The sequence below is a fragment of the Vibrio mytili genome, assembly GCF_000830505.1.
Taxonomy (GTDB): Bacteria; Pseudomonadota; Gammaproteobacteria; order Enterobacterales; family Vibrionaceae; genus Vibrio; species Vibrio mytili.
In genome coordinates, this window is record NZ_JXOK01000019.1 from 57,672 (window position 1) to 115,342 (window position 57,671).

At 43.7% G+C, this 57,671-nt stretch carries 54 protein-coding genes, 1 tRNA gene and 4 pseudogenes (2 of these 59 cut by a window edge); 32 read left to right on the top strand and 27 right to left on the bottom strand.

The genetic code is table 11. The features are described from left to right. On the bottom strand, window positions 1-2,246 hold the 5' portion of the coding sequence (clpA, locus tag SU60_RS06920) for an ATP-dependent Clp protease ATP-binding subunit ClpA (RefSeq protein WP_041154873.1). The gene continues 25 nt to the left of window position 1, outside the view; only the first 2,246 of its 2,271 coding nucleotides appear in the window; the start codon lies at window positions 2,244-2,246; its stop codon lies off the left edge, out of view. 47 nt (window positions 2,247-2,293) lie between these two features. Continuing rightward, a complete protein-coding gene (clpS, locus tag SU60_RS06925) occupies window positions 2,294-2,614 on the bottom strand; it encodes an ATP-dependent Clp protease adapter ClpS (protein WP_041154874.1) in 321 nt (106 codons plus the stop codon). Between the two features lie 751 nt (window positions 2,615-3,365). On the opposite strand from clpS, the gene cspD reads away from it, so the two are divergent. Then, window positions 3,366-3,584, top strand: a complete 219-nt coding sequence (gene cspD, locus SU60_RS06930) for a cold shock domain-containing protein CspD (RefSeq protein ID WP_041154875.1) — start codon at window positions 3,366-3,368, stop codon at window positions 3,582-3,584. A gap of 182 nt (window positions 3,585-3,766) precedes the next feature. On the opposite strand, the pseudogene SU60_RS06935 reads toward cspD, so the two are convergent. Then, window positions 3,767-5,991, bottom strand: a pseudogene (locus tag SU60_RS06935) (NADP-dependent isocitrate dehydrogenase). Window positions 5,992-6,291: 300 nt separating this feature from the next. On the opposite strand from SU60_RS06935, the gene SU60_RS06940 reads away from it, so the two are divergent. Next, window positions 6,292-6,993 (top strand): pseudouridine synthase, encoded by a 702-nt coding sequence (locus tag SU60_RS06940; protein WP_041154876.1) that lies wholly within the window; start codon window positions 6,292-6,294, stop codon window positions 6,991-6,993. A gap of 79 nt (window positions 6,994-7,072) precedes the next feature. Here the strand turns inward: SU60_RS06940 and SU60_RS06945 are convergent, their stop codons facing one another. Further along, a complete protein-coding gene (locus tag SU60_RS06945) occupies window positions 7,073-7,735 on the bottom strand; it encodes a DUF2057 family protein (RefSeq protein ID WP_041154877.1) in 663 nt (220 codons plus the stop codon). Between the two features lie 195 nt (window positions 7,736-7,930). Further along, window positions 7,931-8,929 (bottom strand): porin, encoded by a 999-nt coding sequence (locus SU60_RS06950; protein WP_041154878.1) that lies wholly within the window; start codon window positions 8,927-8,929, stop codon window positions 7,931-7,933. A 516-nt stretch (window positions 8,930-9,445) separates the two neighbouring features. Here SU60_RS06950 and dinG point away from each other — a divergent pair. From dinG to xthA, 5 genes are all read left to right on the top strand, one after another. Next, entirely contained in the window at window positions 9,446-11,521 is a 2,076-nt protein-coding gene (gene dinG, locus SU60_RS06955) for an ATP-dependent DNA helicase DinG (RefSeq protein ID WP_041154879.1), read from the top strand. Window positions 11,522-11,535: 14 nt separating this feature from the next. Continuing rightward, window positions 11,536-12,321, top strand: a complete 786-nt coding sequence (locus SU60_RS06960; protein ID WP_041154880.1) for a sulfite exporter TauE/SafE family protein — start codon at window positions 11,536-11,538, stop codon at window positions 12,319-12,321. Then, window positions 12,318-12,863, top strand: coding sequence for a primosomal replication protein (locus tag SU60_RS06965; protein ID WP_041154881.1), 546 nt, complete (start codon window positions 12,318-12,320; stop codon window positions 12,861-12,863). The genes SU60_RS06960 and SU60_RS06965 overlap by 4 nt, the downstream gene beginning before the upstream one ends. Before the next feature lies 1 nt (window position 12,864). Then, a complete protein-coding gene (gene rsmS / locus SU60_RS06970; RefSeq protein ID WP_041154882.1) occupies window positions 12,865-13,032 on the top strand; it encodes a pleiotropic regulatory protein RsmS in 168 nt (55 codons plus the stop codon). Window positions 13,033-13,156: 124 nt separating this feature from the next. Further along, entirely contained in the window at window positions 13,157-13,963 is an 807-nt protein-coding gene (gene xthA, locus SU60_RS06975; protein ID WP_041154883.1) for an exodeoxyribonuclease III, read from the top strand. 87 nt (window positions 13,964-14,050) lie between these two features. Here the strand turns inward: xthA and SU60_RS06980 are convergent, their stop codons facing one another. The 5 genes from SU60_RS06980 to SU60_RS07000 all read right to left on the bottom strand — a co-directional run bounded on the left by SU60_RS06980 (window position 14,051) and on the right by SU60_RS07000 (window position 18,924). Next, a complete protein-coding gene (locus SU60_RS06980; protein ID WP_041154884.1) occupies window positions 14,051-14,728 on the bottom strand; it encodes an ABC transporter permease in 678 nt (225 codons plus the stop codon). A gap of 3 nt (window positions 14,729-14,731) precedes the next feature. Next, a complete protein-coding gene (locus tag SU60_RS06985; protein ID WP_041154885.1) occupies window positions 14,732-15,472 on the bottom strand; it encodes an ABC transporter permease in 741 nt (246 codons plus the stop codon). Between the two features lie 81 nt (window positions 15,473-15,553). After that, a complete protein-coding gene (locus SU60_RS06990) occupies window positions 15,554-16,324 on the bottom strand; it encodes an ABC transporter substrate-binding protein (protein ID WP_041154886.1) in 771 nt (256 codons plus the stop codon). Window positions 16,325-16,439: 115 nt separating this feature from the next. Beyond that, complete coding sequence (locus tag SU60_RS06995) at window positions 16,440-17,210, bottom strand: ABC transporter ATP-binding protein (RefSeq protein WP_041154887.1); 771 nt, start codon at window positions 17,208-17,210, stop codon at window positions 16,440-16,442. Window positions 17,211-17,475: 265 nt separating this feature from the next. Next, the gene (locus tag SU60_RS07000) at window positions 17,476-18,924 is read right to left on the bottom strand and encodes a hypothetical protein (protein WP_041154888.1); all 1,449 of its coding nucleotides are present in this window, start codon (window positions 18,922-18,924) and stop codon (window positions 17,476-17,478) included. A gap of 509 nt (window positions 18,925-19,433) precedes the next feature. Here SU60_RS07000 and SU60_RS07005 point away from each other — a divergent pair. The 15 genes from SU60_RS07005 (at window position 19,434) to SU60_RS07070 (ending at window position 31,945) form a co-directional block, all read left to right on the top strand. Continuing rightward, entirely contained in the window at window positions 19,434-20,981 is a 1,548-nt protein-coding gene (locus SU60_RS07005; protein ID WP_041154889.1) for a DUF3360 family protein, read from the top strand. A 306-nt stretch (window positions 20,982-21,287) separates the two neighbouring features. Next, the gene (gene pflB / locus SU60_RS07010) at window positions 21,288-23,564 is read left to right on the top strand and encodes a formate C-acetyltransferase (RefSeq protein WP_041154890.1); all 2,277 of its coding nucleotides are present in this window, start codon (window positions 21,288-21,290) and stop codon (window positions 23,562-23,564) included. A gap of 152 nt (window positions 23,565-23,716) precedes the next feature. Further along, the gene (locus SU60_RS07015; RefSeq protein WP_041154935.1) at window positions 23,717-24,694 is read left to right on the top strand and encodes a lipid A deacylase LpxR family protein; all 978 of its coding nucleotides are present in this window, start codon (window positions 23,717-23,719) and stop codon (window positions 24,692-24,694) included. A 114-nt stretch (window positions 24,695-24,808) separates the two neighbouring features. Next, complete coding sequence (pflA, locus tag SU60_RS07020) at window positions 24,809-25,549, top strand: pyruvate formate lyase 1-activating protein (RefSeq protein ID WP_041154891.1); 741 nt, start codon at window positions 24,809-24,811, stop codon at window positions 25,547-25,549. Between the two features lie 208 nt (window positions 25,550-25,757). Then, window positions 25,758-26,426, top strand: a complete 669-nt coding sequence (locus SU60_RS07025; protein WP_041154892.1) for an energy-coupling factor ABC transporter permease — start codon at window positions 25,758-25,760, stop codon at window positions 26,424-26,426. Between the two features lie 145 nt (window positions 26,427-26,571). Then, window positions 26,572-27,072 (top strand): YfbU family protein, encoded by a 501-nt coding sequence (locus SU60_RS07030; protein ID WP_041154893.1) that lies wholly within the window; start codon window positions 26,572-26,574, stop codon window positions 27,070-27,072. A gap of 234 nt (window positions 27,073-27,306) precedes the next feature. Beyond that, window positions 27,307-27,397 (top strand) — tRNA-Ser (locus SU60_RS07035). An 821-nt stretch (window positions 27,398-28,218) separates the two neighbouring features. Then, complete coding sequence (locus SU60_RS22885; protein WP_425337373.1) at window positions 28,219-28,407, top strand: rhodanese-like domain-containing protein; 189 nt, start codon at window positions 28,219-28,221, stop codon at window positions 28,405-28,407. A 5-nt stretch (window positions 28,408-28,412) separates the two neighbouring features. Beyond that, window positions 28,413-28,586: a hypothetical protein gene (locus SU60_RS21975; protein ID WP_164833039.1), complete on the top strand. Its 174-nt coding sequence runs from the start codon at window positions 28,413-28,415 to the stop codon at window positions 28,584-28,586. Window positions 28,587-28,763: 177 nt separating this feature from the next. Beyond that, window positions 28,764-29,249, top strand: a complete 486-nt coding sequence (locus SU60_RS07040) for a hypothetical protein (RefSeq protein WP_041154894.1) — start codon at window positions 28,764-28,766, stop codon at window positions 29,247-29,249. 41 nt (window positions 29,250-29,290) lie between these two features. After that, complete coding sequence (locus tag SU60_RS07045) at window positions 29,291-29,851, top strand: hypothetical protein (protein ID WP_128814633.1); 561 nt, start codon at window positions 29,291-29,293, stop codon at window positions 29,849-29,851. A 430-nt stretch (window positions 29,852-30,281) separates the two neighbouring features. After that, window positions 30,282-30,779, top strand: a complete 498-nt coding sequence (locus SU60_RS07055; RefSeq protein WP_084735683.1) for an RHS repeat-associated core domain-containing protein — start codon at window positions 30,282-30,284, stop codon at window positions 30,777-30,779. Window positions 30,780-30,913: 134 nt separating this feature from the next. After that, on the top strand, window positions 30,914-31,225 hold the full coding sequence (locus SU60_RS07060) for a hypothetical protein (protein WP_041154898.1): 312 nt from the start codon (window positions 30,914-30,916) through the stop codon (window positions 31,223-31,225). A gap of 2 nt (window positions 31,226-31,227) precedes the next feature. Beyond that, complete coding sequence (locus SU60_RS07065; RefSeq protein WP_041154899.1) at window positions 31,228-31,575, top strand: hypothetical protein; 348 nt, start codon at window positions 31,228-31,230, stop codon at window positions 31,573-31,575. Window positions 31,576-31,690: 115 nt separating this feature from the next. Then, a complete protein-coding gene (locus tag SU60_RS07070; protein WP_041154900.1) occupies window positions 31,691-31,945 on the top strand; it encodes a hypothetical protein in 255 nt (84 codons plus the stop codon). 64 nt (window positions 31,946-32,009) lie between these two features. Here SU60_RS07070 and SU60_RS21290 read toward each other — a convergent pair. The 6 genes and pseudogenes from SU60_RS21290 to SU60_RS07095 all read right to left on the bottom strand — a co-directional run. Next, window positions 32,010-32,313 (bottom strand): annotated as a pseudogene (locus SU60_RS21290) (IS4 family transposase); the annotation flags it as partial. A gap of 861 nt (window positions 32,314-33,174) precedes the next feature. Next, entirely contained in the window at window positions 33,175-33,387 is a 213-nt protein-coding gene (locus tag SU60_RS07075; RefSeq protein ID WP_041154901.1) for a DUF3955 domain-containing protein, read from the bottom strand. 134 nt (window positions 33,388-33,521) lie between these two features. Continuing rightward, window positions 33,522-34,439, bottom strand: a complete 918-nt coding sequence (locus SU60_RS07080; protein WP_041154902.1) for a histone deacetylase family protein — start codon at window positions 34,437-34,439, stop codon at window positions 33,522-33,524. Between the two features lie 133 nt (window positions 34,440-34,572). Next, window positions 34,573-36,537 carry a DNA topoisomerase III gene (locus SU60_RS07085; RefSeq protein WP_041154903.1) on the bottom strand — a complete coding sequence of 655 codons (1,965 nt, stop codon included), beginning with the start codon at window positions 36,535-36,537 and terminating at the stop codon, window positions 34,573-34,575. A gap of 97 nt (window positions 36,538-36,634) precedes the next feature. Beyond that, window positions 36,635-37,183: an NAD(P)H nitroreductase gene (locus SU60_RS07090; RefSeq protein ID WP_041154904.1), complete on the bottom strand. Its 549-nt coding sequence runs from the start codon at window positions 37,181-37,183 to the stop codon at window positions 36,635-36,637. A 196-nt stretch (window positions 37,184-37,379) separates the two neighbouring features. Next, a pseudogene (locus tag SU60_RS07095) lies at window positions 37,380-39,391 on the bottom strand (2,4-dienoyl-CoA reductase FMN-binding domain-containing protein). A 224-nt stretch (window positions 39,392-39,615) separates the two neighbouring features. Here SU60_RS07095 and sppA point away from each other — a divergent pair. Together sppA and ansA are read left to right on the top strand one after the other, a co-directional pair. Then, window positions 39,616-41,466 carry a signal peptide peptidase SppA gene (gene sppA, locus SU60_RS07100; RefSeq protein WP_041154905.1) on the top strand — a complete coding sequence of 617 codons (1,851 nt, stop codon included), beginning with the start codon at window positions 39,616-39,618 and terminating at the stop codon, window positions 41,464-41,466. Window positions 41,467-41,575: 109 nt separating this feature from the next. After that, complete coding sequence (gene ansA / locus SU60_RS07105) at window positions 41,576-42,589, top strand: asparaginase (protein WP_041154906.1); 1,014 nt, start codon at window positions 41,576-41,578, stop codon at window positions 42,587-42,589. A gap of 110 nt (window positions 42,590-42,699) precedes the next feature. Here ansA and SU60_RS07110 read toward each other — a convergent pair whose 3' ends face one another. Further along, window positions 42,700-42,984 (bottom strand): YeaC family protein, encoded by a 285-nt coding sequence (locus SU60_RS07110; protein ID WP_041154907.1) that lies wholly within the window; start codon window positions 42,982-42,984, stop codon window positions 42,700-42,702. Between the two features lie 101 nt (window positions 42,985-43,085). On the opposite strand from SU60_RS07110, the gene SU60_RS07115 reads away from it, so the two are divergent. Further along, window positions 43,086-43,904, top strand: a complete 819-nt coding sequence (locus tag SU60_RS07115; RefSeq protein WP_041154908.1) for a DUF2989 domain-containing protein — start codon at window positions 43,086-43,088, stop codon at window positions 43,902-43,904. 163 nt (window positions 43,905-44,067) lie between these two features. On the opposite strand, the gene msrB is transcribed toward SU60_RS07115, so the two are convergent. After that, complete coding sequence (msrB, locus tag SU60_RS07120; protein WP_041154909.1) at window positions 44,068-44,481, bottom strand: peptide-methionine (R)-S-oxide reductase MsrB; 414 nt, start codon at window positions 44,479-44,481, stop codon at window positions 44,068-44,070. 336 nt (window positions 44,482-44,817) lie between these two features. Here msrB and gap point away from each other — a divergent pair, with 336 nt between their 5' ends. The 4 genes from gap to SU60_RS07140 all read left to right on the top strand — a co-directional run bounded on the left by gap (window position 44,818) and on the right by SU60_RS07140 (window position 48,390). Next, window positions 44,818-45,813: a type I glyceraldehyde-3-phosphate dehydrogenase gene (gap, locus tag SU60_RS07125; RefSeq protein ID WP_041154910.1), complete on the top strand. Its 996-nt coding sequence runs from the start codon at window positions 44,818-44,820 to the stop codon at window positions 45,811-45,813. A 131-nt stretch (window positions 45,814-45,944) separates the two neighbouring features. Continuing rightward, window positions 45,945-46,829, top strand: a complete 885-nt coding sequence (locus SU60_RS07130) for a D-hexose-6-phosphate mutarotase (protein WP_041154911.1) — start codon at window positions 45,945-45,947, stop codon at window positions 46,827-46,829. A gap of 143 nt (window positions 46,830-46,972) precedes the next feature. Then, window positions 46,973-47,803 (top strand): 23S rRNA (guanine(745)-N(1))-methyltransferase, encoded by an 831-nt coding sequence (gene rlmA / locus SU60_RS07135; protein WP_041154912.1) that lies wholly within the window; start codon window positions 46,973-46,975, stop codon window positions 47,801-47,803. Window positions 47,804-48,033: 230 nt separating this feature from the next. Continuing rightward, entirely contained in the window at window positions 48,034-48,390 is a 357-nt protein-coding gene (locus tag SU60_RS07140) for a hypothetical protein (RefSeq protein ID WP_041154913.1), read from the top strand. Window positions 48,391-48,523: 133 nt separating this feature from the next. Here the strand turns inward: SU60_RS07140 and SU60_RS07145 are convergent, their stop codons facing one another. After that, the gene (locus SU60_RS07145; RefSeq protein WP_041154914.1) at window positions 48,524-50,260 is read right to left on the bottom strand and encodes a mechanosensitive ion channel family protein; all 1,737 of its coding nucleotides are present in this window, start codon (window positions 50,258-50,260) and stop codon (window positions 48,524-48,526) included. A 160-nt stretch (window positions 50,261-50,420) separates the two neighbouring features. Next, a complete protein-coding gene (locus SU60_RS07150; protein ID WP_041154915.1) occupies window positions 50,421-50,858 on the bottom strand; it encodes a YcgN family cysteine cluster protein in 438 nt (145 codons plus the stop codon). Between the two features lie 224 nt (window positions 50,859-51,082). Here SU60_RS07150 and SU60_RS07155 point away from each other — a divergent pair, with 224 nt between their 5' ends. From SU60_RS07155 to aqpZ, 3 genes are all read left to right on the top strand, one after another. After that, window positions 51,083-51,331, top strand: a complete 249-nt coding sequence (locus SU60_RS07155; RefSeq protein WP_041154916.1) for a GlsB/YeaQ/YmgE family stress response membrane protein — start codon at window positions 51,083-51,085, stop codon at window positions 51,329-51,331. 137 nt (window positions 51,332-51,468) lie between these two features. Further along, a complete protein-coding gene (locus tag SU60_RS07160) occupies window positions 51,469-51,717 on the top strand; it encodes a YkgJ family cysteine cluster protein (RefSeq protein ID WP_041154936.1) in 249 nt (82 codons plus the stop codon). 185 nt (window positions 51,718-51,902) lie between these two features. Further along, window positions 51,903-52,601, top strand: a complete 699-nt coding sequence (gene aqpZ / locus SU60_RS07165; RefSeq protein WP_041154917.1) for an aquaporin Z — start codon at window positions 51,903-51,905, stop codon at window positions 52,599-52,601. Window positions 52,602-52,785: 184 nt separating this feature from the next. On the opposite strand, the gene recR is transcribed toward aqpZ, so the two are convergent. From recR to SU60_RS07200, 7 genes and pseudogenes are all read right to left on the bottom strand, one after another. Then, entirely contained in the window at window positions 52,786-53,385 is a 600-nt protein-coding gene (gene recR, locus SU60_RS07170; protein WP_041154918.1) for a recombination mediator RecR, read from the bottom strand. A gap of 32 nt (window positions 53,386-53,417) precedes the next feature. Then, window positions 53,418-53,747: a YbaB/EbfC family nucleoid-associated protein gene (locus SU60_RS07175; RefSeq protein ID WP_041154919.1), complete on the bottom strand. Its 330-nt coding sequence runs from the start codon at window positions 53,745-53,747 to the stop codon at window positions 53,418-53,420. Window positions 53,748-53,829: 82 nt separating this feature from the next. Further along, complete coding sequence (gene dnaX / locus SU60_RS07180) at window positions 53,830-55,980, bottom strand: DNA polymerase III subunit gamma/tau (protein WP_041154920.1); 2,151 nt, start codon at window positions 55,978-55,980, stop codon at window positions 53,830-53,832. A gap of 8 nt (window positions 55,981-55,988) precedes the next feature. Beyond that, complete coding sequence (apt, locus tag SU60_RS07185; RefSeq protein WP_041154921.1) at window positions 55,989-56,534, bottom strand: adenine phosphoribosyltransferase; 546 nt, start codon at window positions 56,532-56,534, stop codon at window positions 55,989-55,991. A 160-nt stretch (window positions 56,535-56,694) separates the two neighbouring features. Beyond that, window positions 56,695-57,059: pseudogene (locus SU60_RS07190) on the bottom strand (YbaN family protein). A gap of 47 nt (window positions 57,060-57,106) precedes the next feature. Next, window positions 57,107-57,238, bottom strand: coding sequence for a hypothetical protein (locus SU60_RS22585; RefSeq protein ID WP_041154923.1), 132 nt, complete (start codon window positions 57,236-57,238; stop codon window positions 57,107-57,109). Window positions 57,239-57,506: 268 nt separating this feature from the next. Next, on the bottom strand, window positions 57,507-57,671 hold the 3' end of the coding sequence (locus tag SU60_RS07200) for a response regulator (RefSeq protein ID WP_041154924.1). Its footprint extends 936 nt past the window's final position; the window shows 165 of its 1,101 coding nt (coding positions 937-1,101); its start codon lies off the right edge, out of view; it ends in the stop codon at window positions 57,507-57,509.

Consider the following 57,671-nt stretch of genomic DNA (forward strand, 5'->3'; position numbering starts at 1 on the left):
CTCAAGTATTCGAACTCCAGAGCGTCGTTAACCAGCGTCACTTTCACTGTCCCACCATCCACAAGGGCACCGAACAATAATTCATTGGCCAACGGTTTCTTAAGCTGCTCTTGGATAACGCGCCCCATCGGACGAGCACCCATCGCTTTGTCGTAACCTTTGTTAGCCAACCAATGACGAGCGTCCTGAGAAACTTCCATCGATACGCCACGAGCATCTAATTGGACTTGCAGTTCAACGATGAACTTATCGACAACTTGGTGGATAACGCTTTCGTCCAAGCTATTAAACCAAATAATGTTGTCCAAACGGTTACGAAACTCTGGTGTAAACACTTTCTTAATTTCAGCCATCGCATCGTGCGTGTTGTCTTGCTGGATTAAACCGATCGATTTCTTCTCAGTTTCCGCAACGCCAGCATTCGTGGTCATTACCAGAATCACATTACGGAAATCCGCTTTGCGACCATTGTTATCGGTCAAGGTACCGTTATCCATCACTTGCAGTAACAAGTTAAAGATATCTGGGTGCGCTTTCTCGATTTCATCTAACAGCACGACGGAATGCGGATGTTTGATAACCGCATCGGTTAACAAGCCACCTTGGTCATATCCTACATAACCCGGAGGCGCGCCGATTAAGCGGCTGACTGAGTGACGCTCCCCATATTCGGACATATCAAAGCGAAGCAGTTCAATACCAAGCAGTTTGGATAATTGAACTGTCACCTCTGTTTTACCCACCCCAGTAGGACCAGCAAACAAGAAGGAGCCGACTGGTTTATTATCAACGCCTAAACCAGCACGCGTCAGCTTAATGGCTTCAGACAAAGCATCAATTGCATTGTCTTGACCAAAGACTAGCATCTTCATTTTACTGTCGAGGTTCTTCAAAATATCTTTATCTGATGAAGAGACCGACTTCTCTGGAATTCGTGCCATCTTCGCAACCATGGCTTCGATATCAGCCACACCAACGGTTTTTTTGCGGCGACTCGCAGGTGCTAAACGGCTACGAGCTCCCGCTTCATCGATGACATCGATAGCTTTGTCTGGTAGGTGGCGTTCATTAATATACTTGGCTGAAAGCTCCACCGCGGCTCGCAACGCTTTATTTGTGTAACGCACAGCGTGGTGAGCTTCGTACTTTGGTTTCAATCCCATCAGAATTTTTGTCGTATCATCTAGGGACGGTTCAACAACATCAATTTTTTGGAAACGACGTGAGAGCGCACGCTCTTTCTCAAAAATATTGCTGTATTCTTGATACGTTGTTGAGCCAATGCAGCGTAGCTTACCACTACTTAACAGAGGCTTAATCAAGTTCGCTGCGTCCACTTGTCCACCAGACGCTGCACCAGCGCCGATGATGGTATGAATTTCGTCAATAAACAGAATGGCGTCGTCTTCTTTCTCGAGTTGTTTCAAAATCGTTTTAAAACGTTTTTCAAAATCACCTCGATATTTGGTACCCGCAAGTAGAGAGCCAATATCAAGAGAATAGATAACACTGTTTTCAATCACTTCAGGGACTTGCCCTTCTACGATTCTCCATGCTAAGCCTTCTGCAATAGCGGTTTTACCCACGCCGGCTTCACCGACAAGCAGAGGGTTATTTTTGCGACGTCGACACAGAACTTGAATGGTTCGCTCTAGCTCTTTGTCTCGACCAATCAGTGGGTCGATATGACCTTGTTTAGCAAGTTGATTTAGATTGGTGGCAAAGCTTTCTAAGCGCTCTTCCGAGCTTCCCTCTTCAACACTATCGGAGCTAAAAGAATCTGGCGCAGACGGGTCTTCACTCGCACCCGATGCTTTTGTAATTCCGTGGGAGATAAAGTTAACAATATCGAGTCGGGAGATGTCGTTCTTCTTGAGCAAATAGGCGGCGTGAGATTCTTGTTCACTAAAAATAGCAACGAGTACATTGGCACCGGTCACTTCATTGCGACCCGACGATTGAACATGGAAGACCGCGCGTTGTAGTACACGTTGAAAGCTCAATGTTGGCTGAGTCTCTCGCGTTTCGTCGGCTTCAGGAATTAGAGGGGTTGTTTGATCAATAAAAATATCGAGTTCGTTGCGCAAAGCATCCAGATCAGCTTTGCACGCTAATAGGGCTTCCTTAGCTGCATCATTCTCTAATAATGCGAGTAGGAGGTGTTCAACAGTCATAAACTCATGTCGCTTATCACGAGCGCGAGCAAATGCACTGTTAAGGCTTGACTCTAGTTCTTTGTTTAGCATAAGTACCTCCCGAAAAAACAACTAGGGTTGTTCGAGCAAGTCTTCTTTTACGCTTGCTCCATAGTACAAAGTAACGGATGTTCGTTTTCCCTCGCGTACATCGTGACTTGCGCTACTTTGGTTTCGGCAATTTCTGCGCTGTATGTGCCACAAACTGCCTTTCCATCATAGTGGACCTTTAACATGATTTGAGTCGCCTTATCAATATCATGTGAAAAGAATCGTTCTAGTACCTCTATGACGAAATCCATAGGTGTGTAGTCATCATTATTCAGTACAACATTGTAGAGCTTTGGCGGCTGTACTTTTGTACTTTCTCGCTCCAGAAGATCAGAGTCTGGAGTGACCCATTCAAAATTTTTACTCATGGCAATTCAAAGATATCGTATCAAAGGGTTGATGGTTTCGACCTATAAAAACAATCTACCACAAGGATGAAGCTCGGTGTAGTGAGATGTAGCACCTAAATTAAACTTTGACGAATAAAGTGAACGCCCGGTACGTTTTTTCTTCTAGTAGTTTTTTCTTGTAGTAAGTGTACGGACCACTCATCTCGAAAATCAATCTACCCTTTTATAGAGACTAATCTACGTCGTCGTAGGGCGCAAATAAAAAAGCGCCCTCTTTGGCGGGAAAAGGCCTGTCTTATCTCCCCACTAACATCCTTGCTTATCCCTACAACTTTTTGGGGGATGAGTTCACATTTTTCAACATAAAATCGATAGAACTTATGAGCCACCCGCTTACTATTTAGCCAGATTATTTTTCTACTTTGGAACAGCATAGCGACATAGGTTACTTTAAAAAGAGGTCAACATGAGTATTAAGCACTGAATAATCATTAATTACAAAACTATCGTTTGCAAAATTGTTAATATTATATGCATTTTGTTGGCGATATTGTTTCAATTTGTAGCATATCACTATTGACTGTCTCAATTCATTGACTACAGTGGAAGATGTTGATGCATAAATCCTCACTCTGGGTATGCAGGTTGAGCACCTAGCGGAAATACGGTATTAGGCATCGACTTGATGAGTTAGCACTAGCTAACAGTAGTACCAAGTAAATTCGTACTTGGGGTAGTAAAAATATCAATGCATGAGGGATGTAATAGCATGGCTACAGGTACAGTAAAGTGGTTTAACAACGCCAAAGGATTTGGTTTTATTTGTTCAGATGAAGAGGAAGGGGATATTTTTGCCCACTACTCGACCATTCAAATGGAAGGTTATCGTACTCTGAAAGCAGGGCAACAAGTTTCCTATGAGATAGAAAAAGGTCCAAAAGGCTCTCACGCTAGTGCCGTCGTGCCGATAGAAGACCAAGCTAAATAAACACATTTCGACAAACAAAATGATTGTTCTCGGGTTTCGCGGATCACCAATCGGTGGTTTTGCTTTTGCTTAGAGAAGAATAAACCCGCAATACAGTAGCGGGTTTTTTTATTAGTTCTTCATTCAGCAACCAAAAGTTAAGATAAAGCACACCAATCAACGATCCATGTGCTCATCACTGATTACTTATCGATGATCGCGTTCAGAGTGTTACTAGGACGCATCAATTTGGCCGCTAAAGCGTTGTCAGGCTGGTAGTAGCCGCCTAACTCACCTTTCACACCTTGTGCATTGTTAAGCTCTGTAACGATCACTTCTTCTTGCTCGCTTAATGCTTTCGCAATGGGTGCAAACTCAGCTGCAAGATCAGTGTCTTGAGTTTGTTCAGCGAGTGCTTTAGCCCAGTATGCTGCTAGGTAGTAGTGGCTACCACGGTTATCAAGTTCACCTACTTTGCGTGATGGTGACTTGTTGTTGTCCAAGAATTCACCCGTCGCTTTATCCAACGTATCCGCCAAAACTTGTGCTTTAGCGTTACCAGTTGTCACACTCAAGTGTTCTAGCGATGCTGCCAATGCTAAGAACTCCCCTAGTGAATCCCAACGAAGGTGGTTTTCTTTTTCTACTTGTTGCACGTGCTTCGGTGCAGAACCACCAGCTCCCGTTTCAAACAAGCCACCACCGTTCATTAGCGGTACAATGGACAGCATTTTAGCAGATGTACCAAGCTCAAGGATTGGGAATAGGTCAGTGAGGTAATCACGCAATACGTTACCAGTGACAGAAATCGTATCTTGGCCCGCTTTCATACGCTCAAGTGAGTACTGACAAGCGTCTACAGGTGATAGGATCTTGATTTCTAAACCTTCTGTGTCATGTTCTGGCAGGTATGCGTTCACTTTCTTGATCAGCTCTGCATCGTGAGCACGATTTTCATCTAACCAGAATACCGCTGGCACACCAGTCGCACGCGCACGCGTCACTGCTAACTTCACCCAGTCTTGGATTGGAGCGTCTTTCACCTGACACATACGGAAGATGTCACCTTCTTCAACAGATTGTTCAAGAAGAACCTGACCAGCTGTGTCAACAACACGTACAGTGCCAGCTGCGTCTAGGATAAACGTCTTATCGTGTGAACCATACTCTTCTGCTTTTTGAGCCATTAAGCCAACGTTTGGCACACTACCCATCGTCGTTGGATCGAATGCGCCGTGTTGTTTACAGAAGTCGATAACCGCCTGATAAATACCTGCGTAGCTACGATCAGGAATCATCGCTTTGGTGTCTTTTTGCTTACCGTCTGGTCCCCACATTTGGCCAGAAGAACGAAGCATCGCTGGCATAGATGCATCTACAATGATGTCGCTTGGTACGTGTAAGTTAGTGATACCTCGATCAGAGTCAACCATCGCGAGTTCTGGCTGGGTTTCATAAACCGCTTGAAGTGCCGCTTCAATCTCTGCCTTTTGGTCTGCTGGTAGAGATTCAATTTTTGCGTAAACATCACCAATACCGTTGTTGACGTCCACACCTAGCTCTTCAAAGAGCTTACCGTACTTATCAAACACGTCTTTGTAGTAAACTTTGACAGCATGGCCGAAAATGACTGGGTCAGACACTTTCATCATCGTGGCTTTCATGTGAAGGGAAAGCAATACGTCTTGTGCTTTCGCTTCGGCAATTTCTTTCTCAAAGAACTCAACTAATGCTTTTTTCTTCATTACAGAAGTATCAATGACTTCTTTGTCTAACAGTGGAAATGCTGGTTTTAGCTCTTTGACCGCACCATCTGCGCCAACAAATTCGATTTTTACTTCAGTTGCACCTGAGATCGTAGTCGACTTTTCACTGCCGAAGAAATCATTGTCAGACATGCTTGCAACATGTGACTTTGAATCGGCAGACCATGCGCCCATTGAGTGTGGGTTTTTCTTCGCGTAATTCTTGACAGATAACGGAGCACGACGGTCAGAGTTACCTTCACGTAGGACGGGGTTTACCGCACTGCCTTTGATCTTATCGTAAGCGGCTTTGATCGCTTTCTCTTCGTAAGTGCTCGGTTCGTCAGGGTAGTTAGGTAGATCGTAACCTTTCGCCTGTAGCTCTTTAATTGCCGCTCGTAGTTGTGGAATCGATGCTGAAATATTTGGTAGCTTAATGATATTTGCTTCTGGCGTTTTAGCAGTTCGCCAAGCTCAGTTAACGCATCACCGATACGTTGCTCTTCTTTTAGGTGCTCTGGGAAGCTGGCGATGATACGACCTGCAAGTGAAATATCACGAGTATCTACGTTGATGCCCGAGGACGCAGTAAACGATTGGATAATTGGTAACAGTGAGTAAGTTGCTAGCGCCGGTGCTTCATCAGTAATGGTGTAGATAATTGTAGGCTTTTCTGTAGGCATGAAATTTCCCTATATTTTTTTAATCAACTGGTTGGTTGATCAACTCAGCGTCTGAGTTGGTGAAATTGGCGCATTGAAATACGTTAGTGGTGCGTTTCTCCTCGCTAACGCTACATGCGTTGCACTCTTCGTTGTAGTGATTCTGAATCCTTGAGTGCCGTTATATAATTAAACAATTGTCACGAAATAGTCTATCATTTCGTGCGTTTTGTAAGTTTTAGGCGCGCAAATGATATCTGATCATAAGGAAATTTAAAACTTTCAAACACAGTTCATTTACATTTTTGCAGGGTAGTTAACATGTCATCTCGTACTGGCCAAAGAAAAGGCCACCGCACGAACCAGCCAAAAGCAGAGCATTTAAAACGTTCCGGACACCAAAGTCGTTCAGAAACACAAACAAAACACCGTAGACGGGCTACCCGCACTGGCACAACAAACAAACCACGTATTGATCCAAAAGATCGTAAAGTAATTGTCTTTAACAAACCCTACGATACGTTAAGCCAATTTACCGACGGACAAGGTCGCAAAACCCTTGCAGATTATATCCCGGTGAAAGATGTGTACGCGGCAGGTCGATTAGACCGCGACAGTGAAGGCTTAATGATCTTGACCAATGACGGTATTTTGCAAGCCAAGCTCACACAACCTGAATCGAAATCGCCTAAAACCTATTGGGTTCAGGTCGATGGTGCGCCTCAAGAGCAAGATCTAAATAGATTACGCGAAGGTGTGGAGCTCAAAGACGGAATGACCTTGCCTGCCAAAGTTGAAGTGATGGCTGAACCCAATATTTGGCCAAGAACACCTCCCGTGCGCTTTCGAGCCAATATTCCTACTACCTGGTTGGCAATAACGATTATTGAAGGAAGAAACCGCCAAGTCCGCCGTATGACAGCCCACATAGGTTTCCCTACTCTACGACTGATACGTTACTCCATGGGTGACGTTACTTTGGGGGCTCTAAAACCTGGGGAATGGCAAGAGATAGCGCTTTAGGCCAGCTTCTATATCGAAAAAGCCAGCCGCTAACGCAACTGGCTTGTTAAAATTAGATTTACGAATGAGGCCGAGAGTATTACTGCTGATCAACCAACCACTTACGAAACGCTTTACGCTCTGATGGCGACAGTTTTAAATACGACATTTTCGATTTTTGCATATTCAGGCTATCTTGAGCGGCAGATTGAGTTGCTTGTTGAGTGCCATTGGCGATACTCGTTGCCACCACTGGTGCACTGGCAGTGCCCGCGAAACCGATGCCATTGGCTGCGTTGTAAATCGCCAGTTGTTCGTCAAGATTAGAGTACGGAAACGTCCCCTTCTTACCCGCCATTTTAACCTGTTCGTACGCCACATCACTGTCGTTTAAGCTTACATTCCAATCGATCTTATCACCTTCAAACATTCTTCGAGCTTGCAGGACATCGTTGAGTTGCGGACCATCGATTTCCAGCTCGCCGCCATTAATATCCAAAGTAAGAATGTATGGTGCTGAGGTAAAATTACCACGCTGATCGCCCCGACCCAACATCTTATTCATTCGTAATACGATTTGGTTTGTTCCCGTCGTCAGCATGAACGGGGCATCCATCTGTTTTGCATCTTGGCTATTAATAAATAGAATCTCAACCCCTTGGGCTGCATCCAGTTCCGTCAACGAATCGGTATTGGCATATGCATTCGGCAAACTCAACGCGGAAAGCGCCATTAAAATCGAAGTCCAGATTGTGCGTTTCATGATTTAACCCTTTTTTATCATTAAGCTTTATACCCAAATAACCTCGGGGCTCGCAACACTAACGTTACGAATGCTCTTTACGTTGCTCGTTCAATATTTGAGCTTAGTTGGGTATAACTCTTAAACCTTGTCAATATAATCAAAAAGGCCGCATAAATGCGACCTTTGGAGTACATTCAACTTGATATCAAGTGATTAGAATGTGTAGTACATACCTGCAACAAAACCGTCACCTTCAACTTTGTTAGAGTTGTCAGCTTTGTCTTCGGCATTAGTGTATTCAGTGAACGCTAGGAGGTTGCTAGACACTGCGTAATCAGCACCAACTGTGTAGTAGTTGATCTCTTCATCGTTATCACCGTCAGTGAAGCCGAATGAAGTGTATAGACGTGCTTTGTCAAGTTTGTAGTCAAGAGCAGCAGAGATTGTATCTAGGTCTGAAGCACCGTCAATGTTTTCGAATACGTAGTTTACTGCCGCGCCGAAGTTACCTAGAGTAAGACCAGCTTTAGCACCCATGATTTGATGATCATCACCAAGTCCACGGTTGCCTTGATCTTGGTAAGTAGCGCCTAGTTTAAATGCATCGTTGAATGCGTATTCAGCAGACACACCGTACGCTACATCTTCGTCTTCTTTTGAAGAGAAGTAAGCGTCACCGATTAACTTAAGACCGCCAGTGGTGTACTTCATAGAGATAGCGTGACCAGCAGACTCTAGAGAGCTTACGAAGTCATCCATGTAACCTAAACCTTCGTTAGTGTTATCTAGCGTGATTGCGTCTAGAGAGTCACCGAAGTCACCAATTTCACCCGCTGCGATACCGAAGTTGTCACCAATGTTGAAACCGAAGTAAAGGTCATCAGTCTGCATTGAATTATCGTCCGCCACGATGCCTTTCCAGCCATCGAAACCGTTGCCGTTTTGGATTTCGAAAGAGCCGAATGCAGTTACGCTATCGTTTAGCTTGTGCGTTGCATCAATCTGGATTTTTGCCCATAGGTCTACATCAAGATCTGAAGTGTTTTTAGTCTTCACACCTGCTGCTGTAGTTGTTGATTCAGCAGTACTTACGTAAGTATCGATTTCACCTTTTACGTTGAATGCTGTAGTGCCGTCATCGTAGATGTTACCTGCTGCAAGCGCAGAAGTAGAAACAGTTGCAACTGCTAATGCTAATAGAGTCTTTTTCATAATTAATCCACTGCCTTTTCTTAGTTCGGGATATCCTTTTCCGGTTCCCTTTTTTTATTTATCTAGGTAATGACCTTTAACTATTTGTTAAAACAATTCATTCCTAGAATCTGCGGATAAGATTGCAAGAGATTATTCTGGCTGTCAAATTTTATAAATCAGAACATAAAAAAACAAAAAAATCTTATTTTTCATAAAGATAAAAACAAACTCACACTGCGGAGGGCTAACTTATGAGCAGTTTTCTCAATTTTTAAAAATTTAATCACACGGAACAAATTAGAATATTTCACTAAAATACAGAAAAAAAATAAAACCTTAAAACACAAAACCCCAACTACATGCGGCATGTGAAGTTTTATATTTTTCACACAGTGAAATTATATCAATTCTTGGAAGGTTCAATATTTTTTTGTGAACAAGATCGACATTATCCAGAAAAGCATTCAATTTTGTGAACTACAGAACATCTAGTGATGTGTGCTACTATGCGCCTCTAACGCATTTGAGGCCCCCATGCTGACCAGTAACATTCAAAAATCGATTCGCACGAGCTACCAAAACCTGCAAGCCCAACTCGATAACTTTGTGCCAAGAAGAGCGCAAAATTATCTTGTTGCAGAAATAGCAAAGACGCTTTGCGGTCAATACCATAAGTCCAATCGTATACTGGTCGCTGAAGCCGGAACCGGAATTGGTAAGTCTTTATCGTATCTTATGGCAGCGATACCTGTTGCTGTTCACAACAACCGTAAAGTGGTGATATCTACCGCAACGGTCGCTCTACAGGAACAGTTGATGAATAAAGATTTGCCGCTATTTCGTCGTCTAACTGATAGAGAGTTCTCATTTATATTGGCAAAAGGTCGTCAGCGTTATTGCTGCGCTGAAAAACTGGCTTCCGCAAGTGGCGTCGATGGCGGTCAGTTGGCGATGTTTGAAACCAAACCTAAACAGAAAGACATTGAATTACTCGGCACCATGTACCGTTCCCTTGCACAAGGCAAATGGGATGGCGACCGAGATTCTTGGCCTAAACCTATCGACGATAAACTGTGGCAACTGATCGTCAGTGATAAGCACAGCTGTAATAACAGTATGCCCTCACATCGTGGCTGCCCGTTTCAAAAAGCTCGCTCAGAGTTAGACAAAAATGACGTCATCATCGCCAACCATTCGTTGGTTATGGCCGATGCAGATTTGGGGGGTGGGATCATCTTACCCGAACCAGAAAATACGATTTATGTGTTTGATGAAGCACATCACTTGCCTCATGTCGCACGCGACCATGCCTCCGCCTCTGCGAGTTTAAAAGGTGCCGCTGCGTGGTTAGAGAAGTTGAATCAATCGATCAGTAAATTTTCTGCGTTAGCAGACGAAAAGCGTGTCTCTCGCTTTCGTAATGAACTGCAAGAATCGGTGCAGGATTTAATACCAGCGCTGACTCAATTAACAAAGCAGTTTGATCCCGTCCATTTCGAGCAAGGCATTTATCGCTTCGAACACGGAGAACTCCCCTCATGGCTCGAAAACCAGTCAAAAGAACTGAAACAAGCCAGCAAAAAGGCCAACCAAAGTGTCGCCAAAATAGCGGATCTGATCGCAGAAAAAGTAAAAGATGGCGAATTAGCGAATCGAATTGCTGAACCTGCATTAGCAGAATTAGGCTTTTATATTCAAAGACTGGAAAACTTAGCCCAAGTTTGGCATTTGATGGCAGAGCCAACCCGGGAAAAAGGCGCCCCATTAGCAAGGTGGCTCGAAACCCATCCTGATCGGGAAGGCGACTTCATCGTTAGCGTTTCTCCTTTAGAAATTGGTTGGCAGTTGGATCAGAAAATCTGGAGCCGATGCCTTGGTGCGGTACTGGTATCAGCGACCATGCGCGCGCTCAATTCATTTCACTACTTCTGCCACCAAGTAGGGGTCGATGCGAAACCTGAGTCAGGCACGCAATTTTTAGCACTAGCGTCTCCGTTTGATTATCAGAATCAAGCGGAGCTACTTATTCCAAAAATGAAGTATGAGCCACCCGCCCCTCAATTTACTGAATATCTTATCGAGATTTTGCCTAAGTATTTGCAGGACAATAAAGCAAACTTAGTACTATTCTCCTCTTATTGGCAAATGAACCAAGTCGCTGAAGCGCTTTCAGCGGGTTTTATAAAGAAAGGTTGGGCACTGCAAGTACAAGGCGAAAGCTCACGTCAAGAAATTCTAAAAAAACATAAAAAATTGATAGAAAAAAATAAAACTAGCATATTGTTTGGTACCGGTAGTTTTTCGGAAGGTCTTGATTTACCAGGAGAGTTACTTGAAAACTTAGTCATAACCAAGATCCCGTTTGGCGTTCCGACCTCGCCGGTAGAACAAGCGCATTCTGAATATATAGAAAAGAAAGGCGGCAATCCGTTTATGCAAATTACGGTTCCAGATGCAAGTAAGAAGCTGATTCAGAGTGTCGGCAGGCTGCTGCGCAAAGAGAGAGATTCTGGTAGAGTAACCATTCTTGATCGACGCCTCGTCACAAAACGCTATGGCCAAGCCTTAATTGACTCTCTGCCACCATTTAAACGTAACATCGAATATTAGAAGAATAACCATTTATGGAAATGATTGAGCCAACCATGTTGTTGGTGTTGGCGCTCGTCGCTTTTATTGCTGGATTCATTGATGCGGTCGCCGGTGGTGGTGGCATGCTCACAGTACCTGCACTGCTTTCTTTAGGTCTGCCTCCTCACATTGCACTTGGCACCAATAAGCTTGCAGCAACCTTTGCCTCTTCGACGGCAGCTTTTACCTATTACCGAAAGCGTTTATTCCAGCCACGTTGCTGGGGTCGAGCATTTATAGCCACACTGATTGGGGCGACTTTAGGTACACTTTGTGTCGATGCCATCAGTACAGATTGGTTAGAAAAAGTGCTGCCACTAATCATTCTGGCTGCTGCTTTATATACTGTTTTTCATAAAACACCCCAATCCACTCATCAAAGCCCTATTCCTGAGCCTTGTCCTTTGTTAAATAAAAAGCAGTATTTGCAGGGACTGTCCATCGGCTTTTACGATGGTTTAGCAGGACCAGGGACCGGCGCCTTTTGGACAGTGAGTTCAATGGCGCTCTATCGTCTCAACATTCTGTTGGCTTCTGGTCTCGCCAAAGCAATGAATTTCACCAGTAACTTTACCTCTCTGATCACCTTTGCACTACTCGGCCACATAAACTGGGTGCTAGGCTTAACCATGGGCGTGTGCTTAATGGCAGGTGCATTTGTTGGGGCGCATTCCGCAATTCGATTTGGTTCTAAGTTTATTCGCCCTGTATTTGTTACCGTTGTTAGCATTCTCGCCATAAAGCTCGCGTATGAGGCTTGGTTTGTAGGTTTGGCATGAACATAGAGCAACTTTCACAAAATTTAGATCACATGGCTAAGCTGGCCGCGGTATTAGATCGACAACGTGGAGAACATCATGTCCCGCTATTTGACGAACGCCTGTTCAGTTGTCGGTCACGATTGCTAACGCCTTGCGTTAAAGAAGCGAAAGCGACGTTAGCGACAATTTTGCGTGAACAAGCTGAGAATATGCTCACTTCTCAGAGGGCTGAGTACCTGACCGAACGTTTAGTTGCTCAAATCAGCGCGATGCAGCGCGAAATCTCAACCACAAAAATACGCAAAAATGAGATCAAGCACAGTAGTCACTTCCGAAAACCAATCAACGCACTATATCAAGAGCTTGCCCAACATCAGGAGTGGGCACGACGATTGCGCGAAATGGTATTGGATAAAGAGCGCGCTCTGGCCAGTGCAACAAGTTTTCAGCGTGCTGAGGCCCAAAAAGTGCTGCTGGCTACCGAGCAAAGATTGGCGCGCTGTGAAGCGGCATTACTCAAACTAGAAAACCAAATTACTTATAGGGAAAAACATCAGTAATATGTCTGATCAACCTACCTCGCCGTTAGAAAATGCCCCGGAAGAAGTCAAACTTGCCGTGGATTTAATCTATTTATTAGAATCAAACGAGATCGATCCTCAAGTCGCATTAAAAGCGCTGAGAATAGTACAAACGGATCTAGAAAATAAGTTGTCTAGTCAACGCTAGCGTTGTGGCTACGCAAGCGCGAATCGTTTTTTGAGCAATTACCGTTTTTGAAACAATAACCGTTTTTGGAACAAACGCGCCAGAACACCATTTACGACAAATATGCCCATTAGAAGGATAAATAATGAAAGTCATCAGCTTTAACATCAATGGACTACGTGCACGACTCCACCAGCTACAAGCAATTATCGATAAGCATCAGCCAGACGTAATTGGTCTTCAAGAAATCAAAGTTCATGACGAGGCGTTTCCACTTCAAGATGTTGAAGCGATGGGCTACAAAGTGTACTTTCATGGTCAAAAAGCCCATTACGGCGTCGCAATGCTGTGTAAGCAAGAGCCGATTCATGTTCAGAAGGGATTCCCAACGGACAACGAAGAGCATCAAAAGCGCATGATCATGGCAACTTTTGAAGATGAGAATGGCGAGAAAGTAACCGTATTAAATGGTTACTTCCCTCAAGGCGACAACATCAGCCATGAAACTAAATTTCCATATAAGCGACAGTTCTACATGGATTTGATGACCTATTTGAATGAGCACCACAGCAACGATGAACAGTTAATTGTGATGGGTGACATTAATATCAGCCCTATCGATGCAGATATTGGTATTGGAGAACCGAACCGCAAACGTTGGTTAAAAACGGGCAAATGCTCTTTCCAACCAGAAGAGCGTGAGTGGCTAAAGACTTTACTTGATTGGGGGTTTGAAGATACGTTTCGCAATCTATACCCAGACGTAAACAATCAATTTTCGTGGTTTGACTATCGTTCACGTGGGTTCGATGATAACCGTGGTCTGCGTATTGACGTTATTCTAGCGACACCATCACTTGCGGAGAAGTGTATTGACGCTGGCATTGATTACGAACTGCGCGGGATAGAAAAGCCTTCTGATCACGCGCCAATCTGGTCAACATTTGAATAGACTTTACGCTTGCAAGCGATAACCTTGCGCTTACGAGCTAAAAATAACGAAGAGCGCCGCAATGGCGCTCTTCGTTTACTTTCCGACTTAACTCAGCGGTCTCGTATAAGCAAGTAGGCGTCGTTCAGCTTGCTTAAAACACCACAAAATCATGAATGTCAGCATCATATAGAACAACCCAGCCGTTAAAAATGACTCAAATGGCGCGTAGTAGCGTGAGTTCACTAATCGAGCGGCACCAGTTAAGTCCATAATCGTGATAATCCCAGCGACTGCGCTACCATGAAGCATGAAAATCACCTCATTTGAATAGGCAGGTAACGCTCTTCGAAGCGCACTCGGTAAGATGATGCGGCGATAAGTCATAAACGGACTCATCCCATAAGCTTTCGCGGCTTCAACCTCACCTATAGGTAAACCATTAATCGCTCCTCGGATGATCTCCGAAGTGTAAGCCGACGTGTTCAAAATAAACGCAACAAGTGCACAGAACCACGCGTTCTCCCAGAGCGTGTCCTTCACAGGGAAAAACTGGTCCATCCCGTAATAAATAAGGTACAACTGTACAAGTAAGGGGGTCCCACGGAAAAAGTAAATGAACGCCCAAGATGGAAAGCTCAATAAATAGTTCTTACTGTTTCTAGCGATTGCCATTGGAATGGAGACACACAACCCAATGACCAGTGAAATACCTACCAACCAAACTGTTGTCCAAAGACCGTTAAGGTAAATCGGGAAACTTTCAATAATCAGTGAAAAGTCCATAATTTACCTCGTATGAATACTGAATTTACGCTCAACAAGCTTGAGTAAGCCTGTCGATACACTGGTAAAAAATAAAAATATAATGGCTACCGCCATATAGAACGTAAATGGCATTTTAGTCGAGCCCGCCGCTAAAGAACTGACCCTCACCATATCTTCTAAGCCAATAATTGAGACCAGTGCAGTGGTTTTAAGAAGCACTAACCAATTGTTTCCAAAGCCAGGCAATGCGTGACGCACCATCTGTGGTAACAGAATCCTTCTGAATGACATAGCCCCGCTCATGCCATAGGCTTTCGCAGCTTCGAGTTCACCTCTGTCGACGGCCATGATCGCGCCACGAAACGTTTCCGCCATGTAGGCCCCAAAAATAAAACCTATGGTCAAAACACCAGCGATGAAAGGACTGACATCAATATAATCTGGTAAGTATGATGTCCATTCATGATTTGGGTCGCTAGACGCAAACCACCCATTTAGCGTCTCATTGATAGAATAAAGGCTGTTATTTAAAAGTATTTGCCCACCGAAGAAAATCAGCATCATCAGAACCAAATCTGGGATACCACGGATAATGGTGGTATAGAGAGTGGCAACAGCTTTTGCCCATTTATAAGATGACAGTTTGGCGAGTGCACCCAACATGCCTAAAACCACCGCAAGTAACAGAGAAAGTACGGCGACTTCGATGGTTAATAAAGCGCCATGAAAAATGGACGCTTCGTATCCTTGCAAATCCAGCATAGGTGAGTTCCTAGTCCCTAGACTAAAAAAATCGACCGCTGGCTACCTCTAGGAACAAGCCAACGGTCGCTTGTTTACCGCTTATTCGCCGTAAACATCGTAGTTAAAGTATTTACTTGCGATTTCCTGGTAAACACCTTTCTCACGTAAAGATAGAATCGCAGCATCAAGTTTCTGAGTCAGATCTTTGTCTTGTTTACGCACCGCAATACCAAAACCTTCACCGAACCATTTCGGATCTGTTAGTGATGGGCCAACGAACTCATACGCATCGCCACCTTCTTTTTTCAGCACACCTTCTTCTAACGCTGATGCATCACCCAATACTGCGGCAACACGACCGTTGGCAAGGTCTAAGTATGCTTCATCGAAAGAGCCATAACGTACAATATCAATTTTATCGCCGTAGTTATCAGTCAAGTATTTGTCATGCGTTGTCGCACGTTGAACCGCGATTTTCTTACCGTCTAGATTGTCAAAGTCCAGACCTGCGCCTTTTTTAGCAATGAATTTATTTGGAATCAGTGCGTATTTGCCAGTAAAGTCGACTTTCTTTTTACGCTCGTCGGTAATTGACATAGCCGCAATGATTGCATCGTATTTGCGCGCCAACAGTGAAGGAATGATGCCATCCCAATCTTGCGCAACGATCTTACATTCAACCTGCATTTCTTTACATAAGGCATTCGCCATATCGACATCAAAGCCTTTCAAAGATCCATCCGTTTCTGTCCAGCTAAATGGAGGATAGGCGCCTTCAATGCCAAAACGAACGGTTTTCCATTCTTTCGCTTGTGCAATTCCGGACACTGCTGTTGCAGCAAGCGTTGCTGCTAATAACCACTTTTTCATTTCCATACTCCTGTGATTTATATTTTATTTCGTATTGTTTGTTGTGTTTATTTCAAGAGGCAGAAGAGTGCCGCTCAAAAAACCTTGTACTCGATCCTTCGTACTTGAAAAGATTCTAGTAAATAGAAGAGATAAACTGTTTTAAACGCTCTGACTCTGGGTTGGTAAACAACTGAGCGGGGTCACCTTGTTCCTCAACCAATCCTTGATGAAGAAACATGACATGACTCGACACATCACGAGCGAAAGCCATCTCGTGCGTCACCACTAACATGGTTCTCCCCTCTTCTGCCAAATCTCTCATCACCCCGAGCACTTCTCCGACCAACTCGGGATCTAGTGCAGACGTTGGTTCATCGAATAACATGACTTCTGGATCTACCGCCAGGGCACGTGCGATAGCGGCACGCTGTTGCTGACCACCAGACAAATGACCTGGGTAATAGTCTTTACGCTCGTATAAACCGACTTTTTTGAGTAATAGTTCTGCGTTTTCAATAGCCTGAGATTTTGGCACCCCTAGAACATGAACAGGCGCTTCAATAACATTTTCTAACACGGTTAAGTGCGACCAAAGATTAAAACCTTGGAACACCATAGCAAGACGTGATCGAATGCGCTGAACTTGTTTTTCGTTGGCAGGAACGGGTTCACCAGAGCGGTTATTTTTCATCTGAATGAGCTCACCATTTACCCAGATATCTCCGGCTGTTGGTGTCTCTAATAGATTAATACATCTAAGAAAAGTACTCTTGCCTGAGCCGGAAGAGCCAATAATAGAAATAACGTCGCCTTTGTGCGCGGCAAGAGAAATACCCTTTAGGACTTCGTTTTGTCCAAACGTTTTGTGCAGGTTTTTTATATCTAGCGCTGGTACATCATTCATGCGCTTAACTCCCTGTGTCTTTTCACTGCTTTACGGGACTCCGCCCATCTAATTTGGAACAAAGTAGCATCACGCTCATAAACTTGCAACAAATCATTAACCTAGATAACTCGAATAGAAAGACATGATATCCAAATTTTTATGCAAAATATAGCGACATATGCTTTTATTCTTGAATATTTGACATAAAAAAGCCCCTAAAACTAGGGGCTAGATAAATTATAAAAGTGTTAGTTGGTTCTAGTTTAGTCAATCAATACGAGTACTAATTAGTGCGCTCTAAGCGTAATGTCTTCGTTTTGGCCATTCGGTTATTAACGCTTCTAACTTCTTGTTCATTCATCACAATGCCCAATGCATCTTTTGTCGTGCTCGTGCCGTCTTCGTTGGCAAACGCAGTCATAAAGTCTGTTGCTTTTAAGTCACTTTGATCTTCAGTAAACACATAACTTTGCGTCATGTTTGAACCACTTGATACCACTAGCCCACTAATACCAGAAATACTTGAGTAGTCCAACTTAGGAACAACAACCTTACCGCTGATCAATGAGTAAACTGAATGTCGAACAATGTATGGCACCGAATTTACACTTTTCCCTTGTTGGTAGGTCAAACGCTGTAAACCATTTTCATCGCCTAGAGCAATACTGTCACGCACATAAACATTGCCATTTGATACACCTGGCTTAGTATTTTGGGTATTGCTAACCGAGAATAATGAAGATTCATCTACAACAACGCGCCAGTCGTCTGATACCACGTCAGTGTAAGTCGCATTCCAACCATTGGTTGCAATTGTGCCTTCGACGCTAAAGGCCCATTGATCACCTTTCAAACTGTCTGGATGGTAAAAAGCATTCCCTTTCGCGACTTCAGCCAAACGATAAGAAAAGTTGCGGTAAATGGCGTCGATATCAATCGTTTTAAAGTTGATGCCCGAATTGCTGACAGACGGTGTGGATTGGTTTCCTGCAAACACCATTCGATTATCGTTCCAACCATCGAATCCGTACTGATATAAAGATGCTCGTGAACCGGTTCTATATTGAGCAACCATGGTCTTTTCATCTTTTACTGCGGATAACTTTTGACCATTAGTAAAACGCGATTCGTTTGCTTCAACGGTGTCATATTGAGAATCGAAGTAAAACGTTGAGAACGGATTACCCGATGCGTCTTCTGCAGCTTTATAGTCTAGGTTACTTTTATTGACCATTGCATCATTGCTACCAGTCAAACAAGTAGTGTTGCTAACATTCGATTGAGCAGATAGGTATACGTTGCGTAGTGAAGAATCTGCTTCTAGAAGCGCTTTAGTAAACGTTAATGCGTTAATGACCGTTCCGTCCACTTCTTGGATCGTTACACTACCGCCATCTGGTATAGACTGGCGAATAATCGTCAATTTATCGTTACTTGCCGTCACTAAGTCACCAACACGGTTACCCGACGCATCAGAGTAATAAGCGGTAAGCTGAGTATCTAATACTCCACCAATTCTATGATAATTCAGGACCTCCACAACACCATTAGTTGTATTACGATCATAGATAGTACAAGAGCCGTTGCTATCTAACGTCTGTGTCTTAGGTGTTACGAACGTAAAGTTGTACTGAGTTTGAGGCGCACCGCCGCCACCGCCGCCACCTCCGCCACAACCGACCATGATTCCTGAGATGATTGCCACTAAAGGCACTATTTTGAGCTTTTTCATGTCTTCTTCCTAAATAAGTCAAGCGGCAATAGATAGCCATAAATTCGTCATTTTTAGGAACTAAGCAAAAATGAAGCCAAGTTTTCACCACCCGATAGAACATCAGGGGATATTTCATTGATATGTGAAATGTGACCTGATAACGCTAACTCAACTCAAGTTATGTAATGAAATTACACACTTAAGCGCTATATGATCGACGCAACCCGCCGTTTTGTAGCAAAGTTTCAGATATAGTTCTAAAGTGATCTAAATCAATCACTCTTTATAGTTATGTTGATAGACTCCAGCCATAAAATGAGGATTTTCCTGTGCCTCAGCACAATCATAATAATAGCAACGTTATAAATCAGTTATTGGCTATGCTTAAGCACGTAAATTGAGTGCTACAAGTCTAATGACCGCCGGCGACGACTGTCCGATTGAGATACTTCAGTTCGACACAACACTGGCACTTATTTAAGAGTTCATACTTAAGAATTCATAACTTTAAAATATATGAGGAATCTATGTCAGACGCAGTGAATAAAGCGCATTCTGATTCAGATATCGAGACCAAAAGCTACCGTGAGCTTCATCGTCCAGCATCTGAGTTCGCCAGTCGTTCAGACTATCTAGACCACGAACTGCAAATCATGAAGCCACGTCGTTTCGGCTTAAACTTGCCAGGTCGTGATTTCCGTTTTGAGCTTGAAGATTTTGTTCCAGCTATTGCGGGTACTATCGGCATTATTGCGATGTATTCTGCAGTAATGATGTCTTGGGCTGAAGGTTTAACCCAAGCATGGGACCATGTGCATTTGACCAAAGAGTTCGCAATTGAAGTCGCTCGTGTCGAAATGCTGATCCCTGCTCTTCTTTTCTGTATTTTAGCTTCAGGTGTTTTTAACCCTAAAGCAAACCTCGCCGGTAACCATGGCCCAATGATTCCATTGATCGGTACTATCGCTCTAGCAGGTGCTCACCCTCTTGCTCTTGCCATTCTGATCGGTATTTTTGGTCTTCTACTCTCATTTTTTAAAGGCGGCTCAAAACTCGTCAACCTCACTTCTGAAGGCACCGCCGGTGGTTTGCTTATTTTCTTAGGCCTAACAGGTACGATTAGCCAAATCAACTCCATTCAATCCTGGGCAACAGGGCTGGAGTCTGCCGATGTTGCCGCTGGTAGCATGGGTTACGTTGGCTTTGTTGTTCTTGGTATCACAGTCGCTATCTATGCTTATCTTGCGAAAATCAACAAACGTTGGTTGGCAATTCCAGTGTGTGCATTCACCGGTCTTGCGATTGCGCTGGTTCTTGGTGCTGGCTTTGACATTGTATTCGAGACAAAAACAGGTCTGCCAAACCTTAATCCAGTTTACTGGTGGGGCAGCACCGAGGAAGGTTGGATGCTTGGTTTACCAACTGCAGAGCACTTTATCGCATCATTACCATTCGCGATTCTTGCTGTTGCGATGTGGTCACCAGATTTCCTTGGCCACCGTATCTTCCAGGAAATGAACTACCCACGTAAGACAGAAAAAGTACTGATGGACGTGGATGACACCATGACGATGTGTTCTTTCCGTCAGATGGTCGGTACTGCTGTTGGTGGCGGTAACATCACGTCATCTTGGGGAACTTACATGATCCCAGCGGCTATCGCGAAACGTCCAATTCCGGCAGGTGCGATTCTTCTAGGCTCTCTATGTATTATCGTTGCGATTCTTGGTTTCCCAATGGACGTTGCAGTATGGCCACCAGTCATGCGCGTCGCGCTGCTTGTCGGTGTATCGCTTCCTTTACTTGAAGCAGGTATGCAGATGGTGCGTGACACAAAAGATTCACAAGCAGCGGGTATCTGTATCTTTGCATCTATCGTCGCTAACCCAGTGCTAGCTTGGGCATTAACCATGTTCCTAGATAACAACGGATTAATTGGCGACAAAGAACGTGCATCACGCTTGTCATTCATGGATAAAATTATTATTCCTGTCACTGTCTTTATTATCTGTTTAGTTGCTATGCTTGCTGTTGGTATGCTAGAAGATCAATATGGATTAAAAGCTTGGCTATAATAAAGCTATAATTTCAACAAATATGTGGGTAGCGCTGGTCGCTACCCCATTTTTATCGCATTTTTTGAAGATTTATTGATTTAGTTTAAGGTTTGCAAAAAAATTTTAGTTTAGTCTTTCACTATAGGTTAACGAAACGGCGTTAATTTGTAGTGACAATATTTATAGTTTTACTACCCAGTATTGTGAATTTGAGACTATAAATATTGTTATTCATAAGAGTGTACTGTTCCTCACCTGAACGAGGATAGCTGGCTCAACGGCGAAGCAGTGCGTATTTTTTTCTACTAAAAAGGTAGGTATGTCATGGCAGAGCAATTTGCTAAAGCTTGGGAAGGTTTTGCTGAAGGTGATTGGCAAAACGAAGTAAACGTTCGTGATTTCATTCAGAAAAACTATTCTCCGTATGAAGGCGACGAATCTTTCCTAGTTTCTGAAGGTACTGAAGCAACTAACAAGCTTTGGGCTAAGGTAATGGAAGGTATCAAACAAGAAAACTCGACTCACGCTCCAGTTGACTTTGATACTTCAGTTATCTCTACCATCACTGCTCACGATGCAGGCTACATCGAGAAAGATCTTGAAACTATCGTTGGTCTACAAACTGACGCTCCGCTGAAACGTGCGATCATCCCTAACGGTGGTATCCGCATGGTTGAAGGTTCATGCAAAGCATACAATCGTGAGCTAGATCCGCAAGTTAAGAAAATCTACACAGAATACCGTAAAACACACAACCAAGGCGTTTTCGACATCTACACGCCACAGATCATGGCGTGTCGTAAATCTGGCGTACTGACTGGTCTTCCAGATGCTTACGGTCGTGGTCGTATCATCGGTGACTACCGTCGTATTGCTCTATACGGTATTGATTTCCTAATGAAGGATAAATTCGCACAGTTCTCTTCTCTACAAGAGCGTTTCGAGAACGGCGAAGACCTACAAATGACAATGCAGCTTCGTGAAGAGATCGCTGAGCAACATCGTGCGCTAGGTCAAATCAAAGAAATGGCTGCTAAATACGGTTGTGACATTTCTCGTCCTGCTGAAACTGCACAAGAAGCTATCCAGTGGACTTACTTCGGTTACCTAGCTGCTGTTAAATCTCAAAACGGCGCGGCAATGTCTCTAGGCCGTACTTCTACGTTCCTAGACATCTTCATTGAGCGTGATATCGCTGCTGGTCGCATCACTGAAGACCAAGCTCAAGAAATGATCGACCACTTCGTAATGAAGCTACGTATGGTTCGTTTCCTACGTACTCCTGAGTACGATGATCTGTTCTCTGGTGACCCAATCTGGGCAACTGAGTCTATGGGTGGTATGGGTCTTGACGGACGTACACTGGTTACTCGTACAAACTTCCGTTTCCTAAACTCTCTATACACAATGGGTCCTTCTCCAGAGCCGAACATCACTGTTCTTTGGTCTGAGCAACTACCTGAAGGCTTCAAGAAGTTCTGTGCGAAAGTATCTATCGATACTTCTTCTATCCAGTACGAAAACGACGACCTAATGCGTCCAGACATGAACTCTGACGACTACGCAATCGCATGTTGTGTATCTCCAATGGTTGTTGGTAAGCAAATGCAGTTCTTCGGTGCTCGTGCTAACCTTGCGAAAACTATGCTTTACACCATCAACGGTGGTGTGGATGAGAAGCTAAAAATCCAAGTTGGTCCACAAATGCCTAAGATCGAAGGCGATGTACTGAACTACGATGAGTTGTGGGAGAAAATGGACCACTTCATGGATTGGCTAGCGAAGCAGTACGTGACTGCACTAAACGCAATCCACTTCATGCACGACAAGTACAGCTACGAAGCGTCTCTAATGGCTCTACATGACCGTGACGTTAAACGTACAATGGCTTGTGGTATCGCTGGTCTTTCTGTGGCTGCTGACTCTCTGTCTGCAATCAAATACGCTACAGTTAAACCTATTCGTGATGAAAACGGTCTAGCGATCGACTTCGAAATCGAAGGCGACTACCCTAAATTCGGTAACAACGACCCACGCGTTGATGACATCGCATGTGAACTTGTTTCTGTATTTATGGGCAAAATCCGTAAGCTTAAGACTTACCGCGACGCAATCCCTACTCAGTCAATTCTTACTATCACTTCAAACGTGGTTTACGGTAAGAAAACGGGTAACACACCTGATGGTCGTCGTGCTGGTGCTCCATTTGCTCCAGGTGCAAACCCAATGCACGGTCGCGATGAGAAAGGTGCGGTTGCATCATTAACTTCAGTTGCAAAACTGCCGTTTGCTGACGCACAAGATGGTATCTCTTACACCTTCTCGATCGTACCTAACGCTCTAGGTAAAGATGAAGGTTCTCAACGCGCTAACCTTGCTGGTCTGATGGATGGTTACTTCCACCACGAAGCAGGTATTGAAGGTGGTCAACACCTAAACGTGAACGTTCTTAACCGCGAAACTCTAGAAGACGCTGTTAAGCACCCAGAGAAATACCCTCAGCTTACAATCCGTGTCTCTGGTTACGCAGTACGCTTTAACTCTCTAACTGCAGAGCAACAAGCTGACGTAATCGCACGTACATTCACTGAGTCTCTATAATAACTCTCTGAAATAACGTAGATTGATACAACAAAGGCTGATGCTACAAAGCATCAGCCTTTTTTTATCTCTAGAGTCAAACTTGTGACTTGGCAAAAGATTTCGCTGTCATTCTTTCGTATGATGCATAAAAAAGCGAGTAAATGAAGTATATGAAACTCAGCAAACTATTTGTTATTCCCCTTTTGTCTCCTGTTGCCTTTGCATCGACACAGTCCACCCTCTCTTTTACGCTCGACAACGATGGAGTTTTTGGCGTTGACCACGATTATACCAATGGCGTATTTTTCTCATACGCAACGGGTCAGCTACGAAAGCAGAGCGAATGGGATTGGCTTAGTCTTCACCAATCCAACACAGAAAACATCGATAAAATCGAGTTAGTATTCGGTCATAAAATGTGGACGCCAAGTGACATAGAAGCCGATTACCCTCTTGCCAATGATCGCCCCTATGCTGGCTATCTCCACACTGAAATCAACTACCTTTCTCTGACTTCAGACAAAGCGATTCGCTACAATTTTACGATTGGTGCAACGGGTGACAGCGCCCTATCTGAAAAAGCACAGCTATTTGTGCATAATATTACTGGCTCGCCGGATCCAAATGGATGGGAGTATCAAATCGATGACAAAGTCGCCTTCAGTGTCGGCTATCGAGCTTTCAATAAATTACTACGTAGTGACGAAAACACAACACAATGGGAAATCACCAACGTTAACAACATTAACGCCGGTAACTTTCGTAGCGATATTTCTCAAGGAGTCATGTTTCGTTGGGGTACTCACCTCGCCAACAGCATAGGCGCCGCAAACATCAGTGTGGAAAGTCCCTTCTCGGCCAGCATGTTAGCCAAAAATACCAGTAGCTGGTTCGTCTTTGGAGGTTTCGAAGGTCACTACCGCTTTAATGACATGACCATCGAAGGCAAGCGCTCAGGTATACCCGGATCCCAGAAAGCCTATGATGTAGACTTAGAGCATTGGCAAGCAAGCGCAGTCGCAGGCGCTACTTGGTATACCGAGAATGTGGGAGCCAGTTTAACGATGACAATAAAGACGCCAGATTATAAACAGCCTCACACCGACGTTTATGGCACGGGCTCTCTTTCTGTTTTTGCGTTCTTCTAAACAATGATTCTCAATACAGCAATAAGTTGCACTAACTTAAGCAAGGTTAAGCTGTTTTAACCCTGATTTTTGTAATAAAATAACAGTTAAAGTCAATAAGAATGAGAGCAAAAGATGTCAACAACTGGACGTATTCACTCCTATGAGTCATGTGGTACCGTAGACGGACCCGGTATTCGTTTCATCGTCTTCTTGCAAGGTTGCTTAATGCGTTGCAAATATTGCCATAACCGTGACACTTGGGACACGCATGACGGCAAAGAAGTATCGGTGGAAGAGATCATTGCCGAGGCCAAAAGCTACCGACACTTTATGAATGCTTCAGGGGGTGGTGTCACTTGCTCTGGTGGAGAAGCCATGCTCCAGCCGGAATTCGTTCGTGACTTTTTCAGAGCGGCACACGCTGAAGGGATTCATACTTGCCTAGACACCAACGGGTATGTCCGTAAGCACACCGACGTCATTGATGAGGTGTTAGACGCGACTGACCTTGTCATGCTTGATATCAAACACATGAAAGATGAAATTCACCAGGACTTTATTGGTGTGTCGAATCGTCGTACTCTCGACTTTGCTCGCTACTTAAACAAAATTGGTCAAAAAACCTGGATTCGTTATGTCGTTGTTCCAGGCTATACCGATGATCCAGAAGCCGCCCATATGCTGGGCGAATTCATTAAAGACATGGATAACATCGAAAAAGTTGAGTTGCTTCCTTACCACAAGCTGGGCGCACATAAATGGGAAGCATTAGGATTGGAGTACCCGCTCGACGGCGTAAACCCTCCTTCTAAAGAAACCATGGATGAAATTCAATCTATCCTTGCTCAATACAACTCGAACGTAAAGTATTAAACGCCCCTCAATCCAGTATTGGCACACACTAAGAAATACCAGCGCTACGCTGGTATTTTTGTATCGCCATGATGTGAATTTTCTAGCCCGAGTCTTCCGTGTAGAATGACCAGTTATTTACTACGATTGGTATCAGTACTTAGGAGTCACGTACAACTCATGACATCACCTAATAATAGTAACGAAGCCAACGCACAAGGAAGTAAGAATGAATTGGTTTAATCTGGTCTCGGCAATTGTTATTGTTTGGATAGTCATCGTGAGCTGTGTGCCCGATTGGAGAAAGAACGTTTGGCCCAAACTAGAAAAGGAGAAGTCGTTTCAGCATCTGGTTTTCGCGACCTTATTCGTTCTCACTATTTTATGGTCTACCCAGGCAGGCGTGAAAGACGGATTGCAGATTCACTTTCTCGCGTTAACCACTCTGACGATGATGTATGGTTGGCGCATGGCATTACTACTAAGTATACCCGCGATGATCATGAGTCAGTGGTTACACGGAAATTCGTTGACTTTCATTCCTAGTATACTCATGTTATCGGCTCTACTTCCTATCCTCACCAGTTACCTCATTTTTCTGTTGAGTTTTCATTACTTACCAAGAAACATCTTCGTATTCATATTCGTTGCTGGTTTTTTCAATGGTGCGCTCACCGGCAGCTTACACCTTCTTTTCAACTCACTGTATCACCTATATTCCGGTCATTACGACTGGGAGACGATTCATCACAACTATTTTGTTTTTGTGCCATTACTCGCGTTCCCGGAAGGATTACTCAACGGCATGTCGCTCGCCGTACTCACGGTCTTTAAACCTGAATGGTTAAGAGTGTTCTCTGATCGCGATTACATATACAATCATTACCATAAAAAGTAGCGATTGTAGTTAGGGCGGTAAGACTACTTTTTAAGAATTATTACCACTTTTCATATTAAATATGTGTTGAGATCATGTTTCAGTCATGGTTTAGACGTTAACCTAAGCACATTAAAAATGTATTAGATAATTTAGTGAGGTCATCATGGAAATGTCGAACGCTCAACGTTTGATCCTATCGAACCAATACAACCTAATGTCTCAGCTTGACCCAAGTAATGCAGCGAAATACAAACGCTTACAAACCATAGTAGAACGCGGTTATGGGTTGCAGATGTGTGAGTTGAACAAAGACTTCGGTCGCATCACCGAAGCCGAGTGTCGCGAAATTATCGACATTATGGAGATGTTCCACGCGATGCAAGAATCCAACAATATTTTGGATGAAGAAGAACGCAGCAAAGTCGACCAACGTCGTTTGCAATTCCTTGGTTTTGATATTGCAACCGAAGCTCAACAAGTGCATTACGTGCGCTTCTTAGTGGATTCAGAAGGGCTATACCCACAGTTTGACAAAGCTGATCATCACTTCAACAGCCAAATGCCAATGTTGGATAAGTATCGTCGCATGCTGCAAACATGGCGCAATTGCCCTCGCCAATATCACCTATGTGCGAACGAGTTATCACAAATTTTTAGTGCATAATCGGCTTTGTATCGCGCATCCATCATGCTTCGATACAAGACTTTGCTCAAGCCAGTCTGCAAAATTGACTGGCTTTTTGTATCTGACGGTTTAAAAATCAAACAGATTACGGCGATAGGCTTGGAGCAATAGACGCAACTTCGAATTTTTATCAAAAACTGGCTACAAATAAAGCAAACAGTAATTTTAAGGGTTTACAAGATTTTCAAAGCCTTATATTATGCGCATCAACACGGAGAGATGGCTGAGTGGTTGAAAGCACCGGTCTTGAAAACCGGCATACGTTAATAGCGTATCTAGGGTTCAAATCCCTATCTCTCCGCCACATTCAACAAAAACGCCGCTGATTCGTCAGCGGCGTTTTTGTTTTAAGACGATCAAATGTCACCTAATACAAATAGATGATACATATGTATCGTTTATTACCACCGTTCTCCCGTTCCAACTACATTACGTGAGCGGGGCTTTCCAAACGAAGTTCGCCTTTCTCTACTAACCAAAGGTCATCAAATTGCTTAAGAGCGCAATATCCATGTATCTCTAGCAGTGAAGCAGAGTTTCGAGAGTGCTCTTAATTACAATGATCAAAAAAGTCTTGAATCAGAAAATCTCGGCATTGAGAGAGTTATGTCGTTAGTATTTCTCAGGTAATGCGCCTCAATGTTATTGCCCCAAAACCCAAGCTTAAACATTCTGATGATATGCATGCCTTAATCGTCCAAGCCTCGACATACAAGTGATCAACTAAGACTGGCCACGATAGCAGAGTTTTCCCAATACGGTCGTTCATACTGATTGGGTGTCAGCACACCACGATATCAGACAATATATTTAAACCCGCTATAAGCCCAGATTCACATAACCCAGTGGCGGTAATACTTACAATGAAATTTATTTATCGTTTTCTCTAAGCTTAATTCGATAAACGATTATAAAGGCTGTCACCTATTGACCCAAAAATTGAGAAAAACTTATAAAAGTAAATGTAAATGATATGTATATCATCAATCAAGGAAGTAATGTTCATCAAAAAAATATATATACGTCAGAAAAAGGTATGAATTCATATTTAAGAATAATTACTATTACGCTTCAATATTTGGTAAAAATTAGGTAATCGATGCGTCTATTTATTCTTTTAGGGGGATACTCACTTTCCCTAGTCATGCAAAATGGTTTGATACTGATTATGTACATGGAGTTTCTCAAGAAAAAGTTGAAGTTCTTGCTCAAGCAATGACTCTCGGGAAAGTGTTGTTCATCGACACTCGTGAACCGGATGAATATGCAGAATCTCATATTCCAGATGCTATCAACGTCCCCTTAAGGAACTAAAAAATGTGGATCCCACTAGTTGGAATAAGTATGACTATATTGTGCCATATTGCTTAAAAGATTTTCGTGGTTTTGAAACAGCAAAAGTTCTGAAAAACAAAGGATTGAAAAACGTCGTTTTGATGGAACCCGCTGGATTTAATGGCTGGCGCTCTGCAGGTTTACCTACAGAAAAATAATCTATATTCAAGGATGGACATCACAGTGAATCGAATTCAATTAGCAACAATAGTTGGAACTGCTTTTATACTACCACTCTTAGTTTGGTTATCTCATACGGGTAACCCACTTTTATATTTCACGAACATTGTACCTATAGGGCAAGGGTTTTATGTGTTTTCAAAACTTGCAGCCTGATGTCTATAATGATGTTTGGTTTTCAGGCATTAATGGGTCTTTTCCCCTCATTTGTGGACAGCAATAGTCGTGTTGTTATCCATAAAACTATCGGATGTACTGTTCTATTTTCAATACTATTACATATTGGTGGATTCATTACCGCAACCACGCTACGTAGTGGACACTTCACTGGGCATTTTTTAATGCCGGATATTGATGATTACTACCATGCTCGCATCACTGTCGGACTATTGGCTTTTATTTTAGTTCTATGTGCTATTTTTTCGAAATTGTGGGTATCAGGGGTTTTTAGCAAGTTTGGTCATTGGCTAGTACTTCCTGCATTCTATCTTTCATCTTGGCATGCTTTGACTATTGGTACGGAATCAAGACACCCAGCGATTCAAATTATATTAGGTGCAATGATGATTATCATCGCACTTGGTGTAGTTAAAAAATTTGTTAGGCCTCTTCTTCCTTTATCGAGTTTTCGAATCTCATGAGGTTCATAGTTTATTGCTTTATTCTTGCAGGGTTATTGAACGTGTGTAACGTTCAAGCTCGAACCTTACCGACAGGAATGTCATTTATTGGTTTAGATAATGATGAGTGGAAGGCATACATAGTTGATAAAAGTGGGAAGCTTAACGGTATTTCATTATCGACTGAACCTCGAGAACTAACATGGTCCCCTAGTAATAATCGCTTGGTCTATGTTCGCGCTGATGGTTCCATAATAGAAAAAGTGAATAAGCAAGAACGGATACTTATAGACAGTGACTATAAAGATGCGTTTACTCAAATTCACTTAACTCAACAAGGTAAAGAATTAATTGCTATTAGACTGGTTGACAAAAAAAGTCTAACAACTGCACTATCAGTTTGGGATGAAACTCGAAACCAGTTCGTCGATATACATCGTCAATTAGGAAAGATATTCGACCCTAGCGCTAGAGGAGATGATTTCTTATTCAGCGTAGTTAGCTGCATGCTGGATTGTGGTGGCATGTACAAAAACCTGTTAAAAACTTGTGGTGGAAGTGCGTCTTGCCAAGCTTTTGCGTTCGCTGCATACTTGATTTGTAAAAGCAATTCTGGTGAATAGTAAAATATGAATGAGATTAAACTGAACGAAATTAGTCCAAAGACAATACAGAGTGAAGTAAATAGAAATGGTGGACTTTATGTCTCTTTAAGTAGACGTAACTTTAAAAGGACTCGAAAATTGATGGAACTTTTGGAAGACTCGGAAGATAAAAAATCAGTTTTATTGAAATTAATATATTTATTTTACATCTCTATTTTTCACTCTAATGTATTATCATTCACGTCTTACTTAGTTGCAGAAGAGTTGTTTTTTCTAATGTCAAAGAAAAAGGTGGAAATATAATTTTACTAATAGAAAAATCAAAAAAAACATAATAATTAGATCTTTACATATAATTTAAATTAGAAAACACTTGATAATACAACTTAATACTGAGTTGTATTATCATCCAGATTCTTAAAATGGGGAAACAAAACTTCAAAGCCAGATTGAAGTCAGCGCTAGCTATACTCACGATCCTCTTGGTCGCCGTATCAGTAAAACCGTTGATGGTGAACAAACTCAGTTTTATTGGTTGGGTACCACACTTATTAATGAAAGTGGCACGCAAGGTCAAAAATACTATACCTATGGTGCGACGGGCTTTGCTCCTGTCACCGTAGAAACCGACGGGGAGATTGCTAGCATACTGAGTGACCACCTCTCTTCTCCTATTGGGCTGCTGCAATCACAAAATCTTATTTGGCAGCGAGCTGCGAGCCCGTTCGGTGTAACGAATGACACGGCTGAGCCATATAGTTTTAATATTGGTTTCCCCGGTCAGTACAGTGACGCCGAATCCGGTTTGAGTTATAACTTTTATCGTGATTATGACCCGAGTCTTGGAAGGTATATCCAGTCAGACCCTATAGGACTTCAAGGTGGGTTGAACACTTACGCCTACGTGGGCAGCAACCCAATGATGTACGTTGATCCGACAGGTTAATATGGTGTTGCAGGCGCAATTTATGGTGCAATTTCAGGAGGTATTGGTGGTTATATTTCTGGCGGATGGAGAGGCGCCGCAGCCGGTGGTTTATCTGGTGCAGCAGTTGGTTTTGTTAATCCATATGCTTCTCATTGGGCTGGTGCGGCACTGGTGCTGCAGTTGCAAGTTATGCTGGCCAAGCCGTAGGTAATGCCATAGCTGGGAATAGTGTCACTAGCCCTAATAACTACAATCACTGCGCTGCAGTAGGTGCGGCGATTGGTGGTGGCTTAGGCGGACCATTAGGTAATGCCGTTGGACGATATGTCCCACCCCTTCGCTTCCCTATAATAGGTCGTCCTGTTGGTGCTCCCGGTATTAGCAATGCACCCGGAAATACAGTAGGTTCAGTTATTGAAGGTATATCGGTAGGCGCAGGTGAAGCGGTAGGTCAAAGGTTTTGATAATGATTTGGACAACTACATTTTTATTCTTTTTGGTAAGCTTATCTATCATTTGGGTAGGTTTTAATGTGTATGCACGAACTTTGAAAGTGGTTGGTGCTGTTGATAATAAGTTCGTAAAGCACACGGCTTCAATCTTGATATATGCGATATTTTCAGCACTGCTAATTAGCCCAATATTATTTGGGCTTAGCTACTTTTCTGAATGGAATATTGCTTTTAGAGAAAACACCATGTATATGGTTTTTTTTCTTCTCTGTTATATATTGTCGGTTTTGCCGGGCGCTCTTTATTTCAAAAAAACTCATCTTGAATCGTTACGGCAACTGGGTTATTTTAAAAACAAGTAGACTGATACCATATTAACCTGTCGGATCAACGTACATCACTGGGTTGCTTCACACCCTGATAGTTTGGCAATACAATTGGAAACTTACCTGTTTATCCAAGTAATCAGGAATGAGAATGAAACGACTAATCTATTTATTAATCTATATGATTGGGTTTCCTGCGCTGGGGATTTTGTTTGGTTTTGTTTTTTTAAAAATTTTTGACAGCATAAATGGACCTTTACAGGAGTTTGCTTTTTGGATTTCAATAATTGCATGGGGTGGTTTTGGTTTTATTGCAGGTTGCTATGGGATGTATTTCTTCATTAAAGTGGAAAAACTGAGGAAGCTAAAATTAAATACATCAGGACTAGAAAGGCATAAAAAGTAAGTGAGATGATTGTTGTATTGTAAATAACGTTGTTGATTTAGCTCAGTTAATATGTAAGAAAACATCATAGTATAATGGTAATGCCGTTCACTTTAGAATGAACGGCATTTTTATTTCTGGAATATCCTTGAGGCCTAAGTTTGACCGTTCTTGGGAATATTCTTTCTTTGTCCCTCAAGTATTAGTCTTTCGGCCATATTGTGGATATCCTTTAGTTGAAGAGGGTGGCCCCGACGTTGAATACGGTAAGCCAACTAATAACGCCGATATATGGCTAATGCCCGATTAAAGCTCAACTGGTAGGGAAGATAATTTCCTTTCAAGCTAAAGCAGAGTTCGACCATCTGATATCGGTTCAGATTATAGGTATCGTCCAAGACTGGCGTCAGTATGTTTACCCCGCTAAGATTCCCACTGTTGTTTCACCATCCCCATAGTTTATTTTCGCCAGCATAAGCCAACCCCAAACTTCAATCATGGTCTAAGCACCGTCAGCCTTGACTTGCACACCCTGATAGATCGTGAAGCCAAGATCACTTCAGGATGAGACCACCGTTTTGTGTAGAAGCTGGTTCAAATCCAAGAGCTTCCTGATCGCGTAGCTGTCGCTTTGAATATAAGGTATTGTTAACCATATATTTTCAATCTAGTCCTTCGGCTACCTGTTTTTTTAATTCGTAAGATCAAAAGTGCCTCTAGGGCGCGCAAAGTTACTAATATGATGTTCAAGCAATAATGGGGGGCTGGTCTTGCCTTTTGATAATCATTACTTTTGGGATGTCAAAATTAACTGAAAATCTACGTTCATAGTTTGGCTCACAACACGTTTCGGGACATTTCTGTGTTAGAAAGGTCAGCCGTGAAGTGTGATCACCAAGCGATTTTGTCGTACTTTAACTACCAACCGATGTTGTCGGCTTTGAAAGACGTAAACTAATAGGTTTACGCCATTGTCTTGCCGAACTCCCTAGATAAACTACTATCAATTAAGTGAGTCAATTTTTCAGCCATTCGATAGGTACAAAAATTAAAAGCTATTAATATCAGCACATTAACGGTGCGAAGAGTCGCAAATCTAGGGTTCAAATCCCTATCTCTCCGCCACATTTAAGAAAAAACCGCTGTTTTTACAGCGGGTTTTTTTCGTTTTTATGATCTACAAATATTTCACACTCTAAAACCAAGTATGTATTTGTTTATTATGAAACTCATCCAATAACTATAAGGGCTTATTTACTTGCCTTGTTACGCTTCAGGTAAGTCACGACGAAAGCCACACCAGCGAGTAGCTCTAACAGCCAGAAGATCGGAATAAGCGCAAACGGCTCAACCAAAATACCATTTTCATCAACGTGTGAACCGACTGTGTTGTAAGCCACTAGACTCACAATGCCCGCTATACATAAGACAACACTGACTTTGTATGCTTTAAGAAGTCTCATCTAAACCTCTGGTTATGGAATGCCCAACCATTCAACACCGTATTCACCACTCTATTCAAGCAGAAATAAAGAAGAATGCGGACTATCTCATTAGTGCATCAAGTTCTTTTACAATCGACTCGGCGTAACGTCGACTATGTAAACGCTTCTACGCTCGCTTGAATAAGCTGCATATGAATCGGGATTAAATCCTCATGATTGGTTCGATATCCCCCACCTACTACCGCCGCAACTGGAATACTTCTGTCTTTCATTAACTGCATTACGAAGCGGTCGCGATCCAATATCGCTTGCGTAGACACATCGAAGTAACCGAGTTCATCGTCAATGTGTATATCGACACCAGCATCATAAATCACCATATCAGGGCGGTGCAGGTTAAGCGCCATGGTCACGACTTCTTTGAACGTCATTAAGAAGGTTTCGTCACTGGTTCCTCGCGCCAATGGAACATCCAGATCAGACTGAGGTTTTCTTGCGGGGAAGTTTTTATCGCAATGGAAAGACAGCGTCACTATGTCTGGCTCTTCCTGACATAGCGTCGCAGTACCGTCACCATGATGAACATCACTGTCGATGATCAAAATTTTATCGACGTGCTCATGCTTCAACATATGCTTGGCTGCGATGGCAAGATCATTAAACAAACAAAAACCACTGCCAAAATCTTTATGTGCGTGGTGATAGCCGCCACTCAGATGCAAAGCAATACCATGTTCCCACGCTTTTTCCGCAGTAAGCACTGTTCCTGCGGTCGACGTCAGTGTTCTCGTGATAAGCGCTTCACTCCATGGAAAGCCTATACGTCGCATCTTGGCCGCTGGCATGGTGCCATTGACAAGTAAATCCACGTACTCTTCATCATGCACGCCCTTTATTTCTTCAACCGATAACGCTTGAGGTTCAAAGAACTGGACTTTATCTTGCCAGTTCTCCTTCAACATTCTTTTTTGCACTGCATCATAGAGGTATTGATACTTCATGATCGGATAGCGGTGCCCTTCCGGCAAATCAAGTTGAGAATAGATTGGGTGGTAGATCAGTGGCAGCATAACAATGTCTTGTGATTGATTTCGTCAGAATAGTAGCAAGTTCAAGAATGGATTCAACCGCAAACCGTTGATAAAGAATAACCACAAAAGCGGCATACAAATAGACCGCTTGCTTGTCGATAAAGTTGACGATTTACGAAGATTTGCGTCTGGATGCAGTCGGCTTAGATGCGCCACCTTTTGAGTAACTGCGTTTTTTTCGCTTAAAGGCTGGCCGCTCGACTTTAGGTAAATGGCGTAAAGACTCAGGAATTGGACCCGACTTGACTTGCCCCATTAGTCCATCGATCCGCTGTTCTAGCGCCTGCATAAATGGCTGGTAAGCTTGATTTTTTTCTGCCATACCTTGCAACTGGTGTTCCCAATGCGCGGTCATATCAGGATAAGTGGCATCTTGTGGAAGTGCATGAATAAGACCGCGGCCCGCAGGCGAGCTAAGGATTGACTTCCCTTGGCGAGTCAAAAGTTGTCGTTTGAAAAGCGTATCGAGTATTCCGGCTCGTGTGGCTTCCGTACCAAGACCGTCGGTGTCACGAAGTATTTTTTTCAACTCTTTGTCCGCCACATAACGGGCAATTCCCGTCATGGCCTGCAGTAGGCTCGCTTCGGTAAAGTGCTGTGGCGGTTCGGTTTTACGATCTTTGATTTCACCTTCGCGACAAGTCAGCACCGTTCCTTCCGTCAACGGGGGCACTGCATCGATGCCATCGTCGTCTTTGTCCGTTTTCCCCATCAACGCTTTCCAGCCTGGAGAAACCAGCTGACGACCTTTGGCGATAAAGGTGCCACCAGCAATATCGAACACCAGCTTAGCTTCGGCGTATATGGCTGCTGGATAAAACTGCATGAGATATTGACGTGCAATGAGCTGATACACTTTCATCTCATTACCAGATAATGCGTTGACGCTCGCTTTTTTCGGTGTCGGAATGATCGCGTGGTGAGCATCGACTTTTTTGTCGTTCCACGCTTTTGATTTAAGTGACAAGTCCGCCCCATGAACCGCATTTTGCAGCTCTTTGGCATTGTTTGAAATCGCCGAAGTCACCGAGTCTGCTTGTGCAAAGTGCTCCATCGGAAGGTAACGACAATCCGAACGTGGGTAAGTGATCAGTTTGTGCTTTTCATACAACGCTTGACAGGTATCTAGGACTTGCTGCGCACTCATCCCATAGCGCTTCGCAGCATCAATTTGTAGAGCGGACAGAGAGTACGGAAGCGGTGCCGACTGCTTGGTTTGCTTCTGTTCCGATTCTTTCACCGTGGCTGGCTGGTTCTTAATACGAGCAGCAACGTTCTCCACCAGCTTTCGGTTTAAAACACGCCCTTCCTCATCTTGCCAAGGTTTACACGCTTCACTTGGCTTCCAACGCGCACGAATGTCGAAAGCACCATTTTGATCTTGATAAGGGATTAATGCATACAGCGTGTAGTAGTCTTTAGGAACAAAGTTCTCTATTTCTTCATCGCGGCGAACCACAAGCCCCAAAACTGGCGTTTGTACTCGGCCGACCGATAACACGCCCTGATATCCAGCCTTTTGACCTAACAACGTATAAGAACGAGACATATTCATCCCATACAGCCAGTCCGCCCGAGAACGCGCCAACGCGGACACGGAAAGTGGAATAAAATCGCGGTTGCTGCGCATTGAGCTAAGAGCTCGTTTGACGGCGGGTAAGTTTAAGTCGGAAATAAGAAGGCGTTGCGTAGCGGCTTTTTTGGTTTTCGATAATTTGCAGTAATCAAGCACTTCATCAACCAAAAGTTGACCTTCGCGATCTGGGTCTCCGGCATGAATGACCTCAGTGGCCTCTTTAAGTAGCTTGCGGATCACCGTCAATTGCTTACTGGCGCTCTTCCTTGGCCTTAACTGCCACTGCTCAGGAACGATAGGCAGATCCGCCATATTCCATTTTTTGTAGCGTTCGTCATAAGCGTCTGGCTCTACCTGCTCCAATAAATGACCGATACACCAAGTCACCACGTCTCCATTGCCACAGCGAATGAAGCCTTGGTCTTTCTTTTGAGGGTTAGGAAGTGCAGCAGCAATCGCGCGGCCAAGGCTTGGTTTTTCAGCAATAAACAGACGAGACATAACAATTTAACAGTAATAATAATTAGGGCCACATTATCGAATGTGGCCCTAACAAATCAAGAAAAACTGTACAGATAGACAGTATAGATAGCTATTTTTAGAGAAACTGAACAAATTCTGACAGTTCTCGCTCTGGCACTTTCATCGGAGAGCAGCCAGCCGAGCCCAAGTAAAGGAAACCAACTATTTGATCTTCCCCTTCCAGTCCAAACGCTTTATGCACTTCAGGGTGGAACATCCATGATCCAGAACGCCAAAAACCTTGGAAGCCTTGCGCAACGGCGGCCATTTGCATTGCTTGCACAGCACAACCCGCCGAGAGATACTGCTCAAAGGCCGGCACTTTATCGTGTTTGGTCACCTTTGCGATCACCGTGATCACCATAGGTGCACGAAATGGCGCATTCTTGACTTTTTCAACCACAGTATCGTCACTGTTTTCAGCTACCGCAGCTTTTACCAATACATCCGATAATTTTTTCAAACCGTCGCCTTGCGCAATCACAAAACGCCATGGTGTCAAACCCGCATGGTCTGGCGCACGAAGCCCAGCGCGAATAATGTTTTCCAACTCCTGTCCTTCTGGTGCGGGCGCAGTGAGCTTCGCAATAGAACGACGATTAAGCAATAGGTCGAGTGCTTCCATTAAAATGGCCTCTTTAAATCGAAAACGTTATCATTTACAAGATACTTTAACACAGTTTTTATGCTTAAATAACAAGCCGTTTTATGTGGATTTGATCCAGCCGTCTTTGATGACCCCAAAAGTGGACTTCATACGGGGCTATTCCAGAGAATCCAGAGAACGTCGATTTTTCCCTTCGATAGCTTCACCGCAAATTTTATAGCTTCACCGCAAGTTTAACACCTTGACGTATCGCCCGAACCGCATCGAGTTCACCCGCATGTTCCGCACCACCAATGATGTGCAGCTTATCCCCTAGCTCCGCCCACTTATCTTCAAATGGCCGAACAGACTCTTGGCCTGCGCAAATGACCACTTTATCGGCAGCTAATAATTGAGCATGACCATCAATGTGGATGTGTAATCCGTTATCATCAATCTTGTCATAGGATACGCCACCGAGCAGATGAACGCCTCGTTTTTCTAATGTACGTTTGTGAATCCAGCCAGTCGTTTTTCCTGGACCTTTACCAACTCGCCCTTTGCGGCGCTGCAATACCCAAACCTCTTTCTCACTCACCGAGTCAGGAAAAGGATACAGCCCACCTGGTTGAGACATTTCTTTGTCGATACCCCATTCATGTAACCAGTCATCAAGCGAGTGTTCCACTGGCTCAGTGATCATGGTTGCCACGTCCACACCAATACCTCCAGCACCCACTATTGCGACTTTTTCACCAACAGGTGTTTTGTCGCGGATCAACGTTTGGTAATCAACCACCTTATTTTGATTGTTGATTCCCTCTATCGAGAGTTTACGAGGCTCAACTCCCGAAGCCATGACCACCTCATCGTACTCACGGAGTAAATCATAGTTCGCTTCGTAGATAGATGAAGGTTTACGCCCGTTTCATCAATGCGATTCGCGAAGTAACGAATTGTCTCCCTAAATTCTTCTTTACCCGGAATTTGCATCGCTAAGCGGAATTGTCCACCAATGCGATCTCTTTTCTCAAACAAGTCGACTTTATGACCGCGTTCTGCCAGTGTTGTTGCGCACGCCAACCCTGCAGGCCCGGCTCCAACCACGGCGATACTTTTCTTCTTAAAAGTCGGTTCGACCACTATTTCGGTTTCGTAACAGGCAAGAGGATTGACCAAGCAACTGGCGCGCTTGCCTTTGAATACATTGTCCAAACACGCTTGATTACAACCAATACAGGTGTTGATTAACTGCGCTTTCTCTTGCTCCGCTTTCGCCACGAAATAAGGATCAGCTAGGAATGGGCGAGCCATAGAAACCATATCCGCTTGACCCGATGAGAGAATACGCTCGGCTTCTTCAGGGGTGTTAATACGATTACAGGTAACAATGGGTACCGTCACATGTGGTTTTACTTTTTCTGTTACCCAAGTAAATGCACCACGAGGAACCTGAGTAGCAATCGTCGGAATGCGTGCTTCGTGCCAACCAATACCGGTATTAATAATGGTCACACCCGCGTCTTCAAGCCCTTTTGCCAGCTCAATAACGTCTTCAAATGTGCTGCCCTGCTCGACTAAATCCAACATAGACAAACGGAAAATAATAATAAATTCGTTGCCAACGGCTTTACGTACTGCTTTAACGATCTCTAAAGGAAAACGCATCCGCTTTTGATAACTGCCTCCCCATTCGTCATAACGCACGTTAGTCCGCTTACACAGGAACTGGTTAATCAAGTACCCTTCTGATCCCATAAGTTCTACGCCATCATAACCGGCGCGCTGAGCAAGCTCTGCACTGTTCGCAAAGTCACTAATGGTGCTTTTTATCTGACGATCGCTCATCTCACTCGGCGCAAACTTCGCAATCGGCGCTTTGATTCCCGACGCGCTTTGCGCCAGCGGATGCATCGCATATCGACCCGCATGAAGAATTTGCAGGGCTATTTTGCTACCATGTTTGTGCACTGCGTCAGTAACCACACGGTGTGACTGAGCGTGTTTAGGTTTACTAAACTCGGCACTTAGAGGGTGTAATCGACCACGCAAATTGGGAGAGAAGCCTCCTGTGACAATAAGCCCAACACCTCCTTTCGCACGCTCTTCATAAAAGGCGGCGAGTTTGGTGAGCCCTTCCTTATCTTCTTCTAGACCCGTGTGCATCGATCCCATTAGCACTCGATTTCGCAGTTGTGTAAAACCGAGATCTAATGGCTTTAATAAATTAGGGTACATGGCAGACATGACAAAACTTCCATTTTTATTATCTTGTCTGACCAGACTAATCCTGCCAAATCAAAAAATCAAACACCCGTTTACATTTTTGTAACACCGATCAATCTAGCGTTAAAATATGCCAATTGTTGAGTGAGCGTGATAAGCTAAAAACATGTTAGTTTTTGAGATCTTAGAGATAAGACCCCATACTTTGTAAGATTCGGGAGAGATTATCTTGCTTTGGAGACATGATGAAAAAACTCTTTAAGTTTATCGGATTGATATTTAAGGGAATTTGGAAGAGCATTACTTTCATCAGGCTGGCGTTAGCCAACTTGATTTTTTTGGTGATGATAGCCGTTTTTTACTTTGCGTTTACCTACACTGGGGAAGGCAAACCAGTCGTTGATAAAGAATCGGCATTAGTGTTGAACCTATCCGGCCCTATTGTCGAACAAAGTCGCTATATCAACCCTATGGATTCCGTATCCGGTTCTTTATTGGGCCAGGATATGCCAAAGGAAAACGTCGTATTTGATATCGTTGATACCATACGTTATGCCAAAGACGATCCAAAAATATCCGGTTTAGTTCTGGCCCTGCGTGACATGCGAGAGACCAACTTGACCAAATTGCGCTACATTGCAAAAGCGTTAAACGAATTTAAGTCCTCTGGAAAGCCTGTCTATGCCGTTGGTGATTTTTATAACCAAAGCCAATACTACTTAGCCAGTTATGCAGATAAAGTGTACTTAGCGCCTGATGGCGGTGTATTGATTAAGGGCTACAGTGCGTATTCAATGTACTACAAAACGCTATTAGATAAGCTAGAAGTGTCTACGCACGTCTTCCGCGTCGGTACGTATAAATCAGCCATTGAGCCGTTTATCCGCGATGACATGTCAGATGCTGCGAAAGAGTCCGCAACCCGTTGGGTAACACAATTGTGGAATGCTTATGTCGATGACGTCGCGACAAATCGTAAACTGGATGCAAAAGTCCTGAACCCTACAATGGATGAGCTGTTGGCCGAAATGAAATCCGTTGATGGCGATCTGTCGCAATTAGCCTTGAAAATGGGATTAGTAGATCAACTAGCGACCCGACAAGATATTCGGACTCTTTTTGCCAAAGAGTTTGGCAGTGACGGTAAAGATAGTTACAACGCAATAAGTTATTACGATTACCTAGCGACTATGCATCCGGACAGCCAACTTGCGGAAAATGATGTTGCTGTTGTGGTGGCGAGCGGCACCATCATGGATGGAGAGCAACCTCGTGGTACTGTTGGTGGCGATACGATAGCAAGTCTTTTACGTCAAGCGCGCAATGACAGCAAAGTAAAAGCGGTAGTTCTTCGGGTGGACAGCCCGGGTGGCAGTGCCTTTGCTTCAGAAGTGATTCGCAATGAAGTGGAAGCATTAAAACAAGCGGGCAAACCCGTCGTTGTTTCGATGTCGAGCCTTGCGGCTTCCGGAGGTTATTGGATTTCCATGAGCGCAGATAAAATCGTCGCTCAACCAACCACATTGACCGGTTCTATCGGTATCTTTAGTGTGATAACCACATTTGAAAAAGGCTTTAGTAAACTTGGTATCAATACTGACGGAGTTGGCACATCACCGTTTTCGGGTGAAGGCATTACCACCGGACTGTCTGACGAAGCCTCTCAAGCTTTCCAACTTAGTATTGAGCATGGGTACAAACGCTTTATCTCTCTAGTCGGAAAGAGTCGTGACATGTCATTACAAGAAGTCGATGACGTTGCGCAAGGTCGTGTATGGACAGGGCAAGACGCGCTCTCCTTCGGCCTGGTCGACCAAATGGGTGATTTTGATGATGCCGTCGCACTCGCAGCTAAACTTGCTGATATGACGGACTACAATATTTATTGGGTAGAAGAACCATTATCACCCGCTGAGCTATTCTTACAAGAATTCATGAAGCAAGCCAAAGTGTCTCTTGGAATTGACGCAACAAGCTTACTGCCAAAAAGCTTATTGCCTGTTGCTCAACAGTTAGAGCAAGACGCAAGCTTGCTGCAGAGCTTTAATGATCCAAAAGGACAATATGCATTCTGTTTAAATTGCGAAGTACAATAGAGCTAACCATCTAAATAAAAAGGGGCATCTCTTAGAGATATGCCCCTTTTTATTACCCATCATTTCGTTATAATCCGCGCACTGTTCCTTACATGAAAGAATAAAAACGATGACTAGAAAACATATCTACATCGCGTATACCGGTGGCACTATCGGCATGCAAAAGTCAGATCACGGTTATGTACCTATCGCTGGATTCATGGATAAGCAACTGGCGGCCATGCCGGAGTTTCATCGTCCAGAGATGCCTGAATACACCATCCACGAATACGACCCGCTGATTGACTCTTCAGACATGACACCCGCCGACTGGCAGCAAATTGCAAACGATATCCGTGATAACTATGACAAATATGATGGGTTTGTGATTTTGCACGGCACGGATACTATGGCGTACACCGCTTCTGCCCTGTCTTTCATGCTAGAAAATCTCGGTAAGCCCGTTATTGTGACTGGCTCACAAATTCCATTGGCAGAGCTACGCTCAGATGGTCAAGCAAACCTATTGAATGCCTTGCATATCGCTGCCAACTACCCGATTAATGAAGTGACCCTATTCTTCAATAACCAATTGATGCGTGGTAACCGCAGTACCAAATCTCATGCAGATGGCTTCAACGCATTTACCTCGCCAAACCTTCCACCACTGTTGGAAGCAGGTATCAACATTCAAGTAAGCAACAACGTGACTGTTAATGCTCAACCTGAAGGCGTATTTAAAGTTCATGACATTACACCGCAACCAATTGGTGTAATTACAATGTACCCAGGCATTTCTCATGAAGTGATCCGCAACACTCTGCGCCAGCCGGTGAACGCAATGATTCTCCTAACTTTCGGTGTTGGGAATGCCCCACAAAACCCTGAACTGCTGGGTCACCTAAAAGAAGCCTCCGAGCGCGGCGTTATTGTCGTAAACCTCACGCAATGCTTAGCAGGAAAGGTGAACATGGGCGGATATGCCACAGGCTGTGCGTTGGCTGATGCGGGCGTGATCAGCGGGTTTGATATGACACCAGAAGCGGCACTGGCAAAACTTCACTATCTTCTCAGTCAGAACCTGTCTTACGAACAAGTAAAGGAACAGATGCAGCAAGTACTTCGCGGTGAAATGAGTTTATAACTGTCTGCGTCTAGATTTTCGACCCCTGTACTTACAAAAATCAAAAGTAGTAATTAAAAAAGCCCATCTCTGGGCTTTTTTGGTTCTATGCGCAACGGAGTAACGAGAAACTAGTCAGCATTCGGGTTTACTCGCACAATATCGCCTTGATTGGTTCTAAATTGTTTTTTCAACTCTTGCTTAGATTTAAAGCTGATCTCACCGCCTGCAGCTACCGTCATATGTTGTGCATCAGTATTATGTTTTGATTGATACAACATCACAGCTTGCATACATGAGTCTCGCTGCTGCTGAGAAAGTGTTGTACCCTCTGGCCATCTTCCCGTTTCGACAGCGTAAACCAAACGATCATAAACTTCTGGAGTTATCGCATTTAATAATTGTTCTGCGTCCATAATGTACCTTTTTATTACATTCTTTTCCCAGAACATAACGGGTTAAAGCGTTGAGTCAAGAATACGCGAATGAATTGGTGTAACGGATCACAGGCAAAACCATGAAAACAACTTACTGGTCAGTCGCTGGGCTTACTACTCTCATCCTAACAGGCTGCTTTGAACGCAATACCACAACAGAAAAGCTGTGTAAAAATACGCCAGAACTGCGTTGTGAGCACCTCAACATGGATGATGGACAGTGCCGAATTCCACGTACTGATTTAATTTGGCACCGCAATGAACAACTAAAAAACCCATCGGAAGCAAACCAAATTATTGAATACGGCTTAGTTGCGGAGTATCGCAAATGTCTTGAATTGGCATCGCAAATCACGCCTATCGATCAAAGCAAACTAAAACAGCAACGATTTAGCGCATTGGTACACAGTATTGATGAACTTAAACGTATCGTTGGGGAACTCAAAAAGTCAGACCGACCTGAGACATTGTACTTTTTATGGTCCCAGACTGGTGATACAGAAGCCCGCCGTCGTTTTTTACAAATGGAAGGCTCGTCAAAATTAAATACCGCTGAAATGCAGTTCGCGTTAGCCACCTTTTATACGAATAGAGATAAGAATAAAACCCTCACCTTACTCAACAACGCCTTGAGCTTATCGAATAAAGACAACGTAAACCCTGTTATTCTTAAATCTTTGGCAAGTCTTAACCAAAGTCTAGGTAACAAACAGGATGCTTACTTGTGGGCAATGGTTGCCAAAAGATTTGATGTGCCTTTGGCTGACGAGAAGCAATTAAAAAGAATGTATGATTTTGACGACCCTAACCAATATGAGCATTTAGACGATCAGGCAGAGGTCATCGCCAAAGCAATCGAAAATGGGACATATTCAACAACCATGATTCCAGGCAAATGAATGAGCTCTAATGCTCTTAATGCTCTTAATGCTCTTAATAAAGTTATCGAAATAAAAAACTCCCGACTGGGAGTTTTTTATTTCTGGGCGCAACATTTATCCCAACTCGATACGCAGGGTGCTAATATTTTGAAAGGATAAAACACCACTAGCGTTAATATTGTCATTTATTGTCAGTTCTGTTGAAAATTAACGACACTGAGTTGACGCAATAACGTTCACCTGTTGTCACTGGTCCATCCTCAAAAACATGACCCAAATGACTGTCACACGTCGCACATCGAATCTCTGTACGTACCATTCCGTGACTTAGATCTTTCAAATAGCGCACAGCGGTATCATTAATCGGAGCATCGAAGCTGGGCCAACCACACCCTGAATCATATTTGTTGTCGGACACAAACAAGGGGGCCTGACAGCAGGTACAGGCATAAACGCCCGTTTCCTTATTATGCAATAACTTACCACTGAAGGGAGGCTCAGTCCCTTGCTCTCGGCAGATGCGAAACTCTTCTTCTGATAGCTGCTCACGCCACTGTTCTTCTGACTTCGTGACTTTTTTTCCGCTTTGTTCCACTCAGTTTTATTCCTTCTACTCTATATTTAGTGATGAATTTTTTTGCAAAAAACTTGATTCTCGCAATAGTTGTAGCACATACTTTCTCACCAGGACACTATGTGTGATTAATTTGATAAGAGTACTTATCTTACGGGTTATATTACGCCAACTGGTATACGGAATTTCAGTAAAAAGTTTAAAAAACGAACATTTGCAAAGAATTGTTAAAAAAAGCGTCTCTTTTTTTTGACTTTAAACAAGTTAAGTCCGATTATCTGTTGCAGATGTTTACTGGATTTTGTAATTTTACTACCAGTTATCTTTAATCAGAAATTAAGTTGTGGAGCAACTATAATGACTATCAAAGTAGGTATTAACGGTTTTGGCCGTATCGGTCGTTTCGTATTTCGTGCAGCACAAGAGCGCGCTGACATTGAAGTAGTAGGTATCAACGACCTTATCGATGTAGATTACATGGCATACATGCTTAAGTATGACTCAACTCACGGTCGTTTCAACGGTACTGTTGAAGTTGAAGGTGGTAACCTAATCGTAAACGGTAAGACTGTACGTGTTACTGCTGAGCGTAACCCAGAAGACCTAAAATGGGATGCTATCGACGTTGACGTTGTAGCTGAAGCAACTGGTCTTTTCCTAACTGACGAGACTGCACGTAAGCACATCACTGCAGGTGCTAAGAAAGTTGTTCTTACAGGTCCTTCTAAAGACGCAACTCCAATGTTCGTTAACGGCGTAAACTTCGACACTTACGCAGGCCAAGACATCGTTTCTAACGCTTCTTGTACTACTAACTGTCTAGCGCCTATCGCTAAAGTTCTTAACGACAAGTTCGGTATCGAATCTGGTCTTATGACTACAGTTCACGCTACTACTGCAACTCAAAAAACTGTTGACGGTCCTTCTGCGAAAGACTGGCGCGGTGGTCGTGGTGCTTCTCAAAACATCATCCCATCTTCAACTGGTGCTGCTAAAGCTGTAGGCGTTGTACTTCCAGAAGTAAACGGCAAACTAACTGGTATGGCTTTCCGCGTACCAACAGCTAACGTTTCTGTAGTTGACCTAACAGTTAACCTAGTAAACGGTGCTTCTTACGAAGCTATCTGTGCAGCGATGAAAGAAGCTTCTGAAGGCGAACTAAAAGGCGTTCTAGGCTACACTGAAGATGCAGTAGTATCTCAAGACTTCATCGGCGAAACTTGCACTTCAGTATTCGATGCTAAAGCTGGTATCGCGCTAACTGACAAATTCGTTAAAGTTGTATCTTGGTACGACAACGAAATCGGTTACTCAAACAAAGTTCTAGACCTAATCGCTCACATCTCTAAGTAATTATTACTTAGCGTTATAATCAGCGTTTAGCGATTAACTTCGTGATAAAAGGCGGCTCTAGAGTCGCCTTTTTTGTATCTGGAATTTGAGGATTGTTCTACCTATCCTCACCAGCGAAAGGAACTGAACTGATGGATTTAAACACTCTTCCTGCCCTAACCGTTCTTTCTGACAATGTAACCGTTGTTGAAGTCGACCAAGTTAAAGTTGTTCGTATTATTCACGAGAAAGCAACAGCAGGTATTGCTTTACATGGTGGTCACCTGCTGTCTTTTACGCCTAACGGTCAAGACGACCTCATCTGGATGAGCGAAAAGGCCATCTTTGATGGTAAAGCAGCCATCCGGGGTGGTATTCCGGTTTGCTGGCCTTGGTTTGGCCGCATTGCCACTCCCGCACACGGATTTGCCCGTACATCAGAATGGGAGTTAGTCGAACACCGCGAAAATGAGAACGGCGTAATAGTCGAGCTCGCTTTGCTACCATCTGAGGAAACGCTACAAATATGGCCGCACATGTTCGACGCGCGCCTGATTGTTGAAGTCAGTGAAACGCTAAAAATGACGTTGAAAGTGCTCAATATCGATGATGAAGCTTGGACATTTTCTGGTGCTCTTCATACCTATTTGAATGTAGGCGATGTGAAACAAGCGCAAACCACTGGTATGGGCCGCGAATATATCGATAGCTTGAAAAATAGCGAAGTGTGTCAAGGTGAAGAAATCCTTAATCTGACCGACACCATTGATCGCGTCTACACACTACCAGAAGCACAAATTTTGGTGAAAGATCCGATCCTTAACCGCACTCTCAGCATAGAGAACCACGGCCATAACTCCGCAGTTCTGTGGAACCCTTGGGCTGAAGGAGCAAAAGGCATGGGAGATATGGCAGACAATGGCTATGAAACGATGCTTTGTGTTGAGTCTGCCTTGCATTCATCAGACATCGCGCAAGGGAAAACTCTTCAACCAGGCGAGAGTCATGAGCTAATTACCATTATTTCAGCTCACTAATGGCTAAGTAGTGGTGCACGAAACCACAAAGCCGGTTCGCGCCGGCTTTTAAACACCGCACGCCCCCCACAGTCATTTCTTCACTGTGATCAATACACACTTTTTGGTAGAATTTTGCGCCTTACTTTCTGCTTGAGAATGTCATGAATTATCAGTGCCCTTTGTGCCACCAGCCTCTGGAACTCACCGAAAAAATCGTTAAGTGTGAAAACAACCATCAATTTGATCTGGCCAAAGAAGGTTATGTCAATTTAATGCCCGCACACCATAAACGCTCTAAAGATCCTGGTGACAACAAAGAGATGATGCAAGCTCGCCGTCGATTCCTTGAAGGAAATTACTATAACCCGATGCGCCAAGCTGTTGCACTACTGTGCGCAAAGTACACGCAGGGTACTGAACATCGATTGTTAGATATTGGCTGCGGTGAAGGTTACTACACGGATCAAATACAAAAGACGATACAAGAGCAAACTGACACTGCAGAGGTATATGGCTTAGACATTTCAAAAGTTGCCATTCGCTATGCAGCAAAGCGCTACACACAGTGTCATTTTAGTGTGGCTTCTAGCCACCGACTCCCCTTTGCCAATGAATCTTTAGATGCCGTTGTGCGAATTTATGCACCGTGTAAGGCTCAAGAACTCCAGCGCGTTGTCAAAGAGAACGGTGTGGTACTCACCGTCACACCTGCGAGCCGCCATTTGTACCAGCTTCGTGAGCGTATTTACCAAGACGTTCGACTTCACAGCGAAGAACCTGAAGACCTTGAAGGTTATGAATTAGAGCACCAACAGCACCTTCACTATGTTATGGATTTGCAAGACGGTGCGGCGTTCGATTTGTTGCAAATGACACCATTCGCATGGAAGGCGACAGATGCACTTCGTGAAGAGCTAAAATCCGCTACCTTGTTCCAATGCGAGGCTGACTTTATGCTACGCGTCTATCGTAAATCTATCCCTTCATACTAAACATTCACACTAACGCGCCCCTACAGGGTTCATGCTAATGTGTATGTAAGTTTGGTACGCTCAGTTTGCTATAAATAGGTCTGATTCTTGCTTTTATCCTGGATAGAAATCGAGAGCGGCAAAAACAGACCTATTTTTTTAGCTCATTCATTTAAGAAATACGTAATGCTGTCGATATAAGAACAAGCCCGCACTCAGTGAGCGAGTGCCTGTATTCCAGGGAGTATTCTATGAATCCAGTAGGAAGCTCAGCAGTTAACGTTTATAACAGCCAACCCACTAAAGTGGTGACAACGAAAACCAGTAGTGGAGAGGTCTCTGCGAATTCCATACAAACACCGCAAAGCAAGGTGAGCCTTTCTAACGAAGGTAAAGCGCTTCTTGCAGCGTTGCAGCAAATCGATCAGGAAAGCCAGGCGGAAGCACCAAAAGCGAAAACCGTTGGTGATAAAGTCGAATCATTTGCACATGGTGCGCTAGGAATTGATAGCCCAGAAAAAATCAAAGAAGAGGATGACTCCTATTCTGCAGGGCAATATGTTTCCGCTGCACTCTCTGTTGGTGGATTTTTGCTGGCGCTTCTCTAAGTCGATAGTTCTTCTCTGAGTCGATAGTTCTTTTCTAAGTCGACAGTTCTTCTCTGAGTCGATAGTTGTTGATGCGTATATTAATACATTTAAACGCCCCCTTGGAGCGTTTATGTATGGTGATGTGGTTTAATTATGCGTCTTGTTTGGCTTGCTCTACCATATGCAAATGCACATCTTGTTGTGGGAAAGGAATAGAAATACCTTCTCGGTCAAAGCGCAATTTTACTTCTTTCGTCATGTCCCAATATACGTCCCAGTAATCATCAGTTTTCACCCAAGGACGGACAATAAAGTCAACCGATGACGTGTTCAACGTATGCACTCTGATGTTTGGCTCTGGTGTACGTAGTACTGCAGGGTGAGAGTTCACAATGTCATTTAGTACCTGTTCTGCTTTCAGCAGGTCATCCGCATAACCGATGCCAAACACCATATCGACTCGACGAATGCGCTCATGGGTAACGTTTTTAATAACGTCTCCCCAAATTTTACTGTTCGGTACAATAATGATCTGGTTATCGAAGGTACGAATCGTAGTATTAACCAGGCTCATGTGACTAACCTTACCGTCCACGCCACCAGCGTAAACAAAATCTCCGACATCAAATGGACGATAAATCAGCAGCATCATACCAGCGGCGAAGTTCGACAACGTATCTTGTAACGCAAAACCGATAATCACACCGGCAATACCGAAACCAGTCAGTATCGGGGCAAGGTTTAAGCCGATCTGAGACAGACCGACCATGATACCAATAACCCATACGAACTTTCCGGACATCGAAATAAAGAACTCCTGCATTAACTGAGACAGTTTTAAGTTCTTTGAGGCAACCGTCCTTTTGACGATTTTTCTTGTCAGCTTTGCAAGTGCTCGTGCAACCAATAAAATTAGGAAAAATACGAACAATTGGAAAAGATGCTGCGGTGCATTTTCCCCTAACCAATCAACCGCTGTACTCGACCAGTGACTCAAGATAGACAAAACCACTTTGCCGTTAAGTAAGAAGTGACTAATACTGCCTGTTGCTTCAAATACTTGACGCTTATATTCTGAAGTTTCTAGTCCAACTTTATCCCCAAGCTCAACCAGACGGCTCAAACTGTCCGTAACAATATCCAGCCTTTGCTTAATAATTAGCTGGTTGAGTTGCAGCGTTGCTTTTTCTGATTCAGGGCTTGCAGAAAGCTGCGTCTCTATAATATTGATTTTTTTGGTTAAAAACTGTATCGACGCTGACTGTAACTGCATTCGCTTGTCTAAACTGTCTTTTAGTTTATCTTCTGCACGCTTGTCTTGAGCATCAAGCGCTTTTAACCAGTTAAGGTTTTGCCAGCTAGATTCAAAGCTATCATCAAGATAAGTTTGAGCCTGACGATAAGCGTTGATTAAAGTCAGTTTTTCTTCGTCTTTCGCTTCATTTAGCTCATCAGCTGATGACTTTATTTTCTCAAGCATGTAATCAACCGCACCGTCTGAGTACGTTTGTTGGGTTTTAACTAAATCAACCAACTTTTGATTTGACATTGATTGGTGTGAAATAGCTAATGCCAGTTGTTTTCTCAACTCTTCATTTTTTTGAAAAAGCTGCAATTGCAAAGCATCACGTTCATCGCCAGTCGCTAGCTTAGACGCTTCCGACAGTTCAATCATCTCTCGACCTAACGCGTTAATCGCAATCTCTTCAGCGGAGAGTTCTTCTGGTGCTTCTGTTTGCGCCTCACCATCTTGAACATTACTGGTTTGAGTCACGTCGCCACTTGCTTCAGTCGCATGAACAAACTGTGGGCTAAATACACCGAATAGAATTGAGAATACTACCAGCCACAATGACAGGCGGGTTTTGATTGGGGGATAAAACGTCATGCTTACCTCATTAAGACGAAAGTTCAATAGCGCAATATAAGCTGTCTAATATTACGCCCGAGCCATCATAACGTTAAGCGGATAATGACGGGTGTAATATTTCGGTCAAGATGCATCCAAGCACAACTAAGCGTGTGCGAGCATAAAAACGTTATTCTGATTATCTATCAGGATGGTTCAAAATGTGGTCTTCCCAATTGACCACATCAATTTCGTATACGACTTTATTTCGCACACTCTCACCAGCAGCATGCATAGCAGATTTGGATCCCGTAATTAACGGGTGCCACTCTGGTAAAGGCTGGCCTTCGGATAATAAACGGTAAGCGCACGTATGAGGTAACCAAGTGAAATCATCGATATCCTCTCGTGTTAGCTTTGTGCACTCTTCATCTGAGTTAAAACGGTTCGGATAATCTTTACACGCACATGTCTTCGTATTCAACCAACTACACGCCACATTAGTGTAGTAAATTTCATCCGTGTCTTCATCCATCAATTTATGCAAGCAGCACTTACCACAACCATCACAAAGAGATTCCCACTCTTCTTCACTCATCTGCTCTAAGGGTTTGCTTTGCCAAAATGGAGTATTCATACCGTGTTTCTCATTGTGGGAATTAGGGGGCGATTTATACCCCTGTCATGAATAAAGTTCAAGTATTGAGAAGAGATTGCTTTTACTATGAATAAAACGACCAGAATTTCGCTATTTTTGTTTTAGTGTTCTACATTTTGATATCTGGCAATATCGTCATGTAACTTCAAAGTATTGTTCACAACTTTGGAGTCATAATCAAATATATAAATGAAGGAACTGACATGGGAATCCTATCTTGGGTTATTTTGGGCTTGATCGCTGGCGCACTAGCAAAATGGTTGATGCCGGGTAAAGATGGCGGAGGTTGGATTGCAACGATGCTACTTGGTATCGCAGGAGCGTTCGTCGGTGGATTTCTTGGCGGATTTCTTGGTCTCGGCGGCGCAACGGGCGTCAATGTGGGTAGCGTTGTTACCGCAACACTTGGCTCGTTTATTCTTCTATTTGTTTACAACCGCTTTCTAAGATAACCACACCCATTAATAAGCTGAGTTGGTTGCGACATACGTTTTGACGCTAGTGACGCTCAGCTTATTTTCTTTCTCCCCTTCCAATCTGTGAAAAAATGACCATAATTGCCCCCTGAATTTTCTAAGAGGTTTGAATGATGGATTGTCGGCTAGGCTGTGGAGCGTGTTGTATCGCACCCAGCATATCTTCTCCAATACCAGGTATGCCAGATGGTAAACCAGCTGGCGTTCGCTGTATCCAGTTGAATGAAGACAATCTATGTAAACTCTTTGGTCAACCCGAACGACCAAAAGTGTGCCATGAATTCAAACCGTGCCCTATCATCTGTGGTAAAAGCAATCAGGACGCACTCAGAAACATCTCTGAATTAGAGCAACTGACATAAATTTTAATACGCAACTACCTGTTTAGACGTTGTTTTTGAACGTTGTTTGCCGCCTACCAGTCTCACAGCTAAGACGGAGCTGTAAAAAGGATATAACATACCATTTTTTTGTGCGATGCCTCACGCTTACCTGACAATTCTGAACTATGTTCTTCTAGTTATTCAACTTTCAGATAGGAAATAAGATGAATAGGTATTTAGCAGAGGTTTTTGGTACGTTTTGGCTGGTTCTTGGTGGCTGTGGTAGCGCTGTGTTAGCAGCTGGGTTCCCAGACGTTGGTATTGGTCTCTTAGGGGTATCTTTGGCTTTTGGTTTAACCGTTCTGACCATGGCATTTGCCATCGGCCATATCTCAGGCTGTCATTTAAATCCAGCGGTTACTGTCGGCCTTTGGGCTGGCGGTCGCTTTGAGAGTAAAGAGGTTGTGCCTTACATCATAGCGCAAGTGGTGGGTGGCCTTATCGCGGGCGGAATTCTTTATGTCATTGCGGCTGGCCAAATGGGTTTTGACATCGCGGCATCAGGCTTTGCATCCAATGGTTATGGTGAGCATTCCCCGGGTCAATATTCGATGCTTGCTGCGCTAGTCACAGAAGTGGTGATGACCATGATGTTCTTGATTGTCATTATGGGGGCTACCGATAAACGCGCGCCTCAAGGTTTCGGTCCTATCGCAATCGGCTTGTGTCTGACGTTGATTCACTTAATCAGTATTCCTGTCACAAATACTTCTGTTAACCCAGCGCGCAGTACGGGTGTTGCACTGTATGTCGGTGACTGGGCAGTTGCTCAGTTGTGGCTGTTCTGGGTTGCTCCAATTATTGGTGGTGTGCTAGGTGCCGTTATCTACAAGAATCTGCTTGCGGCGGATTCTGAAGACTAAGAAACAGCAATCACTGTCCAGCAGAGTACACCGCTAGGGCTTCAAAAAACAACGCAATTGATGTGACTGACGTACTTAATGGAAAACCTTCTAGGGTCGAAAATACATCTAAAATAAAAAGCCGTTGAAACCAAGTTCAACGGCTTTTTGCTATTCTTTGCTCATACTCTCTACTGTACAGTGACTAAATTTTATGTCGTCCCATCAGTGAGTGAGACAAAGTAGTACCATCAACCAGTTCCAGCTCTCCTCCAACAGGGACACCATGGGCAATTCGGCTGGCCTCCACGTTATGCGCTTGACATAACTCAGCGATGTAGTGTGCCGTCGCCTCTCCCTCCACGGTCGGATTCGTCGCCAAGATAACTTCTGTGATGTCTCCACGTCTCAAGCGATAATCCAGAACATCTAAACCAATATCACTAGGCCCTATTCCATCTAATGGAGACAAATGCCCCATCAGTACAAAGTACCTTCCTGAATATTGACCCGTTGCCTCCACAGCTGCGATGTCTGCCGGACTTTCGACAACACAAATTTGACCGTTTTCTTGACGTTTAGGGTTAGAGCAAATGTGGCAAACCTCTTCTTCAGTGAAGGTCCGACACTCTGTACAATGACCAATTTCTGTCATGGCCTGACTCAACGCATCTGCTAATTGCAGACCGCCTTTTCGATCACGCTGTAACAAATGAAAGGCCATACGCTGTGCCGACTTGGGACCCACCCCAGGCAGACAACGTAAGGCCTCCATCAATTGCTCCAGCATATGACTGGTACGCATTTAGAATCCGCTTAATTAAGAAATTCGCTGATTTAGAAAGGCATTTTCATGCCTGGTGGTAGCTGCATACCGCCAGTAACTGAAGCCATCTTTTCTTTTTGTGTTTCTTCGACACGACGAGCTGCGTCATTGAATGCTGCTGCAATCAAGTCTTCAAGCATCTCTTTGTCATCTTCCATAAGGCTTTCGTCGATATCAACTCGACGTACACTGTGGCTACCAGTGATTGTCACTTTAACTAGACCAGCACCAGACTCGCCAGTTATTTCCATATTCGCGATTTCTTCTTGAAGCTTTTGCATGCGATCTTGCATTTGCTGGGCTTGCTTCATTAGGTTACCCATACCGCCTTTACCAAACATGTTTTTCTCTCTGGTTTAATGAGGTGTTGAATCAATTAATGGGGTGCTCACTCTACGTTTTCAACCCCATTCCATTCAATTATTAGATAGGACGCACACTATCTTTATCGAGTTCAGCAGCAAATCGTCTTTCGATAAATTGTACATTTGTATCGTTTTCCAAACTGTTTAATGCTTGCTGCAATTTCTCTTGATAGAGTCGATCTCTTAGCTCCAGCGGTGTTTCACCACCGTCACCGACTTCAATGCTTAGGTGACACTCTTCACCGAGGATGTCGCTTAGCGCATTGTGCAGATCAGCTTGAGCTCTATCTGTATTAAGATGCGCCTGACTACTTCTTAATATTAACGATACCGTAGTTCCGTCTTTACTATAATGTGAGTTTAGCGCAAGTTGTTCGACTAATTTAGGCGTGTTCATCAAACTGATTAACTTCGCCCACTCATTTAATGCTAACGATTCATCCACCAGCTTCTGGGCCATTTCTGGCGTTTTTTCATGTTCAAGCGCTTGCTTCAACTGCGTAGGTGTAAGTTGCGTATTTACTTTGGTCTCTGCCACTTTACTTGGACGCCAGCGATACGCTTCTTCGACAACTGGCTCTTCCTTATTCGGCGAAACCTTTGGCGACACCTGCGCGGAATTGCCATGCAATTGCGCTAACCGATCAATGACCGATTCTGGTTGTGCTGATGCCGCTTTAGGCTTTTTTGACCCACCACTTTGTTGAGGTGTGCTCTCCGTCTGAGCTCCACTTTGTTGCAACCCCTGACGCTGTGAGCGTAATTGATGGCGTAAACCGCTCCCCCCTCGAGAAGGCGCTGATTTACTCTCTTGAACCAGCGGCTGCTCTTGTGGCTGAGGTGCCGGGTTTTCACTCAATGGTGGTGCCATATCATACTGTGGCATTCCCATATCGCCACCCGATAGGGGCTGCTCTGGATGAGTTTGGCGAGAATCACCAACAGGCTCTGAATGATTTGACGTCACTGACTCACTTGCAAAGCGAGAGTCAGATTGCATGCTTCCTGGATTCACGTGAGATTGCTGAATTGGAGCTTGCTGATCCTTTGATACCGTGTTCGTCTTCGACTCAGACGACACCTGCGGTTGCGAAGATGAGGCAATAATATTCGCACCGTTATTCACTGCTGATCGAAATGCCATCATGCGCAGTACGATCATTTCCATGCCAACGCGACCATTCGGTGACAACGTCAGATCCTCACGACCTTTTAACGCAATCTGGTAGTATAATTGAACATCTTGCGGGTTAAGCGCCCTACTCAACAGTTCTATTTTTTCCGCATCAGGCTGCGCACGATCTAAGGTTGATGGCAAAGCTTGATACATCGCAATACGGTGCAGCTGAGTTGCAACTTGTTGCAACAAACCATCCCACTCAACACCGTTAGACGCCAGTTGTTGGATTTTATCCATGGCTTGTTGAGGCTGCTTACTGCTGATCGACTCAAGCAAATGAATCGCTTGATCTGTATCGATCGTCCCTAGCATGTGGCTGACGATATCGGTTTGAATCGTGCCATTACCCAACGCAATTGCTTGGTCAGTTAAACTCAACGCATCGCGCATACTGCCATCAGCGGCATGGGATATCATACCTAGCGCTTTCGGCTCTGCTGAGACTTGCTCTTGCTCAAGTATATGATCAAGTTGTTGGTGAATATCATCAACACTGATTGGCTTAAGGTGGAACTGAAGACAACGTGACAAAATCGTCACAGGCAGTTTTTGCGGATCCGTTGTCGCGAGCAAAAACTTCACATACTCTGGTGGCTCTTCCAGCGTTTTCAGTAACGCATTAAAAGAGTGTCGCGACAGCATATGGACTTCATCAATAAGATAGACCTTGAACCGCCCACGCGCTGGCTTGTACTGAACGTTATCCAGCAGTTCACGAGTGTCTTCAACTTTAGTGCGTGAGGCTGCATCTATTTCCAATAGATCAACAAATCGACCTTCATCAATCTCACGACACGTATCACACTGGCCACAAGGCGTGGCGGTAATACCAGTTTCACAGTTCAACCCTTTGGCGAACAAACGGCCGATACTGGTTTTCCCCACACCACGGGTACCACTAAACAGATACGCATGGTGCAATCGATTTTGCGCCAACGCATTTTCCAAAGCCGTAAGCACATGCTTTTGCCCTACGACTTGGTCAAATTGATGAGGACGCCATTTACGCGCTAAAGCTAAATAACTCATTGAATATATTAGTGTCCTTCAAAATCACAAATGCTGTATACATTTAGACCTAATGCTTCTAAACGTTTATCACCTGCGATTTCTGGTAGATTAATGACAAAGGCTGCATGTTCAACTTCACCGCCCAATTGACGAATCAGTTTTGTTGTTGCTTCAATGGTACCACCAGTCGCGAGCAAATCATCAACGACCAATACTTTGTCACCCTCTACGATAGCATCGGTATGAATTTCTAATGTGTCCATGCCGTACTCGAGCTCATAAGTTTGAGCAATCGTTGGACGAGGTAGTTTTCCGGGTTTGCGAACTGGAACAAAACCAACGCCTAGCTCAAGAGCGAGTGGCGCACCAAATAAGAAGCCGCGTGCTTCTGTACCTACAACCTTGGTGAAACCCATGTCTTTATAACGCTCAACCAACAAGTTGATCGTCGCTTGGTACGCCTTGGCGTCTTCAAGCAAGCTCGTTACGTCACGAAACAGAATGCCTGGCTTAGGGTAATCTTGGATGCTTTTGATGCTGGATTTGATCAGTGAAATTGTTTCTGTAGTCATAATACCGATTTACTTAGATTGGCTCGTTGCCCTCTAAAATCTGTATATGAGGGCGACAAACAATAGGTTTCCATCGCTATGCATTTACTTTCTTAAAAAGTCACAAGCGTTGAAAAAACAAACGCCCACTCCAAGAGCGGGCACACTATTCTTACCGATTTTAGTGATTTTCTTCCCTATCAGCAACCAACTCAATCACAGGTAGGCGCATAAACAAGGTGAGTAAAAAGATCAGCATCATAAAAAGGCCAAGCTTTAACCACCCGTGAGGAACAACGAGAATTGAAACCGTAAAACTCAGCGCAATAAAAATGGCACCACGCCGTTTGACTTTAGGAGAGACGGCTTTGTGTTGTTGCCAATTATGCAAAACTGGACCAAAAGTTGGATGACAGTGTAGCCAGTGATGAAATGCGGGGCTGCCACGCATAAAACACGCACTCGCTAGAAGAATAAATGGAGTGGTGGGCACAAGAGGTAGGACTATCCCGCAACGCCGAGTGCAATGCAGAGTCCACCAACAATATTGAACAAAACGCGCTTAATATAAATGGTGAACTCCTAGAGCTAAATTAAAAGCCTGTGTAACCATTCATTACACGAAGCCAGGTTAGCGTTGCAGGTAATGTTGGGATCATTAGTGCCACAATAAAACCTAAAAAGTAAAATAGATTATAAGGCTCTTTAAATTCTTTGTCTGCCATGAAGTTTATTCTCTTTTGTTTACGTTGACTTTACTTCCCAACACAATGCAGCGTTAAATGTTCGTTGCATAAATGGGTCATTATTGTTTGAACGCAAACTATACCTTAAACTACGTCAGTGAAACACAGACAAAAAGAAGGGGTTTATCCCCCACTTAAATGTAACGACGATAACTCAGAAACCACAAAAAAACAGCGCTCCTGCGCTGTTTTAAGTTCACTGTGTCACTTGGTTTATTGGACACCCTATTCTATTCGTCGATTTATTCTATTCGTCTCGTCGTTCGATACTCAGGCTAAAACTCGATGAACCAAGACAACCAATTGAGAGTCGTCCACTGTCGTGTATCGAAAGATCCCTTGTGATAAAGTTTCTCATACTGCCATCACCTAAACGATTACCCGCTTCAATGTGTTGACGAGTATCACCACC

What these genes read in the sequence shown, in the direction of transcription:
- SU60_RS07040 (WP_041154894.1), top strand. Translation starts at nt 28,764, where the DNA reads ATGTCTATAATGATGTTTGGTTTTCAGGCATTAATGGGTCTTTTCCCC.
- SU60_RS06995 (WP_041154887.1), bottom strand. Translation starts at nt 17,210, where the DNA reads ATGAATGATGTACCAGCGCTAGATATAAAAAACCTGCACAAAACGTTT.
- rsmS (WP_041154882.1), top strand. Translation starts at nt 12,865, where the DNA reads ATGTCTGATCAACCTACCTCGCCGTTAGAAAATGCCCCGGAAGAAGTC.
- SU60_RS07030 (WP_041154893.1), top strand. Translation starts at nt 26,572, where the DNA reads ATGGAAATGTCGAACGCTCAACGTTTGATCCTATCGAACCAATACAAC.
- rlmA (WP_041154912.1), top strand. Translation starts at nt 46,973, where the DNA reads ATGAATTATCAGTGCCCTTTGTGCCACCAGCCTCTGGAACTCACCGAA.
- SU60_RS06990 (WP_041154886.1), bottom strand. Translation starts at nt 16,324, where the DNA reads ATGAAAAAGTGGTTATTAGCAGCAACGCTTGCTGCAACAGCAGTGTCC.
- cspD (WP_041154875.1), top strand. Translation starts at nt 3,366, where the DNA reads ATGGCTACAGGTACAGTAAAGTGGTTTAACAACGCCAAAGGATTTGGT.
- SU60_RS07070 (WP_041154900.1), top strand. Translation starts at nt 31,691, where the DNA reads ATGAAACGACTAATCTATTTATTAATCTATATGATTGGGTTTCCTGCG.
- SU60_RS06960 (WP_041154880.1), top strand. Translation starts at nt 11,536, where the DNA reads ATGGAAATGATTGAGCCAACCATGTTGTTGGTGTTGGCGCTCGTCGCT.
- SU60_RS07085 (WP_041154903.1), bottom strand. Translation starts at nt 36,537, where the DNA reads ATGTCTCGTCTGTTTATTGCTGAAAAACCAAGCCTTGGCCGCGCGATT.
- SU60_RS07110 (WP_041154907.1), bottom strand. Translation starts at nt 42,984, where the DNA reads ATGGACGCAGAACAATTATTAAATGCGATAACTCCAGAAGTTTATGAT.
- xthA (WP_041154883.1), top strand. Translation starts at nt 13,157, where the DNA reads ATGAAAGTCATCAGCTTTAACATCAATGGACTACGTGCACGACTCCAC.
- SU60_RS07160 (WP_041154936.1), top strand. Translation starts at nt 51,469, where the DNA reads ATGGATTGTCGGCTAGGCTGTGGAGCGTGTTGTATCGCACCCAGCATA.
- SU60_RS07005 (WP_041154889.1), top strand. Translation starts at nt 19,434, where the DNA reads ATGTCAGACGCAGTGAATAAAGCGCATTCTGATTCAGATATCGAGACC.
- SU60_RS06940 (WP_041154876.1), top strand. Translation starts at nt 6,292, where the DNA reads ATGTCATCTCGTACTGGCCAAAGAAAAGGCCACCGCACGAACCAGCCA.
- SU60_RS07000 (WP_041154888.1), bottom strand. Translation starts at nt 18,924, where the DNA reads ATGAAAAAGCTCAAAATAGTGCCTTTAGTGGCAATCATCTCAGGAATC.
- clpS (WP_041154874.1), bottom strand. Translation starts at nt 2,614, where the DNA reads ATGAGTAAAAATTTTGAATGGGTCACTCCAGACTCTGATCTTCTGGAG.
- dnaX (WP_041154920.1), bottom strand. Translation starts at nt 55,980, where the DNA reads ATGAGTTATTTAGCTTTAGCGCGTAAATGGCGTCCTCATCAATTTGAC.
- SU60_RS07075 (WP_041154901.1), bottom strand. Translation starts at nt 33,387, where the DNA reads ATGAGACTTCTTAAAGCATACAAAGTCAGTGTTGTCTTATGTATAGCG.
- aqpZ (WP_041154917.1), top strand. Translation starts at nt 51,903, where the DNA reads ATGAATAGGTATTTAGCAGAGGTTTTTGGTACGTTTTGGCTGGTTCTT.
- SU60_RS07065 (WP_041154899.1), top strand. Translation starts at nt 31,228, where the DNA reads ATGATTTGGACAACTACATTTTTATTCTTTTTGGTAAGCTTATCTATC.
- SU60_RS22585 (WP_041154923.1), bottom strand. Translation starts at nt 57,238, where the DNA reads ATGGCAGACAAAGAATTTAAAGAGCCTTATAATCTATTTTACTTTTTA.
- SU60_RS06945 (WP_041154877.1), bottom strand. Translation starts at nt 7,735, where the DNA reads ATGAAACGCACAATCTGGACTTCGATTTTAATGGCGCTTTCCGCGTTG.
- SU60_RS07015 (WP_041154935.1), top strand. Translation starts at nt 23,717, where the DNA reads ATGAAACTCAGCAAACTATTTGTTATTCCCCTTTTGTCTCCTGTTGCC.
- SU60_RS07115 (WP_041154908.1), top strand. Translation starts at nt 43,086, where the DNA reads ATGAAAACAACTTACTGGTCAGTCGCTGGGCTTACTACTCTCATCCTA.
- SU60_RS06980 (WP_041154884.1), bottom strand. Translation starts at nt 14,728, where the DNA reads ATGGACTTTTCACTGATTATTGAAAGTTTCCCGATTTACCTTAACGGT.
- SU60_RS07090 (WP_041154904.1), bottom strand. Translation starts at nt 37,183, where the DNA reads ATGGAAGCACTCGACCTATTGCTTAATCGTCGTTCTATTGCGAAGCTC.
- pflA (WP_041154891.1), top strand. Translation starts at nt 24,809, where the DNA reads ATGTCAACAACTGGACGTATTCACTCCTATGAGTCATGTGGTACCGTA.
- SU60_RS07155 (WP_041154916.1), top strand. Translation starts at nt 51,083, where the DNA reads ATGGGAATCCTATCTTGGGTTATTTTGGGCTTGATCGCTGGCGCACTA.
- SU60_RS07080 (WP_041154902.1), bottom strand. Translation starts at nt 34,439, where the DNA reads ATGCTGCCACTGATCTACCACCCAATCTATTCTCAACTTGATTTGCCG.
- SU60_RS07175 (WP_041154919.1), bottom strand. Translation starts at nt 53,747, where the DNA reads ATGTTTGGTAAAGGCGGTATGGGTAACCTAATGAAGCAAGCCCAGCAA.
- SU60_RS07130 (WP_041154911.1), top strand. Translation starts at nt 45,945, where the DNA reads ATGGATTTAAACACTCTTCCTGCCCTAACCGTTCTTTCTGACAATGTA.
- recR (WP_041154918.1), bottom strand. Translation starts at nt 53,385, where the DNA reads ATGCGTACCAGTCATATGCTGGAGCAATTGATGGAGGCCTTACGTTGT.
- SU60_RS07140 (WP_041154913.1), top strand. Translation starts at nt 48,034, where the DNA reads ATGAATCCAGTAGGAAGCTCAGCAGTTAACGTTTATAACAGCCAACCC.
- SU60_RS06985 (WP_041154885.1), bottom strand. Translation starts at nt 15,472, where the DNA reads ATGCTGGATTTGCAAGGATACGAAGCGTCCATTTTTCATGGCGCTTTA.
- SU60_RS06950 (WP_041154878.1), bottom strand. Translation starts at nt 8,929, where the DNA reads ATGAAAAAGACTCTATTAGCATTAGCAGTTGCAACTGTTTCTACTTCT.
- SU60_RS07025 (WP_041154892.1), top strand. Translation starts at nt 25,758, where the DNA reads ATGAATTGGTTTAATCTGGTCTCGGCAATTGTTATTGTTTGGATAGTC.
- gap (WP_041154910.1), top strand. Translation starts at nt 44,818, where the DNA reads ATGACTATCAAAGTAGGTATTAACGGTTTTGGCCGTATCGGTCGTTTC.
- dinG (WP_041154879.1), top strand. Translation starts at nt 9,446, where the DNA reads ATGCTGACCAGTAACATTCAAAAATCGATTCGCACGAGCTACCAAAAC.
- SU60_RS07150 (WP_041154915.1), bottom strand. Translation starts at nt 50,858, where the DNA reads ATGAATACTCCATTTTGGCAAAGCAAACCCTTAGAGCAGATGAGTGAA.
- pflB (WP_041154890.1), top strand. Translation starts at nt 21,288, where the DNA reads ATGGCAGAGCAATTTGCTAAAGCTTGGGAAGGTTTTGCTGAAGGTGAT.
- sppA (WP_041154905.1), top strand. Translation starts at nt 39,616, where the DNA reads ATGAAAAAACTCTTTAAGTTTATCGGATTGATATTTAAGGGAATTTGG.
- SU60_RS07145 (WP_041154914.1), bottom strand. Translation starts at nt 50,260, where the DNA reads ATGACGTTTTATCCCCCAATCAAAACCCGCCTGTCATTGTGGCTGGTA.
- apt (WP_041154921.1), bottom strand. Translation starts at nt 56,534, where the DNA reads ATGACTACAGAAACAATTTCACTGATCAAATCCAGCATCAAAAGCATC.
- ansA (WP_041154906.1), top strand. Translation starts at nt 41,576, where the DNA reads ATGACTAGAAAACATATCTACATCGCGTATACCGGTGGCACTATCGGC.
- SU60_RS06965 (WP_041154881.1), top strand. Translation starts at nt 12,318, where the DNA reads ATGAACATAGAGCAACTTTCACAAAATTTAGATCACATGGCTAAGCTG.